The organism is Micromonospora sp. RTBAU3-60, assembly GCF_054963695.1.
In genome coordinates, this window is record NZ_JBUEGB010000037.1 from 1 (window position 1) to 57,671 (window position 57,671).

43 protein-coding genes (1 of these 43 running past the window's edge) are annotated in these 57,671 nt (G+C 71.3%); 27 read left to right on the forward strand and 16 right to left on the reverse strand.

Going from position 1 to position 57,671, the window contains the following annotated elements; genetic code table 11:
• A partial coding sequence (locus tag ACY34I_RS27305; RefSeq protein WP_462757888.1) for a hypothetical protein occupies nt 1-441 on the reverse strand: 441 nt, incomplete at its 3' end.
• A gap of 156 nt (nt 442-597) precedes the next feature.
• Here ACY34I_RS27305 and ACY34I_RS27310 point away from each other — a divergent pair.
• A complete protein-coding gene (locus ACY34I_RS27310) occupies nt 598-1,092 on the forward strand; it encodes a hypothetical protein (RefSeq protein ID WP_462757889.1) in 495 nt (164 codons plus the stop codon).
• A 111-nt stretch (nt 1,093-1,203) separates the two neighbouring features.
• Here ACY34I_RS27310 and ACY34I_RS27315 read toward each other — a convergent pair whose 3' ends face one another.
• The 5 genes from ACY34I_RS27315 to ACY34I_RS27335 form a co-directional block, all read right to left on the reverse strand.
• Nucleotides 1,204-4,950, reverse strand: coding sequence for an NPCBM/NEW2 domain-containing protein (locus ACY34I_RS27315; protein ID WP_462757890.1), 3,747 nt, complete (start codon nt 4,948-4,950; stop codon nt 1,204-1,206).
• A 240-nt stretch (nt 4,951-5,190) separates the two neighbouring features.
• Complete coding sequence (locus ACY34I_RS27320; protein WP_462757891.1) at nt 5,191-5,979, reverse strand: DeoR/GlpR family DNA-binding transcription regulator; 789 nt, start codon at nt 5,977-5,979, stop codon at nt 5,191-5,193.
• Nucleotides 5,980-6,139: 160 nt separating this feature from the next.
• Entirely contained in the window at nt 6,140-7,030 is an 891-nt protein-coding gene (locus tag ACY34I_RS27325; protein ID WP_462757892.1) for a class II fructose-bisphosphate aldolase, read from the reverse strand.
• Nucleotides 7,030-7,944 carry a 1-phosphofructokinase family hexose kinase gene (locus tag ACY34I_RS27330; RefSeq protein ID WP_462757893.1) on the reverse strand — a complete coding sequence of 305 codons (915 nt, stop codon included), beginning with the start codon at nt 7,942-7,944 and terminating at the stop codon, nt 7,030-7,032. The genes ACY34I_RS27325 and ACY34I_RS27330 overlap by 1 nt, the downstream gene beginning before the upstream one ends.
• Nucleotides 7,945-7,987: 43 nt before the next feature.
• Complete coding sequence (locus ACY34I_RS27335) at nt 7,988-8,866, reverse strand: SIS domain-containing protein (RefSeq protein ID WP_462757894.1); 879 nt, start codon at nt 8,864-8,866, stop codon at nt 7,988-7,990.
• A 235-nt stretch (nt 8,867-9,101) separates the two neighbouring features.
• On the opposite strand from ACY34I_RS27335, the gene ACY34I_RS27340 reads away from it, so the two are divergent.
• Nucleotides 9,102-10,553, forward strand: coding sequence for a Gfo/Idh/MocA family oxidoreductase (locus ACY34I_RS27340; protein WP_462757895.1), 1,452 nt, complete (start codon nt 9,102-9,104; stop codon nt 10,551-10,553).
• Nucleotides 10,554-10,650: 97 nt separating this feature from the next.
• Here the strand turns inward: ACY34I_RS27340 and ACY34I_RS27345 are convergent, their stop codons facing one another.
• On the reverse strand, nt 10,651-12,636 hold the full coding sequence (locus ACY34I_RS27345; RefSeq protein ID WP_462757896.1) for an NPCBM/NEW2 domain-containing protein: 1,986 nt from the start codon (nt 12,634-12,636) through the stop codon (nt 10,651-10,653).
• Nucleotides 12,637-12,996: 360 nt separating this feature from the next.
• Here ACY34I_RS27345 and ACY34I_RS27350 point away from each other — a divergent pair, with 360 nt between their 5' ends.
• Both ACY34I_RS27350 and ACY34I_RS27355 read left to right on the forward strand, forming a co-directional pair.
• Nucleotides 12,997-16,728, forward strand: a complete 3,732-nt coding sequence (locus ACY34I_RS27350; RefSeq protein WP_462757897.1) for a S8 family peptidase — start codon at nt 12,997-12,999, stop codon at nt 16,726-16,728.
• A gap of 201 nt (nt 16,729-16,929) precedes the next feature.
• Nucleotides 16,930-17,892 (forward strand): LuxR C-terminal-related transcriptional regulator, encoded by a 963-nt coding sequence (locus ACY34I_RS27355; RefSeq protein WP_462757898.1) that lies wholly within the window; start codon nt 16,930-16,932, stop codon nt 17,890-17,892.
• A gap of 26 nt (nt 17,893-17,918) precedes the next feature.
• Here the strand turns inward: ACY34I_RS27355 and ACY34I_RS27360 are convergent, their stop codons facing one another.
• Entirely contained in the window at nt 17,919-18,443 is a 525-nt protein-coding gene (locus ACY34I_RS27360) for a CGNR zinc finger domain-containing protein (RefSeq protein ID WP_462757899.1), read from the reverse strand.
• A gap of 25 nt (nt 18,444-18,468) precedes the next feature.
• Here ACY34I_RS27360 and ACY34I_RS27365 point away from each other — a divergent pair, with 25 nt between their 5' ends.
• The 12 genes from ACY34I_RS27365 (at nt 18,469) to ACY34I_RS27420 (ending at nt 33,758) form a co-directional block, all read left to right on the forward strand.
• Complete coding sequence (locus ACY34I_RS27365) at nt 18,469-18,639, forward strand: hypothetical protein (RefSeq protein ID WP_462757900.1); 171 nt, start codon at nt 18,469-18,471, stop codon at nt 18,637-18,639.
• 265 nt (nt 18,640-18,904) lie between these two features.
• Nucleotides 18,905-21,031 (forward strand): Xaa-Pro dipeptidyl-peptidase, encoded by a 2,127-nt coding sequence (locus ACY34I_RS27370; protein WP_462757901.1) that lies wholly within the window; start codon nt 18,905-18,907, stop codon nt 21,029-21,031.
• A gap of 154 nt (nt 21,032-21,185) precedes the next feature.
• On the forward strand, nt 21,186-23,783 hold the full coding sequence (locus ACY34I_RS27375) for a M64 family metallopeptidase (RefSeq protein WP_462757902.1): 2,598 nt from the start codon (nt 21,186-21,188) through the stop codon (nt 23,781-23,783).
• A gap of 246 nt (nt 23,784-24,029) precedes the next feature.
• Entirely contained in the window at nt 24,030-25,325 is a 1,296-nt protein-coding gene (locus tag ACY34I_RS27380) for an alpha/beta fold hydrolase (RefSeq protein ID WP_462757903.1), read from the forward strand.
• Nucleotides 25,318-26,679, forward strand: coding sequence for an aminopeptidase P family protein (locus ACY34I_RS27385; RefSeq protein WP_462757904.1), 1,362 nt, complete (start codon nt 25,318-25,320; stop codon nt 26,677-26,679). Before ACY34I_RS27380 ends, ACY34I_RS27385 begins: the two co-directional genes overlap by 8 nt.
• A complete protein-coding gene (locus ACY34I_RS27390; protein ID WP_462757905.1) occupies nt 26,676-27,581 on the forward strand; it encodes a dihydrodipicolinate synthase family protein in 906 nt (301 codons plus the stop codon). Before ACY34I_RS27385 ends, ACY34I_RS27390 begins: the two co-directional genes overlap by 4 nt.
• A complete protein-coding gene (locus ACY34I_RS27395; RefSeq protein ID WP_462757906.1) occupies nt 27,578-28,579 on the forward strand; it encodes a proline racemase family protein in 1,002 nt (333 codons plus the stop codon). Before ACY34I_RS27390 ends, ACY34I_RS27395 begins: the two co-directional genes overlap by 4 nt.
• Nucleotides 28,576-29,271, forward strand: a complete 696-nt coding sequence (locus ACY34I_RS27400; RefSeq protein WP_462757907.1) for a GntR family transcriptional regulator — start codon at nt 28,576-28,578, stop codon at nt 29,269-29,271. The genes ACY34I_RS27395 and ACY34I_RS27400 overlap by 4 nt, the downstream gene beginning before the upstream one ends.
• A 34-nt stretch (nt 29,272-29,305) precedes the next feature.
• The gene (locus ACY34I_RS27405) at nt 29,306-30,463 is read left to right on the forward strand and encodes an NAD(P)/FAD-dependent oxidoreductase (RefSeq protein WP_462757908.1); all 1,158 of its coding nucleotides are present in this window, start codon (nt 29,306-29,308) and stop codon (nt 30,461-30,463) included.
• Nucleotides 30,460-30,765 carry a (2Fe-2S)-binding protein gene (locus ACY34I_RS27410; protein WP_462757909.1) on the forward strand — a complete coding sequence of 102 codons (306 nt, stop codon included), beginning with the start codon at nt 30,460-30,462 and terminating at the stop codon, nt 30,763-30,765. Before ACY34I_RS27405 ends, ACY34I_RS27410 begins: the two co-directional genes overlap by 4 nt.
• Nucleotides 30,749-32,236 (forward strand): FAD-dependent oxidoreductase, encoded by a 1,488-nt coding sequence (locus tag ACY34I_RS27415; RefSeq protein ID WP_462757910.1) that lies wholly within the window; start codon nt 30,749-30,751, stop codon nt 32,234-32,236. Before ACY34I_RS27410 ends, ACY34I_RS27415 begins: the two co-directional genes overlap by 17 nt.
• Nucleotides 32,229-33,758 carry an aldehyde dehydrogenase (NADP(+)) gene (locus tag ACY34I_RS27420; RefSeq protein ID WP_462757911.1) on the forward strand — a complete coding sequence of 510 codons (1,530 nt, stop codon included), beginning with the start codon at nt 32,229-32,231 and terminating at the stop codon, nt 33,756-33,758. The genes ACY34I_RS27415 and ACY34I_RS27420 overlap by 8 nt, the downstream gene beginning before the upstream one ends.
• Before the next feature lie 15 nt (nt 33,759-33,773).
• Here ACY34I_RS27420 and ACY34I_RS27425 read toward each other — a convergent pair whose 3' ends face one another.
• From ACY34I_RS27425 to ACY34I_RS27435, 3 genes are all read right to left on the reverse strand, one after another.
• On the reverse strand, nt 33,774-34,817 hold the full coding sequence (locus ACY34I_RS27425; protein ID WP_462757912.1) for a P1 family peptidase: 1,044 nt from the start codon (nt 34,815-34,817) through the stop codon (nt 33,774-33,776).
• A 43-nt stretch (nt 34,818-34,860) separates the two neighbouring features.
• Nucleotides 34,861-35,847, reverse strand: a complete 987-nt coding sequence (locus tag ACY34I_RS27430) for a serine hydrolase domain-containing protein (protein ID WP_462757913.1) — start codon at nt 35,845-35,847, stop codon at nt 34,861-34,863.
• A 114-nt stretch (nt 35,848-35,961) separates the two neighbouring features.
• The gene (locus ACY34I_RS27435) at nt 35,962-37,134 is read right to left on the reverse strand and encodes an ROK family protein (RefSeq protein ID WP_462757914.1); all 1,173 of its coding nucleotides are present in this window, start codon (nt 37,132-37,134) and stop codon (nt 35,962-35,964) included.
• A gap of 133 nt (nt 37,135-37,267) precedes the next feature.
• Here ACY34I_RS27435 and ACY34I_RS27440 point away from each other — a divergent pair, with 133 nt between their 5' ends.
• From ACY34I_RS27440 to ACY34I_RS27470, 7 genes are all read left to right on the forward strand, one after another.
• Complete coding sequence (locus ACY34I_RS27440; RefSeq protein ID WP_462757916.1) at nt 37,268-38,395, forward strand: Gfo/Idh/MocA family protein; 1,128 nt, start codon at nt 37,268-37,270, stop codon at nt 38,393-38,395.
• Nucleotides 38,392-39,894 (forward strand): sugar ABC transporter ATP-binding protein, encoded by a 1,503-nt coding sequence (locus tag ACY34I_RS27445; protein ID WP_462757917.1) that lies wholly within the window; start codon nt 38,392-38,394, stop codon nt 39,892-39,894. Before ACY34I_RS27440 ends, ACY34I_RS27445 begins: the two co-directional genes overlap by 4 nt.
• The gene (locus tag ACY34I_RS27450) at nt 39,891-40,916 is read left to right on the forward strand and encodes an ABC transporter permease (protein WP_462757919.1); all 1,026 of its coding nucleotides are present in this window, start codon (nt 39,891-39,893) and stop codon (nt 40,914-40,916) included. Before ACY34I_RS27445 ends, ACY34I_RS27450 begins: the two co-directional genes overlap by 4 nt.
• Nucleotides 40,913-41,926 carry an ABC transporter permease gene (locus ACY34I_RS27455; RefSeq protein ID WP_462757920.1) on the forward strand — a complete coding sequence of 338 codons (1,014 nt, stop codon included), beginning with the start codon at nt 40,913-40,915 and terminating at the stop codon, nt 41,924-41,926. Before ACY34I_RS27450 ends, ACY34I_RS27455 begins: the two co-directional genes overlap by 4 nt.
• 32 nt (nt 41,927-41,958) lie before the next feature.
• On the forward strand, nt 41,959-43,134 hold the full coding sequence (locus tag ACY34I_RS27460; protein WP_462757921.1) for a substrate-binding domain-containing protein: 1,176 nt from the start codon (nt 41,959-41,961) through the stop codon (nt 43,132-43,134).
• Nucleotides 43,125-43,982, forward strand: coding sequence for a sugar phosphate isomerase/epimerase family protein (locus ACY34I_RS27465; RefSeq protein ID WP_462757922.1), 858 nt, complete (start codon nt 43,125-43,127; stop codon nt 43,980-43,982). The genes ACY34I_RS27460 and ACY34I_RS27465 overlap by 10 nt, the downstream gene beginning before the upstream one ends.
• A 132-nt stretch (nt 43,983-44,114) precedes the next feature.
• A complete protein-coding gene (locus ACY34I_RS27470) occupies nt 44,115-50,093 on the forward strand; it encodes a ThuA domain-containing protein (protein WP_462757923.1) in 5,979 nt (1,992 codons plus the stop codon).
• Between the two features lie 79 nt (nt 50,094-50,172).
• Here ACY34I_RS27470 and ACY34I_RS27475 read toward each other — a convergent pair whose 3' ends face one another.
• Together ACY34I_RS27475 and ACY34I_RS27480 are read right to left on the reverse strand one after the other, a co-directional pair.
• Nucleotides 50,173-50,532, reverse strand: a complete 360-nt coding sequence (locus ACY34I_RS27475; RefSeq protein ID WP_462757924.1) for a VOC family protein — start codon at nt 50,530-50,532, stop codon at nt 50,173-50,175.
• Between the two features lie 29 nt (nt 50,533-50,561).
• Entirely contained in the window at nt 50,562-51,623 is a 1,062-nt protein-coding gene (locus ACY34I_RS27480; RefSeq protein ID WP_462757926.1) for a sigma-70 family RNA polymerase sigma factor, read from the reverse strand.
• 118 nt (nt 51,624-51,741) lie between these two features.
• Between ACY34I_RS27480 and ACY34I_RS27485 the strand changes: the two genes are divergently transcribed.
• Together ACY34I_RS27485 and ACY34I_RS27490 are read left to right on the forward strand one after the other, a co-directional pair.
• Complete coding sequence (locus ACY34I_RS27485; RefSeq protein ID WP_462757927.1) at nt 51,742-52,362, forward strand: maleylpyruvate isomerase family mycothiol-dependent enzyme; 621 nt, start codon at nt 51,742-51,744, stop codon at nt 52,360-52,362.
• Between the two features lie 155 nt (nt 52,363-52,517).
• Nucleotides 52,518-52,799 (forward strand): DUF2277 domain-containing protein, encoded by a 282-nt coding sequence (locus ACY34I_RS27490; RefSeq protein WP_148797698.1) that lies wholly within the window; start codon nt 52,518-52,520, stop codon nt 52,797-52,799.
• 204 nt (nt 52,800-53,003) lie between these two features.
• Here the strand turns inward: ACY34I_RS27490 and ACY34I_RS27495 are convergent, their stop codons facing one another.
• Entirely contained in the window at nt 53,004-53,441 is a 438-nt protein-coding gene (locus ACY34I_RS27495) for a VOC family protein (RefSeq protein WP_462757930.1), read from the reverse strand.
• A gap of 110 nt (nt 53,442-53,551) precedes the next feature.
• Between ACY34I_RS27495 and ACY34I_RS27500 the strand changes: the two genes are divergently transcribed.
• Nucleotides 53,552-54,541 (forward strand): helix-turn-helix transcriptional regulator, encoded by a 990-nt coding sequence (locus ACY34I_RS27500; protein WP_462757931.1) that lies wholly within the window; start codon nt 53,552-53,554, stop codon nt 54,539-54,541.
• 75 nt (nt 54,542-54,616) lie between these two features.
• The gene (locus tag ACY34I_RS27505; RefSeq protein WP_462757932.1) at nt 54,617-54,904 is read left to right on the forward strand and encodes a DUF2277 domain-containing protein; all 288 of its coding nucleotides are present in this window, start codon (nt 54,617-54,619) and stop codon (nt 54,902-54,904) included.
• Between the two features lie 407 nt (nt 54,905-55,311).
• On the opposite strand, the gene ACY34I_RS27510 is transcribed toward ACY34I_RS27505, so the two are convergent.
• The gene (locus ACY34I_RS27510; RefSeq protein WP_462757933.1) at nt 55,312-56,604 is read right to left on the reverse strand and encodes an MFS transporter; all 1,293 of its coding nucleotides are present in this window, start codon (nt 56,602-56,604) and stop codon (nt 55,312-55,314) included.
• Nucleotides 56,605-56,845: 241 nt separating this feature from the next.
• Nucleotides 56,846-57,671: the 3' portion of a sugar ABC transporter ATP-binding protein gene (locus ACY34I_RS27515; RefSeq protein ID WP_462757934.1), read on the reverse strand. The gene runs 680 nt beyond the window's last position; 826 of the gene's 1,506 nt are visible here — the last part of the coding sequence; its start codon lies beyond the right edge, outside the window — the gene reads right to left on this strand; its stop codon occupies nt 56,846-56,848.

Here is a 57,671-nt window from a genome sequence, read left to right on the forward strand (position 1 = left end):
CCCATCCGACTCAGGATCACTAAGCTGATCAGGGACGCTGTCGGCGCCCTTGCAGACCGCCCGGTCCTGGTCATCGAGCAGTGCCGCAAGCACCGTTCGGAGGCCGGCGCGCTGAGGATCGGTCGAATCAAGCCAGCGGCCGTAACTGATGGCGCCATAAAGGTAGTCAGCGATCTCGGTCAAGTGGGTGTTGCCTTGCGCTGAGTCAGCTATGTGCCAGGCCGCGGCGAACGGACGGAGCGCTGCTCTGTCGCCGCGCTTGATCAGGGCTTCCGCAGTTTCCTGAACGGGAAAGGTGTTGTCGTCATCCAGCAAGAGCTTCAGCAGCACCTGGTCGACGGCCCCTGATCCAGCGAACCGGCTCAACTCGGTGCCGGCGCGCGCCCGCTCCGAGTAGTCATCCGAGCTGGCCAGACTCAACAGTGTCTCGACCACGTCCATCAACAGAAGTCTCCTCGGCGAGCCGGTGGGCGGATCGTACCGGCCCCACGGGTCCCCGTTTGGTGACGGTGCGCGGGTGATCGGACGGCCGACGCATTCATGCTCCTCTGTCCCGGGCCGCAGGAAGACGCGGCGTGGCATAGCCTCCTAAGCGTTATGCGAGGAGGCGTCAAGATCGGAAAGATCGCTCGGCACCTTGCTGGGGCGGCTGCCGCCTGGTTGGTGTTCGTCGTGCAGGGGGCCGTCATATACGTCGCACTGCTTGCGTACGCGGTGATGGCCGATGCGGATCCGGGTGGTCCGCTCGCGGGACCACTGCTGGTGCTGCTTGCCGGCGGCGTGGGCGCCGCCCTGGTGCCGCTGCTGTTCGTGCCAGCCGGCCTGGTCGGCGAGGTTGCCACGAAAAGCGGGCGTCTTCCCCTGAAGTTGCTGATCGCGTTCGCCGTCGCCGCCGTGCTGGCCACGAGTTACGTGGCCGTCGTGGCAGTAGCAACCGACGTACCGATCGTCGGCACATTGTTGGCGTGCCTGGGCGGCGTGGTCGCTGTGCTTGGCCCCACTGCGGTCTACGTCGGCGTCGCCCACGGCGTGCTGAAAGCCGGTTCGATCTGGCGGCGTTTCCGGCGGCCAGCATCTGCGGTTCGCATCTAGGGCCTGTTATGGCTCGCGCGAGCGAGCCGACCACGGCGCCGGCACTACGTGCCGAGTGGAACGTGGTGCCGGCGCCGTAGCGGAATCAACCCGCGGAACGGCCCCGTCGGCCTACGGGTTGCAGGACAGTTTGGCCTCGGCCCAGTCGCCGTGGTCGCTGCCGACGCCGTCGCCGCCGTCGGTGATCAGCAGGTCGAGGACCTTCCCCGCGGTCACGTCGACATCGACGCTCACGGTCTCGGCGGTTCCGGTCAGGACCGGTGAGTCGTACTTCGTCGTACCGTCGACCAGCACGTGGAAGGCGACAGAGCCGCGGTCGGCCATCTCGTCGTCTACGCCCACCTTCGCGGTGAACCGGGTGCACCGGCCGTCGAGGTTGACCTTGACCGACGAGGCTGCGTGGGCGCCGAGGCCCTTGGCGTAGCCGACCCTGTTCAGGGTGATCGGGTTGCCGTCGCCGGCGGCGCTCTCGCCGTTGCTGCGGTCCCGCTCGACGGGGCCCCAGCCGTTCGTCGAATCGATCCATTCCAGGTCACTGACCCACGCCTCGCCCTTCGGCGCCGGCGGCAACGGCTTGTCCGCCACGGTGGCGGCGAAGAACCCGAGCGGACCACCCGGCAGGCGGATCGCGCGGACCGTCTTGCCCGGCGTGAGTGGCAGCGCCTGGTAGGACACCCGGTAGTCCGTCGTGGTGTTGGCCAGGCCAGCCGGGGTGTAGCGACCCTTGACCGTGACCGCGGGCTTGGCTCCGCCGGTGGCCGGATCCTGGCAGCACCAGTTCGGCAACTGCAGCGTGTGCTGGGACTGGGTGCCGTCGGTGTAGAGGACGGTCACGGTTCCGCGGGCGTTCAGGCTGGCGCCGGCACCGAGCAGGTGGAGGTGGCTGCCGGTTCCGTTCACCAGGATCGGTGCGGTGATGTCCTTCGCCACGTTCGGCGTGCCGGGAGCGCCGGCCGGCAGGCCGAATTCGACCCCGTCGACGGTGACCGTCGCGCCGGGGCGGAATCCCGCGGCGGCCAGCGCCTCGCCGTGGAAGCTGTTGCCGGCGCCGTCGAAGTTGCCTTTGGCGAATGTCTGGGCGTCGGTGATGCCGACCACGTTCGCCGCGGCGGATATCGAGGCGTAGGGCAGCTCCGCTGTGGTGACGGCGCTGGTGCGGTACGGCGTGTTCCGGGCGGTGTAGGCGGCGTCAAGCTGGAGTGTGTACGGGGCCGGCCGGATGCCGGGTCCCGGTGTGACGCTCAGCGGCGCGGTGACGGTCTCGCCGGGTTCGACACGCGGGAAGTCGGCGTGGCCGCTTGATGTCCAGCCGTCCGGCGGGGCGAGGGACAGCCGTACGTTCGTCATCGCGTGCGTGCCGTCGTTACGGAAGGTTGCGGTGAGCTCGGTCGGCTGGCCCGGCGGGTTCCACAGCTGGGGGCCGGTCAGTTCGACCGTGCCGAGCGTGTCGGCCGGCTTGGCGCCGCCCACCGAACTGGTGCCGGCGAGGGTGACCGTGGCGCTGGCGCTGGTGGAGATCGCGGGGGTCTTCACCCACACCACGCCGGCGCGGTCGCCGGGCGCGTAGTACCAGCCGGTGGTTGCCGCGTCGTACGCCGCCTTGTCGCTCAGTTCTCGCAGCGGCTGGTCGCCGACCTTGACCACCTGCGGTTTGGTGCTGGTGTGCGCGGTCACCTCGTAGGGCCGCTGGGCGGGCTTGTCGGTGTATGAGCCGATGCTCGCGCCGATGGTGAGGACGACGTCGCCGCGGTCGTCGACCGGCGCCGTGACGTCGAACCGCTGGGTCGCCGACCTGCCGGTGCGGTGCTCGCGGGTGACCCGGTCGTCCTCGTAGAGCAGGAACGACGAGCTGCCTTGGGGGTAGACGTCGAGCGTCAGCCGGTCGTCCGGTGCCTGCTCGGCGTGTCGGTTGATGCCGGCTTTCCACATCGGCACCACGGCGCCGGCCTTGACGAACAGCGGCAGCGTGTCGAGCGGGGCGTGGTAGCCGTTCAGCGTGGTGGGTCCGCGGTGGACCTGGCCGGTCCAGTAGTCGACCCAGGTGCCGGCCGGCAGGTAGATGCCGTTCTTGGTTTCGTCCCCGCCCCACATCGGGGCGACGAGGAACTCTCGACCGGCGAGGAATTCGTACCGGGCGGCGTCGGTGTATGTTGTCGGGTCGCTTGGGTACTCGATCGGCAGTGACCGGTTGATCGGCGTGCCGGTGCGGTGGGCCTCGGCGGCGTACGAGTAGAAGAACGGCAGGAGCCGTTCGCGTAGCTTCAGGTACCGGCGGTTGATCGAGGTGTACGGCTCACCGTATGCCCATGGTTGCTTGAACGCCGGGGTGGCCCAGCCGCTCATCGTCATGAGTGCCGGCGTGAAGACCTTCCACTGCATGTCCCGCACGTAGCTTCGGGGGGAGCCACCGAAGATTCCGTCGACGTCGCCGGCGGTGTAGGCGATGCCGGAGTTGCCGGATCCGTGGATCGCCGGGATCTGCCAGCGGATCGCGTCGAGGGTGCCGCTGTGGTCGCCGGTCCACTGCACGGCGCAGCGCTGCGCGCCGGCCCAGCCCTCGACCATCCAGGCGTAACCGCGGGCGTTGCTGTACTGCTCGATGCCCTCGTGCGCGGTGTCGCAGGCGGTGAGCGCGTGCCGGTAGCCCGGGCCGACCCAGGCGACGTCCAGCTTGCGGACCCGGACACCAGCCTCACCGACCTCTGCGGGCTGCCGGTCGAGTGCGGACTGGGTCCACAGCCCCATCTCGATGTTGCGGTTGCGCAGCTCGTCACCGGTCTGACGCAGCGGGCTGATTTCTCGCTTGCCCCAGTACGTGCCGTCGACGAGTTCGTAGCCCAGGTCGTCGGAGTAGCCACAGCCGTAGTCGTCATTGACCAGCATCCAGCCACCCGGCATGTCGTTGTCGACGAACTTCTGCGCGATCTTCACCGCGTCCGGCGTGGTCTGCTTGTCGGGGTGGTTCTTCCCGTTGTTGCCCGGGTCGGGGTCCACTCCGTAGTGGCCGCGGTTGTAGCAGTCCGAGTCGCCGTATTCGAGGCCGTAGATCGGCGGCAGGAACGGTCGCCCGGTGAGTTCGGTGTACCGGTTGAGCGCGGTCTTGAAGTCACCGACGAAGTAGTAGGCGTCGAAGCGCTTCTCGTTGTGGGTGGACACCACCGGGTCGTTGAAGGCGTACGTACCCGGTGCGAAGGTGTTGCGCAGCACACCGTAGCCGGCGGAGCTCATGTAGTACGGCGAGGAGTTCGGGTTGCCGCCGTCCTCCCAGTTGAAGTTTCGGGCGACCTGGATCGTTGTGCCGCGGTGGCTGAACCGCCCGTTCTGCATGCCACCGCCGAGGAACTGCTCGGTCGCGCCGCGGGTCAGCGTCTGCGACGTGGTGGTGTCGGTCCAGCGGAGCGGCTGGGTCTCCGACCACACCGTGCTGCCGTCGGCCCGGTGCAGCGCGAAACGCAACGGTGACTTGTACGCCCGGACCTCGATGGCGCTGGTGCGTAGCGCGTAGTAGCCGCCGGCGTCGGACCACGACGTCTGCGGGTTCGGGTAGTCGGTCTTGACCACGATGTTGGCGTCCGGCGCCGCGGGGTCATCGGGTGGGGTGTTGGCCGGGTCGGTGAACTGTCCGTCCGGCGCGAGCCAGATCCGGAACACGTCGTCGGTGAGGAACGCCACTCGGACCCGGGCGTCGCCTGCGGTGAGCGTGTAGGTCGCCCGGTCGGCGTGGAAGCCGGTCACGGCCCCGAGCTCTCGGGACTCGGCGGCCATCGCCGGCCTGCTGGCCAGGACGCTGGCGGCAAGCATCAGCGCGACGCCGACTGCGGCAGTTGAACGTCGGATCGAGCGAACAGATATGAGCATTTGCCCCTCATCTCGATCAGGAATGGTCAGGCATGACATTCATATCCCACGATGCGCCGTCTGTCACGAGGGTGTCTGCGCCGCTTCGCCCTGGTCGGTTCGAGCCCGGGGCGCAGGGGTACGGCCCGGCTCTGTGGCAGGGGTTGTCGCGCCGCGGCGTCGCTGCGGCGTGGCCGGCTGATCTGGGGTTTGCCGCCCCGGGTGGACCCGGCGGGCGTGTCGGTGCTGGTCGGACGGCTGTCAGGCGAGGAGCACGGTTACGCCGGCTGCCCGCAGATCAGCCACGACCTTCTCGTCGGCGGCGTCATCGGTGACCAGGGTGTGCACGGCAGACGCGGTACAGATCTTGGCGAAGGAGTGGCGGCCGAGCTTCTCCGAGCCGGCCACGACGACCACGCGGCGGGCGCGGCTGACCATCAGGGCGTCGATGCCCGCCTCGCTCTCGTCGTGGCACGACGTGCCCTCGACGGAGAATCCGTCGACGCCGAGGATGAGGGTGTCCAGCCACAGGGACTGCATGACCATGCTGGTCAGCGGGCCGGTCAGCTCGTACGACTGGGGCAGGGCGACCCCGCCGAGGATGACGGTGCGCAGGGACGGCCGCAGCACCATCTCGGTGGCGATGTTCAGTGCGTTCGTCACGACGGTCAGCGCCGGCCGGTGGGTGGCCTGCGTCAGGTCGGGTCGCGCCGCGATGTGCCGGGCGGTGGCCGAGGTGGTGGTGCCCCCGTTCAGCCCGACCACGCTGCCCGGTTCGATGAGCCCGGCGGCGGTGGCGGCGATGCGTTCCTTGGTGCTGTGGTCGCCGCGGTGGCGGTAGCGGACCGGCAGGTCGTAGGCGACCGAGCTGGCCACGATACCGCCATGGGTGCGGGTCACCAGATGCTGTTCGGCCAGGGCGGTGAAATCACGGCGGACGGTCGCTTCGGAAACCTGCAGGGCGGTGGCGGCCTCGAGGACGGACAGCCGCCCGCCCCGCTCGGCGAGGATCGCCAGCAGAGCCTGCAGCCGGCGAGCGCGATCGGCCATTCCGCTCCCTGCGGCGGCCCCGGTCGTGGCGTCGGTCGAGGTCATTTCACGGCTCCCGCCGTCAGACCCGCAGCCAGGCGCTTCTCTACCAGCGCGAAGAGGATGACCACGGGAACGATGCTAACGATCGAGACGGCGAACACGTAATGCCACGCAGTGCTCATGATTCGGTCACGGCCGGCGCTCGTCCGGCCACCGTCGGCTGCGGCGTGGCGTCGCCGGACACGAGTCGGCAGAACCGGGTCACCGTCTCGGCCATCGCCCCTCGGGCTGACGCGAGATACCGGCGCGGATCGACCAGCTCGGGGCGCGCGGCCAGGGTGTCGCGCACGGTGTCGGTGAACGCCACGTTCAACGCCGTACCGATGTTCACCTTGACGATTCCGCCGACGACGGCCCGACGCAGCTCCGCGTCGGGAACACCGGACGAGCCGTGCAGCACCAGCGGCACCGCGACCGCGGCACGCAGCCGCCCGATCAGGGAGTGGTCCAGTACGGCGCTGCGGGTGGTCATGGCGTGCGTGGAACCGACCGCGACGGCGAGGGCGTCCACCCCGGTCTGCGCGACATACGACGCCGCCTCATCAGGATCGGTACGGGAACCGGGGGAGTGCGGGTCCACCGGTGGCTCGCCGTCCTTCCCGCCGATCGTGCCCAACTCGGCCTCGACCCACAGCCCCCGGGCGTGGGCGAACTCGGCAACCGCCCGGGTCGTCGCGACATTTTCCTGATACGCCAACCTCGACGCGTCGACCATGATCGAGCCGAACCCGTGCTCCGGGGCCTGGCGCCACAGGTCGGGGGAGACGACGTGGTCGAGGTGCAATGCGACGTCGACAGCCGCCATCGCCGCGACGGCCCGGGTCGCCGCGGCGATCGGGGCGAGCCGAGAGTCATGGAACCGCACGGCGTTCTCGCTGATCTGCAGGATCACCGGTCGCCCCGCGGCCTCCGCACCGGCGACGATCGCCTCGGCGTGCTCCAGACTGATCGCGTTGAACGCGCAGACCGGCCCGGCGGCGACGACCTGTTCGGTCGGTACCAGCGGCATCACAGCTCCTTGAGGGTCACAGCCCGGCGCAGCCGCCGGTAGTCGGACAGGTCCACACTTCCCGCCACCGGTGCCCGGACCGCCGCCGCGGACAGCGCCACCGCTTCGGCGAGCTGTTCCGGCCAGGGCTGACGGTGGAGCATGCCGTGGGCCAGCGCGGCGACGCAGGCATCCCCCGCTCCGGTCGGGTTGCCGGCGACGGGATACGGCAGGAACGCGTGCCAGCTGCCCTGTTCGGTCCGGGCGAGCAGCCCCTCCGGACCGAACGAGGCCACCACGGCACGCGCCTCGAGCGCGCGTACCGCGCCGGCGGCCGCAGCCGGTCCGCCGAGCGCGTGCCCGACGAGGCCGGCGAGTTCCTCGGCGTTCGGCTTGACGAGATCCGGGCACGCGTTCAGGCCGTGGCGCAACGGCTCACCGCTGCTGTCCAGCACCGTCCGGGCGTTGGCGTCGCGGGCCGCCCGGATCAGCGTGCCGTACGCGTCGACCGGAACCCCGGGTGGGAGGGAGCCGGAGAGCACCACCACCTCCGCGCCGCCCACCAGGTCGGCGAACCGGCCGAGGAAGGCAGCCCACTCGTCCGGGGTGACCATCGGCCCGGGTTCCCACAACCCGGTCGCCGCGTCCGGCTCGGCCACGACCAGCGTGCGGCGGGACTCGGCCGCGATCGGCACGAACGACTCCCGTACCCCTTCGGCGGTCAACAGGGACCGGATCCGGGAGCCACAGGCACCGCCGGCCAGCCCGGTGGCGACGACCGGGGCGCCCAGGGTGCGCAGCACGCGGGCGACGTTGACACCCTTGCCGCCCGCCCGCTCGGCCACCTCGGCGACTCGGTGGGTGCCGCCCGGAACAAGGGCGGAGACGCGGTACGTCACGTCGAGCGCGGCGTTCAGCGTGACGGTGAGGATCATCCGGGCCGCCTGTCGATCACCGGACCGTCGGTCTGGTCGCGGGTCACGACAGGACCACCGATCGGGTCAGGTGGCGCGGCGCGTCCGGGTCGAGCCCTCTGTGCATGGCCAGCGCGACGGCCAGCCGCTGCGCGAGAATCAGATCAGCCATCGGATCGCGTCCCGAGTGGACGAACGTGGCGCCCGTGTCCAACACCTGCTCCGGCAGCCCTGCCGGCACGGCCCCGAATGCCCACACCGCCCGGCCAGGGGCGGCGATGGCGATCGGGCCGTGCCGGTAGTCCATGGCCGGGTACGCCTCCGCCCAGAAGCGGGCGGCCTCCCGGCACTTGAGCCCCGCCTCGTGGGCGAGGCCAACCGTCCAGTCCCGGCCGACGAACGTCACCTGTTCCAGCGCCGTGGGGTCCAGTGGCAGCGGTGCCGTCAGGGCCGCTGTCGCGTCGCGGACCGCCTGGTCCAGGTCTTCGCCGAGATGTGCGCGCAGCACCGCCAGCGCGGTCGTGGCGAACCGGGTCTGCACCACGGACTTCTCGTCGGCGAACGGTAGGCAGACCGCGTCGTCCACAAGGGTCACGGCCGGAGACCGAGGGTCGCCGATGATGCCGGTGCTGCGGGTGTCGCCGGCGAGGCCGCGCAGGACGTTCAGCACCTCGCTGGTCGTGCCGGAACGGCTGATCACCACCACCCGGTCGTAGCGGCGCTGCCGCGGGAACTCCGACGCCGCGAACGCGTCCGTCTCGCCATGACCGGCTCGTTCGCGCAGTCCGGCGTACGCCATCGCCATGAACCAGGACGTGCCGCAGCCGACGACGGCGACCCGCTCGCCGCGGCGCGGCAACTGTTCGGCGAACGATCCCGCGAGCGCGATGGCCCGTTGCCAGCAGTCGGGCTGGCTGGCGATTTCCTCATCGACGTGCGTCATGACACTCCGACCTGCTGCTCACGACGAACCATCCGAGCGCGAAACCGCGCGGTTCGGCAGCGATCCGAGCGTAAATCGGCGATCGCCTCTTGAGCAATCCGTCCCTCGCCGTCCTGCACGATCAGCGGACGTCGCATCGATGGGCCTTGTCATCGATGAGCTTTTGACCGACACTGCTCGCTATCGAGAGCAAGTAGGCAGGTTCGATCAGTCTCCGTCACAGAGGAGTGATCACGTGGCCCCATCCGCTCACTTCAATCCGTCCCGTCGTGACCTGCTCCGGTCTGGTGTCGTGCTGGGTGCCGCCGCCGGCCTGAGCGGCGCCGTGGGCACCCCCGCCGCGGCCGACGACTCCACCGGCACCGAACCTCGCCGCGGCAGCGACGAGAAGAGCATGACCAACGTGCCGTTCGAAGGCTTCGATCGAGTCCGGATCGGACTCATCGGCCTCGGCAACCGCGGCGGCGACCAGGACCGGCGGTTCGGCGCGGTCGGCACCGTCACCGCGGTCTGCGACATCCGTCCCGAGCGCGTCAACCGCACCATCGACCGGATCATGCAGCAAGGCTTCCAGGACACGCCCCCGGCCGGCTACTCGGCGGGGGAGGAGGACTACCTCAACCTGGTCCAGCGCGACGACATCGACCTCATCTACATCGCCACCCCGTGGGAGTGGCACTACCCCATGGCCAAGGCCGCCATGGAACACGGCAAGCACGTCGCCGTCGAGTTGCCGATCGCGCCGTACCTCGACCAGATCTGGGACCTGGTCCGCACCTCGGAGCGGACCAGGAAGCACTGCCTGCTGCTGGAGAACGTCAACTACTTCCGCCCCGAGATGGCGATGTTCAACATGGCCCGGCAGGGGCTCTTCGGCGACCTGCAGCACGCCTCCGGCGGATACGTCCACGACCTGCGCTGGCCGTACACGTTCGGCGGCGCCTACTACCCCGAGCACTGGCGGCGCCGCTGGCAGACCCGGATGAACGCCTCGCACTACCCCACCCACGGCCTCGGGCCGGTGTCGGCCACCCTGGGCATCAACCGCGGAGACCGCTTCGAGGAGCTGATCTCCGTGGCGTCCCTGCCCAAGGCGCTGGCCCTCTTCCGCGCCGAGGACCCGCGGGTCGGCCCCGACCACTCGTCGTGGGATGACGAGCCCTACATCTCCGGCGACCGGCACACCTGCTTCGTCACCACGACCAGCGGCCGGTTCATCCGGGTCGAGCACGACGTGAACTCCCCGCACCCGTACAGCCGGGAAACCACGCTCACCGGCACCCGAGGGACGATCGAGCTCGACAACGGCCGGGTCTACCTCGAGTCGCTCGGACACACCAACCACAGCTGGCGGACCGGCAACGAGTACAACACGCTCCTGCGGCAGCACGACCACTGGTTGTGGCCGACGCTGGAGAGCCTGGCCGGCCAGTACGGCGGCCACGGCGGCGGCGACTTCATCTCCATCTGGCGGCTCGTCCAGACGATGCGGCTCGGCATGACACCCGACATCGACGTCTACGACTCGGCGGCGTGGTGCTCGGTGATCCCGCTCAGCCACGAGTCGTTGAAGACCGGCCGGATGCACCCGGTCAAGGTGCCCGACTTCACCCGCGGCCACTGGCAGGAGACGCGACCCACGTTCGACCGGCCGAAGCCCAAGGACCCGGTGCTGGAGAAGAGCTGAGGCGACCCGCTCCACTGAAGTGGTCCGAGCAGCATGTGCCGACGGCAGGCTCCGCAACGTGCGGAGCCTGCCGTCGGACCGATCAACGCGGAACGGCTCAGGCGCAGGTGACCACCGGGGCCGCCCAGTCGGCATGGTCGTAGTTGGGGCCGTCGACGGTGTCCGTACGAAGTTCGATGACGTCCACCCCGCTGACCGCGAGGTCCAGCGGCACGCCGGCGCCCGCTCCGGTGGCCTCCGCACCGGCGAGCTTGACACCGTCTCCCCACACCTCGAAGCCGACCCGGCCCCGGTCACCAACCTCGTCGTCGATCCCGACGGTGACGGTGAACCGGCTGCAGTGCGACCCGAGGAAGTATCCGATCCTGCTCGGCGCGTGGGTGCCGAGGCCCTTCGGATAGATGGTGCCCGCGATCGTCAACGGCTTACCGTCCCCGGCGGCCGTCTCGCCGTTGCTCCTGTCCTTCTCGACCGGGCCCCAGCCATTCTCGGCGTACAGCCAGGTCAGGTCGGACAGGTGCGACGAGCCAGCGGGGGGCGCGGTCGCCACGGTGAACCGTCCGGCTGCCGTGCCGCTGTACACCTGGTTTCGCCAGGTCCAACTGGCACTCGCGGTCAGGTTCACCGGACCGAGGTCCGGGCGGTCCGCGGTGAGCGACCAGGTAGCCGTACCGGTCGTGCCGGGACCGACCGAGCCGAGCTGGGTCGGCCCGGTCGCCGTCGCGGTCCAGCCTTCCGGCGCGGACAGCAGCAGCCGGGCCCTCGTGACGGCGGTCGTGCCGTCATTGTGGACCTGCACCGTGACGGTGTTCGCCTCGGTGCCGTCCACGTACGGCTTCCCCGGCGTGGCCTCGACCACCACCATCGGCGGCAGTCCCGTGCCGCCGGCGCTGACCCGCAGCATCACCGCATCGTGCCCGGGGACTTGGGCGCGGACGGCGCCACCGGAGGCGGACGTGGTGTTGGTCCAGAGGTTCCGCACCGCGTACCCGGAGTCGACGGGCGGCAGCCCGAGTTCGGCCGCGGTGGCGCCGATCACGGCCGGCGCCGAGGCCCGGTTGAGCAGGACGACAGCGACCGAACCGTCCGACATCTTCTTGGTCCAGACCTCGGTGTCGCCGTCGTCCCGCAGCTTCGCGCCCTGGCGCCCGCCCCAGTCCTGGTCGACCGCGAGCACGTCCGGATCGGTCAGCTGGTTGCGCGCCCACGCCGGCATCGAGCGGATGTCGTTGCCCGCGATCAGCGGTGCGTTCAGCAGCGCCCACAGGCTCATGTGCGCGCGGCTCTCGCCCTGGGTCAGGCCAGCGTTGCCCACCTCGAGCATGTCCGGGTCGTTCCAGGCGCCCGGCCCGGAGTACGCCTCGAGCCCGACCTGCTGGTCGAGGATCGACATCACGCTCGGCCAGGAGTCGGTGATGTCGCCGGTGGTACGCCACAGGTCGCCACCGACCGAGTCACCCCACAGCCACGGCTGGTTGGCGCCCCACTCGCAGATGCTGTAGACGATCGGCCGCCCGGTCTTCTTCAGCGCGTCACCCATCGCCTGGTACCGCTGTTGCGCGGGGACGCCCTGGTTGTTGCAGTTGTCGTACTTGAGGTAGTCGACGCCCCAGTCGGCGAACGTCTGGGCATCCAGTTCCTCGTGACCGAGGCTGCCCGGCATGGTGCGAGCGCAGGTCTCGGTCCCGGCGCTGGTGTAGATGCCGAGCTTGAGCCCCTTGGCGTGGACGTAGTCCGCCAGTGCCTTGATGCCGCTGGGGAACCGTTCGTGGTGGGGGACGTACTTTCCGGTCGCCGGGTCGCGGCCCTTCTCGGCCCAGCAGTCGTCGATGTTGACGTACTCGTAGCCGGCCGCGGCCATCCCGGACGAGACCATCGCGTCGGCGGTGTCGCGGATCAGCTTCTCGTTGATGTTGCAGGCGAAGGTGTTCCAGCTGTTCCAACCGAGCGGTGGCGTCGCCGCGAGGATCGGCTCGGCCATCGGCGCTGCGGCCGCTTCGTGGATCGGTGTTGCGGCGGACGCCGGGACGGTGACGGTCATCGCGAGGGCGAGACCAAGGGTGGTGGTGGCAACTGTTCGCATGGCGGCTCCTGTGGGGAGGCTGGTGCGATGCAGAGACATGTAGGAACGTAAATGAATGTGTGCGGATGCGTCAAGACGTGTGTGAAAATGTTCGACCCGTGGGACGAGAGCCACGACAGCCAGCCCTCACCGGTCACGGTGGCGGCGGCAGTGGCGACCGGGCCAGCGGGCGCCAGGCGGACCGGTCGAGCGTCATAGCGGGTCGCCTCGGTCAGCTGTCGGCGTTCCCGGAGGCGTTTCCTCAAGCGGACATCTTCCGGAAGGTGACGCGCTCTCGCCTGTTCTGGAGGCCGTCGGATCGGAATCCTCGGATGCCATACCGCCTCCTTTTTCAGGGCGGTGTGGATCGAGAGGAACGGCATGTCAGCACGCAACAGACGCCCGTGGGCGCAGGCGACGCTCGCGATGACCGTGATCGCGGCGACGGTGAGCGCCGCGCCCGCGAGCGCATCGGCCCCGGCGGCGAACAAGGCCCCGACGAAACAGGACGTTACGCAGCACCGGTTGACGCTGGTCACCGGTGACGTCGTCACCCTGACGACCCGGCCCGGCGATGACCACCCGGCGATCAGCCTCGACCCGACCGGGCCGTCCCGCGGGACCGCGGAGGTGACCCACACCGACAAGGCGACCTACGTCGTGCCGGTCGCGGCCAACGAGGCCATCACGAGCAACGCCGTGGACCTGGCGCTGTTCGACGTCGAGGGCCTCGTCGAGAGCGGCTACGACGACGCGAAGACCGACTCGCTGCCGCTCCTGCTCGACAACCGCGCCGGCCGGGCCGAGCCGGACGTCCCGACCACGGCCAACGCCGGGAACCGGCTGGAGAGTATCCACTCCATCGGGGCGCGGGTGTCGAAGCGTCAGGCGTCGGCCTTCTGGCGCGCCAACGACACGGCGACGGAGCGCAAGGCCGCCCGGGTCGGCAAGATCTGGCTCGACGCCAAGGTCAAGGTCACCCTCGCCGACTCGGTCCCCCAGATCGGGGCCCTCGCGCTGTGGCAGGCGGGCTACGACGGCAAGGGCGTCAAGGTCGCCGTGCTCGACACTGGCGTCGACGCGACCCACCCCGATCTCAAGGGACGCGTCTCGACGGCCCGCAACTTCACCGACTCGCCGGACGCCGGCGACCACTTCGGGCACGGCACGCACGTCGCCGCGACGATCGGCGGCAGCGGAGCCGGCAACGGCGCCAAGGGTGTGGCGCCGGGCGCCGACCTCATCAACGGGAAGGTGCTCGGGGACTCGGGCTCCGGGACGTACTCGAGCATCATCGACGGGATGGAGTGGGCGGCCGAGAATGGCGCCGACATCATCAACATGAGCCTCGGCACCCCGGTGCCCGACGACGGCAACGGGCCCATCAGCGCTGCGGTGAACCGGCTCACCGAGCAGTACGGCTCCCTCTTCGTCGTCGCCGCGGGTAACAGCGGCCCGAACACGATCGGCGAGCCGGCCTCCGCGGCGCGCGCCCTCACGGTCGGTGCGGTCAGCAAGTCTGACGCCCTCGCAGGCTTCTCGAGCACGGGACCGCGGATCGGCGACTACGCCGTCAAGCCCGAATTGACCGCACCGGGCGTCGACATCGTCGCGGCCCGGGCGAGCGGGACGACCATGGGCACCCCCGTCAACGACCTCTACACCACGGCGAGTGGCACCTCGATGGCGACGCCGCACGTCGCGGGCGCCGCGGCGCTGCTCAAGCAGTCCCACCCCACCTGGACCGCGGACCAGCTCAAGACCGCCCTGGTGAACTCGACCGACCAGGGCAACTACCGTGCTGACCAGGGCGGCTCGGGACGGCTGAACATCGCCCGCGCCGCCACCCAGCAGGCCAAGGCCACTCCGGCGACGCTCGACCTCGGCGCGGTGCGGTACGCCGCTGACGGCGCCTACCAGCCGATCCGCCGGCAGGTGACGATCCACAACGAGGCGGCGACCGGCCGTACCTTCTCGGTGACGGCCACCGGCGTCGCCGCCACGGGTGGCTCGCTGCCGGCCGGCACACTCGCCGTGGATCAGTCCACGATCACGGTCGCCGCCGGGGGCACGGCCACGGTCACCCTGACGTTCGACCCCAACGGGCTGAGCCGGGAGCGGCTCTACAGCGGGTTCGTCACGGCGGTCTCGACCGACTCGACCGCGAGCCTGCGCGTCCCGTTCGCCGTCTACCTGGAGCCGTTCCTCCGCGAACTCAAGATCACCGGGATCGCGCGGGACGGCGCCAAGGCGGGCGGGCCGAGCCAGGCGCTCCTGCTCCCCGAGAGCGTCCCCGGCCTGATCCAGCGCGTCCCGTTCCGCGACGGCGTCGCCACGGCACGGGTCAAGCCGGGCGTCTATAGCGTCCAGACGATGATCTACACCCCCGAGGCGTCAGGCTGGTGGATCGAGAGCGCCGCCGCCTCCTACCGGCCGTTCGTCGACCTCACCAGCAGCGATGTCAGCTACACCCTCGACGCCCGACAGGCCGCCGAGGTCCAGGTCGACGCCGGCCGGCCGACCGAACTCCTCGGCAGCGCGATCGGCTACCAGACGCGGAACGGCCGCGGTGGCTACCACGACGTCATGACCCTTATCTCCCCCGACGTCAAGCACGTGCAGCTCTTCCCGTCGGCGGCGCCGACCAGCGGCTCGCAGGAGATCATGGTCCACTCGACCCTCGTCGCGCCGCAGCTGACCGCCACCATCGCCGGCGCCGGCGACGTGACGCTCAACCCGACGCAGCTCGACGGCGCCCGGAAGTTCGAGGGCAGCGCGTCCCTGGAACTCGCCGTCGTGGGGTCGGGCACGGCCGCCGAGTTCAACCGCGTCGACGTCAAGGGCAAGCTGGTGCTCGCCACCCGCTCCGACGTGCCGATCAGCCAGGTCATCGAGACCGCGGCCAAGCGCGGCGCCGCGGCGGTCGCGGTGAGCAACGCGAAGCCGGGCCGCCTGGTGGCACAGGCCGGCTCCCAGGCGGTCCCCGCCTTCGCCCTGTACGGCGAGGACGGCGCGGCGCTGGCCCGCCTCGCCGCGGCCCGCGACGACGTCGTCGTCAAGCTCGCGGGTACGCCGTACAGCCCGTTCGCCTACAGCGTGGTTACCCCCTTCGCCTCGGTCGCCGAGGGTGACCTGCGGATTCCCGTCGACAACGGCAGGACCGCCCGGATCACGGCGAACAACTACGCCCGCGACGTCGACACCGCGGTGAGCGTCATCTGGAACCGCCGCGCCGGCAGCTACTACTGGGTGACCAGCGAGATCCCGACCCGGCTCGGGGCGGTGCAGGAGCAGTGGGTCACCGCCGACCCGAACATGCAGGTGCAGACCGCCGTCGCCCTCGGCGACACCGGGTTCCTCAGCTACGACCAGACCTGGCGCACCTACCAGCCCGGGAGCCACCGCACGGTGGACTGGTTCAAGGTCGTCAACAACCCGACGATCGACTCGACCCAGTCGTCGTGGTTTGAGCAGGGCTACCAGAGCTGGAACAACCAGGCGACCCTGACGCTCGCGGCGCGGCCGTTCTTCGACGGCGACCCCACCCACACCGAGTTCGCCGACTACCGCGACACCTACTCGATGAAGCTCACGCGCGAGGGAACCGAGGTCGGGCGGAGCACCTACTGGTACAGCTTCTTCCGGATCCCGAGCGGCGACGCGAATTACGAGGCCGTCCTCGATGCCTCCCGGTCGTTGCCCGGGTGGGGCTTCGCGACGCGGTCGACCACGAAGTGGAGCTTCGAGACCGGTGGCAGCACCGCGTCGCACACGCCGATCTCGATGCCGCAGGTCACCTACGACGTCGACACCGGCCTCGACAACCGGGTCAAGCCCCGCGTCCCGCAGACATTGACCGTCAACGCCAAGCCGTGGCTGGCCGGCGGCGCGGACGTCGTCGACGTCAAGGTGTGGGCCTCCTACGAAGACGGCAAGACGTGGACGGCCCTCACCCTCACGCCGACCGGCACGACCGGCACGTACGCGGCTCGCTTCACGACGCCGACGGCCGCCGGCTCCTCCGGCTACGTGAGCCTGCGGGCCACCGCGACCGACGCCAACGGCCACCAGGTCGAGCAGACCGTCGAGAGGGCGTTCGGCATCGAGCGATGACCGCCTGACAACCCCCGCAGCCGATCCACCGCCCGTCGAGGGGCCTGGTCCACCGGACCAGGCCCCTCGCTCGTATCCCGAACATGATCTCGCCGGCCAGGTCGCCCACCACCTGCTGACATAATGCGTCTCGGCTGCCACCAGGCGATCGACGTTCGCTTCGCGTGCCTGGTCGGCCGGGAAGCGTGAGGAGGCGGGCAGGTGGCGTCGAGGGAGTCCATTTCCGCCGGGCTCGGCATGCCGGAGGCCGCAGCCGCGATCTACCTGTCCCTGCTGGAGCTGCCGACCGCGACCACCGCGGACCTCGCGGTCGCCTGCGGTCTCGACGCCGACGACACCATCGCCAACCTCACGTGGCTGCGCGACCACGGTCTCGTGCTGCGAGCCAAGGCCATGGCACTCACCGGGATTCCCGACCGGTGGTCAGCCGCCGAACCCGACCATGCCCTCCGCGACCTCGTTCGTGCCCGCGAACGCACGCTGCACGACGTCCGCACCGCGCTTCCCAACCTGCAGGACCGCTTCCGCCAGGCGCACCGCGACTCCGGGGTCGGGCAGGTCACCGAGTACGTGCAGGGGTGGGAGAACGTCGGCGCGCGCTACCACCAGATCCTCCGGGACGCGACCGAGGAGGTCGCGCTGCTGGACCACCGCCCGTACACGCCGGGCCCCGCCCCGACGGAGGAGTCGATCCTGAGCCGAGGCATCCGGTTCCGGGTGATGTGCGACCCCGTCGACCTTCCCCAGCAGCTGGCGGACGAGTTCGCCGCGCTGCGGGGTCTGGAGGCCCGCCTGCATCCGGACGTGCCGTTTCGTGGGATCATCGCCGATCGAAAGATCGCGGTGATCATGATGGACCGCGAGCCGCAGAACGTGTCCGCGATCGTGCTGCGTCCGTCGCCCCTGCTCGACGGGCTTGTCCTGCTCTTCGACGCGTGCTGGAGCCGGGCGGTGCCACTCGGCGCGGACGCGGTCACCCTGGAGGGGCAGGCACTCCAGGTGCTCAAGCTGCTGGCGGCGGGGCTCAAGGACGAGGCGATCGCCCGACAGCTGAACACAACCACCCGCACCGTCCGGCGCCGGGTCCAGGAAGTGCTGACAGCCCTGCACGTCAAGTCCAGGTTCCATGCCGGCGTCGAGGCCAGTCGACGCGGCTGGGTCTGATCCCGTCTCGGTGCCGACCGCCGACATCAACGTCGGCTGCTCCGGGCCCGATGCCGGCGTACCGCGTCGCGGTTGGCGCACCGCGGTGAGCAGTAGCGCTGCCGGCCGGTCCGGGACAGGTCGGCGTAGATCGTCCGGCAGCCGTCCAGGGCGCATCGGCCCAGCCGGTCCATGCCGCGGCTGGTCAGGTGCAGGGCGGTGCCGACGCTGATCAGGGCGCGGAGCACTGCCGACAACGGCACGCCGTCGTCCCGGTAGTGCAAGTGCCAGCGCCCGTCCGCATGGTTGGTGAGCCGGGGGTACGTCGACGCGCTGGCCAGCATCCGGTTGAGCAGCACCGCCCGCTCGTCCGCCGAGGTGGCGTCCACGATCTCGGACCACTCCTCGACGAGGCGGAGGGCGACCGCGAGGTCGTCGTCGCGTACCGGCATGTCCATCACCACCCCGGCCGCCTGGCATCGGCGGGCGAGTTCCGGCACCGAACGGGGCGGCTGGTTGGCCAGGTCAACGGCCAGCCGTACCGGATCGGCGCCGTAAGGGTTGAGATGCATAAGGCCATTACAGCAGGCTGTGGTCATGAGCGACAGCGACGGGCACGTCTGGCGAACCCGGTCCCGGCACCGGACGAGCGAGGGGACTGTGTACTACCAGTCCTGCCACTGCGGGCTGTGGCGGATCCGTGCCGGCCGACAGGCCGGAATCCCGGTCGAGACCCGGCCGCTGTCGACGTACCGCCCGCGTCGCTGAGTCCGGTCCGGCAACGGGATGCCCCACCCCGTTGCGACGTTGGATGGCTGGAACCCCGCAGAAGTTTCGTCAGGTGTCTGGTGATCCCACCCCGAGCTGACAGCTACGGTCGGGTGGCCGGCAGTGAGATCGGTGAATGAAGGCGGCGGCGGTCGTCAGACCGAGCACGCCTCACTCACGTCGACACGAGCCGGGTCGAACTACCGACTGTGGCGGGCGGCCCGGGCCCTTCGGGATCGCCAGCTGACGATAGAAGGGACTCTTGATGGCGCGACGAAAGCTGCGCCCGCGGGCGGCCGGCCTCACCGCCGTGTCCGCCGCGGTGACGCTGGCTCTCTCGGCAGGGGTTGCGGGACCGGCCGCGGCCAGCCCGGATGAGGTCGGGCCGGTCTTTGTCGACGGGCAGGCTCAGATCGTCCCGGAGTTTGCGAACTCCAGCAGCTGGATCCGGCAGCGGTTGTGGGTGGAGACCGAGTTCGACTCCGACGGCGACGGCAAGCTCGATCGCATGCACGTGGACGTCACCAGGCCGGCGCAGACCGAGCAGGGGTTGAAGGTGCCGGTTGTCTACGAGAGCAGCCCTTACTACGCCGGTACGGCGTCCAGCCAGTCGCAGTACTTCTGGAACGTGCGCCACGAGCTCGGTGCGCAACCACCAGCCCGGCTCTCACCGCCACCGATCGCCCACCAGCCGGGTCGGACCTCGGTGTCCACCAGCGAGGTCAACACCTGGGTGCCGCGCGGGTTCGCCGTGGTCCACTCCGATTCTCCGGGTACCGGGCTGTCGCAGGGCTGCCCGACGGTCGGGGCACCCAACGAGTCGCTGGCGCCGAAGGCGGTGATCGACTGGTTGAACGGCCGCGCGAAGGGCTACACCAGCGTCAACGGGGATCAGGAGGTCTCGGCGACCGGTTGGGCGACCGGCAAGGTCGGCATGACCGGTACGTCTTACAACGGCACTCTGCCGCTCGCCGCCGCGACCACCGGTGTCGACGGTCTTGAGGCGATCATCCCGATCGCGCCGAACACCTCGTACTACCACTACTACCGCTCCAACGGGCTGGTCCGGAATCCCGGCGGTTGGGTCGGCGAGGACATCGACTACCTGTTCGACTACATCAACAGCGGCTATCCGGAGCGCCGGGCGTACTGCATCGACACGATCCGGGTCGGCGAGATGAACCGCTACCAGGACCGGGCGAACGGCGACTACAACGACTTCTGGGCCGGTCGGGACTATCTCCACGCCGTCGGGACCGTCAAGGCCGCCACTCTGATGGCGCACGGGTTCAACGACTGGAACGTGGTGCCCGAGCACAGCGTGCGGATCCTCGAGGCGCTGAAGGCACAGGGGACGCCGGTGCAGGCGTACTACCACCAGGGCGGACACGGCGGTGCCCCGCCGCTGGACATGCGCAACCGGTGGTTCACCCGCTACCTGTACGGGGTCCAGAACGGTGTCGAGAACGACGCCCGGGCCTGGGTGGTGCGTAACGAGACCGGCGCCAGCCAGCTCACCCCGTACGCGGACTACCCCAACCCGGCCGCGGCGCCGGTCACCATGGTGCTGAAGCCCGGCGGTAGCACCACCGGCGAGCTGACCTCGTTGGCTCGGCCCGGCAAGGGTGTGGAGTCGTTGGTCGATGCCGGCAACACCGCGTGCAATGCCGGCGCCCTGGCCACCACGGTGTCCGACCATCGGCTGCTCTACGTGACGCCGGAACTCACCGCGCCGGTGCACATCTCCGGTACGGCGGAGGTGACGCTCCGGATGAGCGCGAGCAAGCCGGCAGCCAACCTGTCGGTGGCGCTGGTGCGGCTGCCGTGGACCGGCGGATCGGGTTGCGAGTCGAGCACCCGGGGGACCACGACGAGCATCATCACCCGTGGCTGGGCGGACCCGCAGAACCGCCACTCGCTCACCCGGAGCGAGCCGCTCGTGCCCGGAGAGTTCGTCGACGTGACCGTGCCGCTGCAGCCGGACGACCAGGTCATCCCGGCCGGCTACCGGATCGGCCTGATGGTCTTCTCCACCGACCACGAGTTCACGCTGCACCCGGCCCCAGGCACCGTGCTCAACGTCGACCTGGCCGCGACGGCGCTGCGGCTGCCCGTGGTCGGCGGCCCGCTGGCGATGCCGGTCTGCGCGAGCACCGACGCCCGGACGACGGTGGTCGTCGGCGGCGTCGACAGCGGGGTGCCCAACCACCCGCTGGCTGGCAACTGCACCATCAACGACCACCTCCTCGATGGGGAGCAGTGGTCGAACCACGGCCAGTTCGTGACCCATGTCAACCAGGTGGTGGACCAGTTGGTCGCGGCTGGGGTGGTCACGTCGGGGCAGCGTGGGTCCATTGTGTCGGCGGCAGCCAGGTCGCGCATCGGCAGGTGACGAAGTAGCACTTCGGTGGGCGCCGCACGTTTCGTTGGACGGCCGGCGCCCACGGAAGGTCTGTCAGGTGTCCGGTGATTCCTGATCGGTGCCGGAAGCAGCTTCCGGTGGCCGTACGGGATCGCCGGCGGATTGAAGGTGAGGTGGACAGCCAGTGAGACTCAAGGTCGCGATCCTCGCGGCGCTCGCCATGGTGGCCGGCCTGCTGACCGGCGCCGGACCGGCGAGCGGCGCCCCGGCGGACGGCCCGCCGATGCCGCTGCCCAGCCCGAAGGTGCATCCGATACAGGTCACCGGACGCGCCGCCGAGCGGCTGAATCTGATCATTCTCGGTGACGGCTACCAGTGGGACCAGCAGAGCCTGTTCCTGAAGGACGTGGACCGCAACCTGGCCATCATGTGGGCCACGGAACCGTTCCGGACCTACCGCGACTACATCAACGTGTACGCGGTGGAGATCGCCTCGATCGACTACGGCGTCCGGTGCGACCCGGATGGCCGGGTACGCCACCCGGACGGCACGACCCGGGACACCGGCCAGCGTGAGGGCCCGATCGACGCCAAGAACACCGCGCTGCGCATGATCTTCCAGAACGGCTGCAACGATCCCCTGTCGCGCGGCACCGTCTACGGCGGTGCGCCGGTGAACTGCGCGAGCTATGCCGCCTACTACCCGGCCGGGGTCAACCCGTGCGAGACCGGCGCCCAGGCGCACAACCGGATCATCGACACCTACGTGGCGCCGGTGCTGGGCATCCCCCGTACCGCGCAGAACGTGCAGACTTTGGCGATCTTCAACACGTTCACGTACGGCGGGATCGGCGGTACCAACGCGACGACGTCCGGCGGCTCCCCGCAGGGCCCGCTGATCTCGTTGCACGAGATCGGCCACTCGCTCGGCACGCTGGCCGACGAGTACCCGTACTCCTCGCGGGACGTGGTGCGGCCCTGCTACACCGGCGGTGAGCCCAGCAGCTTCCACCACACGATCTACAGCGATCCGCAGAAGATGGTCGAGGATCAGCAGAAGTGGTGGCGCTGGGTCGGCGAGGAGAGCCGGTCCGGTGGCACGATCGGGGTGCACGAGGGCGGCGGCACGTACCCGTGCGGGCAGCGCCGGCCGAGTGAGCACTCGATGATGCGCTGGATCGGGTTCGACTTCGACCAGATCGGCCTCGAGCACATGGTCGCCAGGGTGACCGGGATGCGCAACTCCGGGCAGATGAACGTCCGGCACACCCCACTGGGCACGGTGGCGTCCGACAGCGTGCTGTGGGTCGAGCCCGGGCAGCCGCGTTACCACGAGCTCCAGGTCACCTGGCGGATCGGCGGCCCGAACGGCACCGTGCTCGACACGCACAACAGCCGCGACCTCGACCTCGGCGAGCTGGACCTGCCCGCGGGGACCGTGGTGCATGTCGAGGTGCGTGACCCGGTGGGGCCGGAGGGCATCGACTGGGTCCGCAACCCGTCGACCGGCAACACGGCCACCAACTCTGGCTACAACGGGGCGCGGTTCGTGCAGACCCGGCAGTGGACGGTGGGTGACACCAAGGTGGCACCGTCGTCGCCGGCCGCGACCATCACCGGCTCCACGCCGAACACCCAGCCGGTCGCCGGCGACGAGGTGGTCTACGTGCGGACCAACCACCCGAACGACCGGATCCTCGACGTGACCTGGTCGCTCGACGGCAAGGCGCTGCCGAACCCGCACAACAGCCGCAACCTCGACCTCAGCGCGTTGAAACTGGCGGCGGGCACCCACCGGCTGGCCGCGGTGGTGACCGACCCGGCCGATCCGGGTGGGGTCTCCGACCGGATCGAATGGGCCGTCGACAACGCGCGGCCGAGCGCTCCGCGCACCCTGTCGACGCCGCTGACCCGGCTCGCGGACAGCATGGAGCACCCGGTGTACTTCAACGGTTGGGACATGTGGCTGGAGCCGCAGGACGACCACACCGGCTACGCCGAGGACCGTTACGTCGTTGGCCAGCTCCGGCTGAACAAGGACGGCTGGTTCAACTACTTCGGGTTCCCCGAGCAGCCGATGCCCGAGTCGCCGTTCCAGTTCCGCCACTCGGGCACGAACATCAAGGCCCTGACGTACGGCAACCTCGGCACCGGCGGCCTGTCGAAGGCGGCCTTCGAACAGACTCTGCCGGACGACCACCCGGGCGGCGGGTTCGTGCCGGGCTTCGGCACGCACCTGGTCGAGCACCGCGCCATCGACGCGGCCGGCAACGTCGGCGAGCCGAGCGCGTACCGGGCCACCGTGCTGCCCGGCTCGTCGCCGGACTGCACGAGGACGCTGACCGGCCAGCAGCCGCGGGTCGTGGTCAGCGAGGGCGTGACCTGCCTCAAGGGTGCCCAGGTGGCCGGTGGGGTGTCGGTGCGTCCGGGCGCTTCGCTGGTGGTCAGCGACAGCTCGATCGACGGAGGGTTGACCTCGACGGGCGCCGCGGCGGTGCAGTTGTTCGGCAGCACGGTGAACGGGCCCGCCCGGATCACCGGAGCCACCCGGGACGTGACGATCGCCGGCAGCACCTTCAACGGCTCGCTGACCCTGTCGGACAACGTCCAGGTGACCGCCAACGACCGGTTCAGCCGGCTGGCCGGCGCGTACGGGCCGATCCTGGTCGGTAGCCGAATCAACGGATCGCTGAGCTGCACGGGCAACAGTGCGGCGGTGAAGGACTTCGGCGCACCGAACACGGTCGACGGCGCCAAGGGCGGTGACTGCGCCGCCCTGTAGTGCGCGGCAACGGCAACGAGCGGTGGGTCGGCAACCGGCCCACCGCTCGGTTGCCCCATCGCTGCCCGTCGCGCCCGGCAGCCGGGTGCAATGTTACTGGGATGAGCAGCCGCTCCCGCCGCAGCCCCCTCTATGCGGTTTCCTCGGCGGCGGCTAGGATCAGTGCAATGGCACACCTTACTGGGGGATGTTGATGGCGTCTGGGCGGCTCGGTACCGAGCGCGGCCGGCAGGAGCGGGCGGCTCGATGACCGTTACGGCGAGCTACACCATCCCCGGCATGCGCGTCCGCGATCACGTCTCCGAGGTGCCGCTGGACTGGTCCGACCCGGCGCGCGGCGCCATCCAGCTCTTCGCTCGTGAGATCGTCGATCCGGTACGGGCCGGCGAGGACCTGCCGTGCCTGGTCTACCTGCAGGGCGGACCCGGCGGGAAGGGCCCGCGCCCGCTCGACCGCTCCGGCTGGCTCGGCCAGGCACTGCGCGACCACCGCGTCGTCCTGGTGGACCAGCGTGGCACCGGCCGCAGCACCCGCATCGACGGCCGCCGGATGAGCGGGTTCGCGACCGCTGCGGACGCCGCCGACTTTCTCGCCTGCTTCCGGGCCGACGCGATCGTCGCCGACCACGAGCACCTGCGGAAGACCGTCTTCGGTGGCCGCCGCTGGTCCACCCTCGGGCAGTCGTACGGCGGCTTCATCACGCTGACCTACCTGTCGAAGGCCCCGGAAGGCCTGAGCGCCTGCTATGTCACCGGCGGCCTGCCCAGCCTCGACCCGTCGGCCGCCGAGGTCTACCGGCGCACCTATCCTCGCGTCGAGGCGAAGAACCGGCAGTTCTACCGGCGGTACCCGCACCAGGTGGCGCAGGCCGGCCGGATCGCCGACCGGCTGGCCCAGGGTGAGGTGCTGCTGCCCGACGGCGACGTGCTCACCGTACGGCGGTTGCAGTCCCTCGGCATCGACCTCGGCATGAAGCCCGGATACGAGCGCATGCACTGGCTGCTCGACGAGGCATTCTCGGGAGACGAGCTGTCGGCGACGTTTCTGCAGCAGGTGCTGGAGCGGACTGCCTACCGCGACAACCCGCTGTTCGCGGCCCTGCAGGAGAGCATCTACGGACACGGCCCCGCCGCCACCGGCTGGGCGGCGCAGGCCGAACGGGCGCGGCATCCGCAGTTTGCCGAGGAGGCCAGGCCGTTGCTGTTCACCGGCGAGATGATCTATCCCTGGATGTTCGAGGAGATCGCCGAGCTGCGGCCGTTCCGCGGCGCCGTCGAGCTGCTGGCCGCCCGGGAGGAGTGGCCGCAGCTCTACGACCTCGACCGGCTGGCCGGCAACGAGATCCCGGTGGCGGCCGCCGTCTACCACGACGACATGTACGTCGACGCCGGACTGCAACTGGACACCGCCGCCCGGGTCGGCAACGTCCAGACCTGGGTCACCAACGAGTACGAACACGACGGCGTCCGTGCGGACGGCAGGGTCTTCGCCCGGCTGACCGAGCTGGTCCGCGAACAAGGGGGAGGAGTCACCGATGCGTGACGGCAGGCCGCCGAAGCTGGCCGAGATCGCGACGTTCACCCAGTACATGAACACGGGTTGGGGCGTACCGGATCGCACCCCGCCGGTCGTGCCCGGCGCCGCCGAGGCGGCCGCCACTCATCGGGCCCGGCTGGCCCAGGCGCTTCCCGGCCGCACGATCGTGCTCGCCGCGGGAGAGGCGCCCGTGCGCAGCAACGACACGACGTACGACTTCCGTCCGGACAGCGACTTCGTCTGGGTGACCGGCTGCGGAATCGAGAACGCCGTCGTGGTGCTGCGCGACGGCGACGCCACGCTCTACCTGCCGCCGCCCGCCCGACCCGGCGAACCCGGCTTCTTCACCGACGCCAGGTACGGCGAGCTGTGGGTCGGGGCCGCTCCGGGACTGGCCGACTGGGCGCGGGCGCTGGGCGTCGAGGTCCTGCCGCTCGCCGAGCTCACCGAGGACGTGACCCGGGACGAGGAGGTGGGCCGGACCCTCGCCGAACTGCGCATGTACAAGGACGAGTGGGAGATCGGGCAGCTCCGCGAGGCCGTGGACCGCACGGTCGAGGGCTTCGCCGCGGTCGTCCGCGAGGTCCCCACCGCGATCGCCGGGCCGGGGGAACGGTGGCTGCAGGGCACCTTCGACCGGTACGCCCGGGCGTACGGCAACGGCCCCGGCTACGCCACGATCGTCGGCAGTGGCTCGCACGCGCCCACCCTGCACTGGGTGCGCTGCGACGGCCCGGTGCTGCCGGACGAGCTGCTCCTGCTCGACATGGGCGTCGAGGTCAGGAGCTGTTACACCGCCGACGTCACCCGCACGCTCCCCGCCTCCGGCCGCTTCTCTCCCGTCCAGCGGCAGGTGCACGACCTGGTGGAACGGGCCCACCGGGCCGGGCTGGCGGCGGTAGGCCCCGGCCGCCCGTTCACCGATTTCCATCACGCGGCGATGGAGGTGATCGCGCGGGGACTGGCGGACTGGGGACTGTTGCCGGTCTCCGTGGACGAGGCACTCTCCGACAGCGGCCAGCACCACCGGCGCTATCTGGTGTGCGGCATCGGCCATCACCTGGGGCTGGACGTGCACGACTGCGGCCGGGCCGCACCGGAGGCCTATCAGGGCGCGGTCATGGCACCCGGCATGGTGCTCACCGTCGAGCCCGGGCTGTACTTCCACGCGCACGACCTGACCGTGCCGCCGGAGCTGCGCGGGATCGGCGTGCGCATCGAGGACGACCTCCTGGTCACGCCGGACGGCGGGGAGGTGCTGTCCCGCGCGTTGCCGCTGGACGCCGGCGGGCTGGAGAAGTGGATGGCAGCGCAAACCATGTCCGGCACTGCGATACGACCCGAGGAGGACCCAGCATGACCACCCCCGCCAGGCCGTGGCGTGGCGTTCACGTCGCGACCGCACTGCCCTTCCATGACGACCTCTCCGTCGACTACGACGCGTTCGCCGAGCACGTCCGGTTCCTCGCAGCCGGCGGCTGCGACGGGGTGACGCCCAACGGCTCGCTCGGCGAATACCAGACGCTGACCCCGGAGGAACGGGCGAAGGTCGTCGAGGTGGCCGTCCAGGCCGCCCCCACCGGGTTCGGCGTCATGCCCGGCGTCGCCGCCTACGGCGCGCTCGAGGCCCGCCGCTGGGCCGAGCAGGCGGCCGCAGCCGGGGCCACCTCCGTCCTGCTGCTGCCGCCGAACGCCTACCGCGCCGATCGCGGGGCCGTCGTCGCGCACTACCGCGAGGTCGCCCGGGCCGGGCTGCCGGTCGTCGCCTACAACAACCCCATCGACACCAAGGTCGACCTGACCCCCACGCTGCTCGCCGAACTGTTCCACGAGGGCCTGATCGTCGGCGTGAAGGAGTTCACCGGCGACGTCCGCCGGGCGTACGAGATCGCCGAGCTGGCACCCGGCCTGGACGTCCTGGTCGGCGCGGACGACGTGCTGCTCGAACTGGGCCTCGCCGGAGCCGTCGGCTGGATCGCCGGCTACCCGAACATGATCCCGGAGACCACCGTGGAGCTCTACCGGTTGGCCACCTCGGGCGACCCTGCCGACCTCGCCAAGGCGCTGCCGGTCTACCGCGACCTGCACCGGTTGCTGCGCTGGGACTCCAAGACCGAGTTCGTCCAATCGATCAAGCTGTCGATGGACGTCTCCGGCCGCAAGGGCGGTGTCTGCCGCCCGCCGCGACTGCCACTGGCGCCCGAGATTGCCGCGAGGATCATCGCCGACACCGAGGCCGTCCTGGGCAAGGGCTACCGATGAGATCCCGCCGCACGTTCCACGCCGTCGACTCGCACACCGAGGGCATGCCCACCCGGGTCGTCGTCGGCGGCATGGGCACCATCCCCGGGGCGACCATGGCCGAGCGCAGGCTGTGGTTCATGGAGCACAGCGACGACATCCGCACCCTGCTGATGTACGAGCCGCGCGGCCACGCCGCGATGAGCGGCGCGATCCTGCAGCCGCCGACCCGTCCCGACGCCGACTACGGCGTGCTCTTCATCGAGGTCACCGGGCTGCTGCCGATGTGCGGCCACGGCACCATCGGGGTCGCGACCGTGCTCGTGGAGACCGGGATGGTGCCCGTGGTCGAGCCGGTGACCACGATCAGGCTCGACACCCCCGCCGGGCTGGTCGTCGCCTCCGTGGCGGTGCGCAACGGCGCGGCGGAGTCGGTCACCATCCAGAACGTCCCGTCGTTCTCCTACGCGCTGGACCGGAAGGTGGCGGTGCCGGGCTTCGGCGACGTCGCGTACGACATGGCCTTCGGCGGCAACTTCTACGCGATCGTCGATCTAGCGGACCTGGGGCTGCCCTTCGACCGGTCCCGCGGCGGCGACCTGCTCGCCGCCGGTATGGCGATCATGGAAGCGGTGAACGAGCAGGACCGGCCGGTCCACCCCGAGCGCCACGACATCAACGGCTGCCACCATGTGTATCTGAAGGCCCCCGGCTCGACCGCCGCCTGGTCCCGGCACGCCATGGCCATCCACCCCGGCTGGTTCGACCGTTCCCCCTGCGGCACCGGCACGAGCGCCCGGATGGCCCAGCTGCACGCGCGCGGCGAACTGGGCATCGGTGAGGACTTCGTCAACGAGTCGTTCATCGGCACCCGCTTCACCGGCCGGCTGCTCGAGGAGACCACGGTCGGGTCGCTGCCCGCCGTGCTGCCGTCGATCACCGGGCGGGCGTGGATCACCGCAACCTCGCAGTTCCACCTCGACCCCACCGACCCGTTTCCCGCGGGATTCCTGCTGTGAGCCCGGCGCCCGTCCCGGAACTGCCCGGCGTCGGCCGCAGGGAAAACCTCCGCGACCGGACCCGGGAGGCCCTGCGCGCCGCGATCATCTCCGGCAAGCTGGAGCCCGGCGTGGTCTACTCGGCGCCCGCGCTGGGCGCGCAGCTCGGCGTCTCGCCCACCCCGGTACGGGAGGCCATGCTCGATCTGGTGAAGGGGGGCCTGGTCGTCCCCCACCCGAACAAGGGCTTCCGGATCACCGAGATGTCCGAGGAGGACCTCGACAACCTGGCCGCCGTGCGGCTGCTCATCGAGCCGCCGACCGTGCGGGACGTCGTGGCGGTGATCCCGAAGGAGGACATCCCCGAACTGCGGACGCTCGCGCAGGCCATCGTCGACGCGGCGGAGCAGGGCGACCTGGTCGGCTACATCGAGGCCGACCACGTCTTCCACCTGACCCTGCTCGGCTACAGCCGCAACCGGTACCTGGTGGACGTCGTCGCCGACCTGCGCTCGCAGACCCGGCTGCTCGGCCTGACCCCGCTGCTGAAGAGCGGCAGGCTGGGCCGCTCGGCTGCCGAGCACCACGAGCTCCTGGACTTCATCGAGGCCCGCGACCCGTCCGGGGCCGAGCTGCTGATGCACCGGCACATCAGGCACGTGCGAGGCCTGTGGGCAGGTGGCGCCAAGGACGCGCCGGGACAGAGCGAATGATCAGCGCAGCGCCGCCGCGTCTCCGGGCGGCGGCATGACCGCGGACCTGGTGGTCGTCGGGGCCGGCGTCGTGGGCGCCGCGAGCGCATACTTCGCGTCGCTGGCGGGGGTGCGGGTGGTCGTCGTCGATCGCGGCGCGATCGCCGGGGGCACCTCCAGCGCCGGCGAAGGCAACCTGCTGGTGTCCGACAAGGAGGCCGGCCCCGAGCTCGACCTGGCGTTGTACTCCCAGCGGGTCTGGCGCGAGGAGCTCGCGGAACACGCCCACCTGTGGGAGTTCGAGGCCAAGGGGGGCCTGGTCGTCGCGGCGTCGGAGCAGAGTGTCGCATCGCTGCGCGCGCTCGCCGTCCAGCAGCGACAAAGCGGTGTCGAGGTCCGTGACGTCACACGGACCGAACTGCGCGACTACGAACCGCATCTTTCCCCGGAACTCGTCGGGGGCGCCTTCTACCCGCAGGACGCCCAGGTTCAGCCGATGCTGGTCGCGGCGCACCTGCTGCGGCTGGCCCGCGAGCGCGGCGCGCAGGTGCGTACACGCACCGAGGTGACGGGGTTCCTGCGCGCCGGCACCCGGGTGACGGGCGTGCAGACCACCGACGGCGACATCCCCGCCGGGGCGGTGCTCAACGCCTCCGGCACGTGGGCCGGCGACCTCGCGGACCTCGCCGGGGTACGCGTCCCCGTGCTGCCCCGGCGCGGCTTCGTCCTGGTCACCCAGCCGATGCCGCCCCGGACGATCCGCCACAAGGTGTACGCCGCCGAATACGTCGGCGACGTGGCCAGCTCCGACGCGGCCCTGCAGACCTCGCCCGTCGTCGAGGGAACCGCCGGCGGCACCATCCTCATCGGCGCGTCCCGGGAGCGGGTCGGTTTCGACCGGACCGTGTCCGGCACCGCGATCGGCACCCTCGCCGCCAAGGCCATCGCACTGTTTCCGATCCTTCGGGAGGTCCGCGCGATGCGCACGTACCTCGGCTTCCGCCCGTACTGTCCCGACCATCTGCCGGTCATCGGTCCCGACCCCCGCGCGCCCGGCCTCTGGCATGCCTGCGGCCACGAGGGCGCCGGTGTCGGTCTGTCCGCCGGGACCGGCAGGCTGATCGCCCAGGCGTTCGTGGGGGAGCGGCCCGACCTGGACCTCACGCCGTTCGCGCCGGACCGATTCGGCGACGCCGAGGAGGTGCTCCGATGACCCATCAGATGACCTTCCGTGGCGCCACCGTGGCGGCGGAGCCCGGCCAGAGCGTCGCCGCCGCACTGGTCGCCGCCGGCATCCTTGACTGGCGCACCACCCGCAAGGGCGGCCGGCCACGGGGACTGTTCTGCGGCATCGGGGTCTGCTTCGACTGCCTGATCACTGTCGACGGCGTCCCCGACCAGCGCGCCTGCCTGGTCACCGCCGCCGACGGCATGCGCCTCGGCGACGACGCCGAGACCGGCGCGGCCCCCGAGGACGTCGGCGACGGGAGGAACGGCGATGCCGCACGTGCCTGACGTCGCCGTGGTCGGCGCGGGCCCGGCCGGGCTCGCCGCCGCCGTCCAGGCCGCCGAGGCCGGGCTCGGCGTCGCCCTGATCGACACCGCCGGACAGCCGGGCGGGCAGTACTGGCGGCACTACGACGAGAACCACGCCCGCCCCGACGATGCCGCCGGTCACCATGGCTGGCCGGCCTTCACCCGGCTGCGGGACCGGATGTACGCCCTCCGCGCGGCCGGCCGGATCCGCTACCTCCCCGGCCACCAGGCCTGGCTCATCACCCGGGAGGAAAGCGGCGCGTTCACCCTCCGGATGACGGCCACCACGGCCGCGGCCGGCGGGACGGACCGTACGCTCATCGCGCGGACGCTGATCCTGTGTCCCGGGGGATACGACCGGCAGCTGCCCCTCCCCGGCTGGGACCTGCCCGGCGTGATGACCGCCGGGGGAGTGCAGGCCCTGCTCAAGGGGCAGCGCACCCCGGCGGGACGGCGAGTGGTTGTCGCCGGCACCGGCCCGTTCCTGCTGCCCGTGGCCACCGGCCTCGCCCGGGCCGGGGTGACCGTCGCGGCCGTTGTCGAGGCCAACGGAACGCTCGGTTGGCTGCGCCACCCGGTCGGCGCGATCTCCGCGCCCGGCAAGGGCGTCGAGGCACTGCAGTACGCGGCGCTCGTGGCCCGCCACCGCATCCCGTACCGGACGAGGACCGTGATCCGGGAGATCCTCGGTACGGACCGGGTCGAGGCGGTGCGGATCGCGCGGGTGGACCGCGACGGCCGCCCGGCCGGCCCGGACGAGGAGATGCCCGCCGACGTCGTGGCGCTCGGTTGGGGCTTCACCCCATCGCTCGAACTGCCGCTCATGCTCGGCGCGGAGACCGCGCAGGACGTTGACGGATCGCTCGTCGTGGCCGTCGACGACCGCCAGCGCAGCAGCGTCGAGGGGCTGTACGTCGCCGGCGAGGCGACCGGCGTGGGCGGCGCGGCCCTGGCCGTCCACGAGGGACGGCTGAGCGCGTTGGCCCTCGCCGCCGAACTGGGTCGTCCGGCCGGTCCGGCCGCGATGAGGCGGCTGCGCCGCGCCGTCCGGCGGGGGCGGCGGTTCGCCGCCGCCATGCACCGGACCTATCCCGTGCCGCGCGCGTGGCCGCAGTGGCTGTCGGAGACGACGCCGGTCTGCCGCTGCGAGGAGGTCTCGTACGGTGACCTGCGCCGGGCGCACGACGACCTCGGTGCGGAGGACGCGCGCACGCTGAAGATGTTCGCCCGGCCGGGGATGGGCTGGTGTCAGGGTCGGGTGTGCGGCTTCGCCACCGCCGGGATCGCGGCCTGTCTGAGCGGGCGCGAGACCACGCCGGAGGACCTGCGCAGCCTGGCCACCCGCAGCTTGGCGGTGCCGGTGCCCCTGGGGGAACTCGCCGCCCTGGCCGAAGGCACGACGCCCGTCGAGGCGACCGGGACGGAATGGAGAGGACGAGACGGTGACTGACGTGCTGAGCACCAACCCGCGTACCGGCCAGCCGCTGGGACGCGTCGCGACCGAGTCGACGGCGAGCGACGTGGACGAGGCGGTGCGGGCCGCCGCCGCAGCCGCCCCGGCCCTGAGGGACCGCGCCGCGCGGGCCGACCTGCTCCGCACGGCCGCCGCGCTCCTGGAGAAGAACGGTGAGGAGATCGTCTCGGCCGCCGATGCCGAGTCGGCGCTCGGCCGGGTACGGCTCACCGGCGAGCTCGCCCGCACGTGCTACCAGCTTCGCGCCTTCGGGGACGTGGTCGAAGCCGGCGCCTACCTGGACGTGGTCATCGACCATGCCGACCCGCAGGCGGAGCCCGCACCCCGCCCAGATTTGCGGCGCTACCAGGTGCCGCTGGGCGTGGTCGCGGTCTTCGCCGCGAGCAACTTCCCGCTGGCCTTCAGCGTGCCCGGCGGCGACACCGCGAGCGCGCTGGCCGCGGGATGCCCGGTCGTGGTCAAGGCACACCCGGACCATCCGGCCACCTCCGTCCTGTGCGCCCGGATCCTCCGCTCCGCGGCGGCCGAGGTCGGGCTGCCCGAGGACGTCGTCCGCCTGGTCCACGGCTTCGAGGCGGGGCCGGAACTAGTCCGCCACCCACTGACCGCGGCCGTCGGGTTCACCGGGTCGGTGCGCGGCGGCCGTGCGTTGTTCGACATCGCGTCCTCCCGGCCGCGGCCGATCCCGTTCCACGGCGAGCTGGGCAGCCTCAACCCGGTCGTGGTGACCGTGCGGGCCGCCGAGACCAGAGCGGACGAGATCGGGGCGGGGCTGGCCGCCTCATACACCCAGGGCCTCGGCCAGTTCTGCGTCAAGCCCGGTCTCGTCCTCCTCTCCGAGGGACCGGCCGGTGACGCCGTCGTCCAGGCGGTCGCCGCGGCGGCCGTACCGTCCGGACCGCTGCTGGACCCGCGCATGCGCGCCGCGTTCCTCGACGGCGTCCGCTCCCGTGCCGCGCTCCCCGGCGTGGCCGAACCGCTCCGGGCGGGGGAAGCCGGCGATGACGCCGCGCCGCTGGCCGTCCGGCCGGGCCTGCTGACCGTCGCCGCGTCGCGGCTGGTCGAGGGCGGGCCGTACCGGGAACTGCTGGAGGAATGCTTCGGGCCGGTCACCGTGCTGGTCCGCTACGGCTCGACGGTCGAGCGGGACGCCGTGCTCGGCGCCCTGCCGGGCAACCTCACCGCCACCGTGCACCTGGCCGCAGACGAGCGGGACGGCGCGGCGGCGGAACTGGTCGCCGGCCTGAGCGAGATCGCGGGGCGGGTCGTCGTGGACGGCTGGCCCACCGGGGTGACCGTCGCCCCGGCCATGCATCACGGCGGTCCCTACCCCGCCTCCACCAGCGGCTCGACCTCGGTGGGCAGCAGCGCGATCGAGCGGTGGCTGCGCCCGGTCTGCTACCAGAACACCCCCGACCCGTTGCTCCCACCGGAGCTGCGCGAGGCCAACCCGCTCGGCCTTCCCCGCACGGTCGACGGTGTCGGCATGACCGCATAGCGGCTCATCCGGGGTTCAGGCTGGCGGAGTCAGCCGACCGGCCGCCGCCAGCCGCCGAACGACGGCATCGTGGGGCAAGGCGTGACTCGTGCGGCCGCCCACGCCCGTGGTGGTCGTGGCGGCGATGAGCGAGTTGAGCAGCGCTTCCTCGACCGAGTCCAGGACGGCCGCGAAGACCGGGTTGAGCTGCGAGTCGGGGAGGGGTGGCCGGTCCGGTTGTGCGGTGCTGAACGCGATCGCGTAGTCGCCGCTGCCGTTGCTGTACGCCGCGCCGACTCGGCCCATGGCGAAGATGGCCCGTCGGGCGAGGCGGCCGAGCTGCCGGGCGTCCAGGGGCGCGTCGGTGGCCACCACGATCATGCAGGAGTTGCCGGGTGGTTCGGTTCGGTCGGCCGCCGGGATCAGCTCCTCGACCGGCAGTGGGACACCCAGCGCGGTCAGCACGCCACCGAAGTTGGACTGGGTGAGGGCACCTGCCGTCGCCGAGCGGTCGCCTACCTGTACCGTCCGGGACGAGGTGCCGATTCCCGCCTTGTAGCCCAAGGCCGTGGTGCCGGTTCCGGCGCCGACGCAGCCTTCCGTCGGGGGTTCACCGGACGCGTGGGTGATGGCGTCGAGCACGTGTTCCTCGGTTATCGGGCGTCGCCGGATGTCCGAGAGGTGGCCGTCGTTCGTCTCGCCCACCAGTGGGTTAAATGACAGACCGTCCGGACGGCGGTTCATCAGGTAGGTGAGCAGCGCGTCCGCGGCCCGGAACACCGACAGCGTGGCGGTGAGGACGATCGGTGATTCCAGCACGCCGAGTTCGTCCACCTGGGTCGAGCCGACCAGCTTCCCGTAGCCGTTCCCCGCGTACACGGCGGCGGGCAGGGACCACCGCCCCGGGCCGAGTTGGCTTGGTACGACCGCCGTGACCCCGGTGTGCAGGTCGCGGCCGTTGTCGATGGTGGTGTGCCCCACCAGTACGCCGGCGACGTCGGTGATTGCGTTGTGCCGTCCGGTGGGCAGTGGTCCCACGACGATGCCGAGATCGCGGGCGCGGTGGACTTGCTGCTGCACGATGCTCCTGTCGGTGTCACGTCCGGGTGATGGATCGGTGTGGTCACCCCATTGCGGGCAGGATGACCCGCTCCAGCAGCGTCACCGGAGTTCGCCACTGGTCGGGGTCGTCATAGTTGCCGGCGGTGATTGCGACGGTGAGATCCAGGTCGGGCAGGACGATCAGGCGTTGGCCGCCGTTGCCCATCGCGGCCACCAGGCGGTGGCCCGCGATGGTCTCGCGGTACCAGTGGTAGCCGTACTGGGCGCCCCACTCGGTCCGCAGGCGCGGCTGGAGCATCGTGTGGATCCAGTCGGCGGAGACGATCCGGCGACCCTTCCACGTCCCGTCTGCGAGTACCAGTTCACCGATCCTGGCCAGGTCGCGCGGCGCGAGCCGCAGCCCGGACGCGGCGGAGGCCACCCCGTCCGCGCCGGTCATCCACTCGACGTTGTGGATGCCGAGCGGCGCGAGCAGCGCCGTTCGACCGTACTGGGGCAGCGGCTGTCCGGTGCCGTCGGCGATCAGCCGGCCGAGCAGCGCGGTGGCGCCACCGCAGTACGCCCACCGGGCGCCAGGTGGCTCCAGGATCGGCCGTTCCAGCACGTACCGGTACCGGTCCGGTGCCAGTTCCATCGCAATCTCGGCGTTGGCCGGGTTGTCGTACGGGATGTCTTCGCGCCACTCCAGGCCGAGGGACATGGTCAACGCGTGCTCGACGGTGAGCCGGGCCCGTTCGGGGTCGGCCGCCAGATCGGCGTACTCCGGGAACTGGCGCAGGAGCGGCTCTGCGGGGTGGGGGACCCTACCCTCGTCGAGCGCGATGCCGTACAGCAGCGCGGTCACGCTCTTGGTGACCGACCGGACGTCGCGCAGCGTGTCGGGTCCGAACTCGACGACACCCAGTGAGGTGCCCCAGGTGAAGTCCTCGCCTGCGCCGTAGTACTCCAGCAGGGCCTGGCCACCGTGGACCGCCACGGCCGCGTGCAGGCCCTCGACCTGCCCGGCCTGGAGCGCGTCGTCCAGGCGCTTGCGCAACTCTGTCCTCATGGGCCACTCCGTCGGCGAGGCAGTACTGCCCTACGGGATAACACGCAGGGCGTGGATCGGGAAGCCCGGGCAGACCGTATTTGATCATCGCCTGCGTCAGCGAGGTGAGTCAATTCAGGCGAGCTCGCGGTCCAGCACGGTGGGGGAGAGGGTGTGCTGGACGACCATCGCCGCGGCGCCGACGACACCGGCGTTCGCGCCGGCCTGGGAGGTGACGATGCGCAGGCGTTCGGTGGCCAGCGGCAGGGAGCGCCGGTAGATCGACTCCCGTACGCCCGCCAGCAGCATCTCGCCGGCCTGCGCGAGCGCCCCGCCGATCACGATCAGCGACGGGTTGAACAGGCTGACGCCGGCGGCCAGCACCTCGCCGATGTCCCGGCCGGCCTGGCGTACGGCTTGCCCGGCGATCGGGCTGCCGGCCTGCACGAGGGCCACGACGTCGGCGTTGCTCGTCGCGTCGAGGCCGGCGGCGCGGAGCTTCGCGGCGATGGCGGGACCGCTGGCCACCGCCTCCAGGCAGCCGCTGTTGCCGCAGCGGCAGCGGACGTCACCCGCGTGCGGGGCCAGGATGTGCCCGAGGTCGCCGGCGGCGCCGACGTCGCCTCGGTGCAATTGACCGTTGCTGATCAGGCCGGAGCCGATGCCGGTCGCGACCTTGACGAAGATCATGTGCGCCTCGTTCGGGAAACAGCGGACGTGCTCCCCGAGGGACATCAGGTTGACCTCGTTGTCGACCAGGACGGGCACGGCGAAGTCGGCGGCGATCCGTGCAGGCACGTCGTATCCGTTCCAGCCGGGCATGATCGGCGGGTGGGTCGGCTTGCCGGTCGAGTGCTCGACCGGGCCGGGCAGTCCGATGCCGACGCCGGCGATGGGTGCGGCGAGGCCGTGGTTGGCGCGCATCCGTCGCCAGGTGTCGACGAGCAGGCTGAGCACCGCGTCCGGTCCGTCGGCGATGTCCAGGGTGAGCTCCTCGACGGCCAGCGGCTCACCGCTCAGGTCGGCGACGGCGACGGTGGCGTGGGTGGCTCCGACGTCGGCTGCCAGCACCGCGCGGGCGCGGGCGTTGAACACGAACCTGCTGGCGGGTCGTCCGCCGGTGACGGCGTCGTCGCCCCCGTCGGTCACGAGCCCGGCGTCCATGAGCGCGTCGAGGCGCAGGCGCACGGTGGACCGGGCCAGTCCGGTTTCGGTCGCCAGCTCAGCACGGGTGCGTGCCTGCCCGTCGCGTAGCAGCCCGAGCAGCTCGCCGGGCGACGTCGGGGCGGCGCTGTGCCCATTGTTCATCCCTCAATTAAAGCGAAGCGGACGGGTTACGGCGCGCGACAGGAAGCCTTTGAGATGTTGATCATGCCACTATGGATGATTGAGGCGCATCTTTTGATTGACGGTCGTCATAAGTGGACGCTACCGTCGTCACATGTCTGTGACCGATGTCATAAGGGCGTCTGGTGGCCTCGAATCCGAGCGCCAGGCGCCGCGCGTGGCGGTCGTCGGCGCGGGGTTCATGGGGCAGGTGCACGCGGAGGCCGCCCGGCGTGCCGGGGGCAGCGTCGTGGCCGCCGTGGCGTCGCGCCCCGAGCGCGCCGCCGCCGCGGCTCGCGCCGTCGGCGCGGACGAGGGCTACCCGGACCTGGCGGCCCTGCTCGACGCCGCCAATATCGACGTGCTTCACGTGTGCACACCCAACGCGTCGCACGCCGCCGTCGTCGCCGCCGCGCTCGCCGCCGGCGTGCACGTCATCTGCGAAAAGCCGCTCGCCACGGGCAGCGCCGAGGCGACGGCGCTGGTGGCGGCGGCCGGCGATCGGGTGGCCACGGTGCCGTTCGTCTACCGCTTCCACCCCATGGTGCGCGAGATGCGGGCCCGGCTGGCCGCGGGCGAGGCGGGCGTCATCGGCAGCGTGACCGGCGGCTACCTCCAGGACTGGCTGTCCCGCCCGTCCGACGACGACTGGCGGGTCGACGCCGCGCTCGGCGGGCCGTCGCGAGCGTTCGCAGACATCGGCTCGCACTGGTGCGACCTGTTCGAGTTCGTCACCCACGACCGGATCGCCCGGCTGTCCGCGCGCACCGCGGTGGTGCACGAGCGGGCCGGCAGGAACGGGCAGCCCACCGAGGACCTCGCCGCCGTGCACTTCACCACCGCCGCCGGCATGGTCGGCACGCTGGTGGTGTCGCAGGTCGCCGCCGGCCGTAAGAACCGGCTGCACCTGGAGCTTTCCGGCACCGAGGCGAGCTTCGGCTTCGACCAGGAGGACCCGGAGCGGCTGTGGGTCGGCCGGCGCGAGGGCGGCCAGACGCTGTTGCGTGACCCGGGCAGGCTGCACCCTTCCGCCGCGCGCTACGTACGGCTGCCCGCCGGGCACGCGCAGGGCTACCAGGACTGCTTCGATGCGTTCGTCGCCGACACCTACCGGGCGGTGCGCGGCGAGGGCATCCCGGACGGCCTGCCCACGTTCACCGACGGCCTGCGCGCCGTACGGATCACCGACGCGGTGCTGGCCTCCGCGGCCGCGGACGGCGCGTGGACCGAGGTGCCGGCATGACGCCTCGCACCACGACGAGCGTGCGGCTGACCGGGATCAGCAAATCGTTCCTCGGTGTGCCGGTGCTGCGCGGGGTGGACCTGGAACTGCGGGGCGGCGAGGTGCACGCGGTGATGGGCGAGAACGGCGCGGGCAAGTCCACGCTGCTCAAGGTGCTGGCCGGGGTGCACCGCCCAGACGGCGGAACCATCGAGGTCGACGGCGCCGAGATGTCCTTCGCCAGCCCCACCGACGCGCAGCGGGCCGGCATCGCGATCATCCACCAGGAGTTCACCCTGCTGCCGCATCGCACCGTCGCCGAGAACGTCTACCTCGGCCGGGAACCCGTGCGGCGGATGCAGGTCGACCGGCGGCGCATGGTGGCCGACACCCGCGAGCTGCTGGACTGGCTCGGCGAGGACGGGATCGATCCGACCGACACCGTGTCGTCCCTGTCGGTCGCGCAGCGGCAGGTCGTGGAGATCGTCAAGGCGCTGTCGACCGACGCTCGGGTGCTGGGCATGGACGAGCCGACCGCCGCGCTCGCCGATCACGAGGTCGAGCTGCTCTACGACCTGGTGCGCCGGCTGCGGGAACGGGGCATCGCGATCCTCTACGTCTCGCACCGGATGCGCGAGGTGTTCGACCTGTCCGACCGGATCACCGTGCTCAAGGACGGCCAGTTCGTCACCTGCGCCCCCACCGGCGAGCTGACCTCGGAGGACCTGGTCCGGCACATGGTGGGCCGCGACCTGGGCGAGTACTACCCGGACCGGGCCGCCCCCGACGACCTCGGGCCGGTCCGCCTCTCCTTGCGGGGCGCCAGCAACCAGCGCCTCCGCGAGCTGAACCTCGAGGTGCGCGCCGGGGAGATCGTCGGGCTGGCCGGGCTGCAAGGGTCCGGGCGCTCGGCCGTCGCGCGCGCGGTCTTCGGCGTCGAGCCGTTCACCCGCGGTGTGTTGGAGGTGGACGGCGTGGCGCGGCGGGTGACCCGGCCCCGCACCGCCGTGCGTCTCGGGATCGCGCTGGTCACCGAGGACCGCAAGGGGGACGGGTTGGCGCTCCGCCAGTCCGTGCGCGACAACACGTTGCTGGTACGCCGCGCCGCGCTACGCGGCGGGCGTTCCCGCGCGCGGTCGGACGTGCCGGCGCTGCTCGACCTGGTCACCGTGGTGGCCCGCGGCGAGCACCAGGAGGTGCGCTTCCTGTCCGGCGGCAACCAGCAGAAGGTCGTGCTCGCCAAGTGGCTGGCGGTCGAGCCCAGGGTGCTGGTGGTCGACGAGCCGACGCGCGGCATCGACGTCGGCGCGAAGCGGGCCGTGCACGAGCTGCTGCGCGACCTCGCGAGGCGCGGGGTGGCGGTCCTGATGATCTCCTCGGAGCTCCCCGAGCTGATCGGGATGAGCGACCGGATCCTCGTCATGCACGACGGTGCGCTGGCCGGTGAGCTGCCCGCCGGCGCGAGTGAGGGGGCTGTGATGGCGCTGGCCACCGGACACGGGATCGGTGAGGCGGCGTGAGCACTCTGCAGGAGAAAGCGATCCCGGTCGGGCAGAAGGCCACCCGGTTGGTCGTCCGCCGGCGGCTCACGCCCACCGTCATCGTCTACCTCGCCCTCGTCGCCCTGCTCGTCGTCGGTAGCGTGCTCGTCGGGCTGCGCGGCGAGGTCCTGCTCGACCAGGGCGGCATTCTCAACATTCTCACCCGGGCCACCGCGCTCGGCCTGGTAGCGATCGGCCAGACGATGGTGATCCTCACCGGGTCCCTCGACCTGTCCGTCGCCTACCTGGTCGGCCTCACGTCGCTGATCGCGGCGGAGACGATGGCCGGGCGGGACGGCATGGTCGTGCCCGGCGTGCTGCTCGCGCTCGCCGTGGCCGCCGGGGTCGGCCTGGTCAACGGGCTGGTCATCACCGTCCTCAAGGCCAACGCGTTCATCGCGACGCTCGGCGTGGCGCTGATCCTGCGCGGCTACCTCGAGGACAACTACACCGGCCCGGCCGGCGACGTGCCGCGCGGCTTCCAGCACCTCGGCTACGACCGGATCGGGCCGGTGCCGGTCGCCGCGCTGCTCATGCTGGCCGCCGCCGCGCTGTCCTGGTGGTACCTGTCGCGGACCCGCCCTGGCTACCACATGTACGCCGTCGGCGGCGACGTCGAGGTGGCCCGGCTGTCCGGGGTGCCCACCCGCCGGACCATCGTCACCGCGCACGTGCTGTGCTCGGTCGCCGCCGGCCTGACCGGGATCTACCTCGCCAGCCGGCTCGGGTCGGGCGCCCCGTACGTCGGCACCGACGCGGGGTACGACCTGGAATCGATCGCCGCCGTCGTGCTCGGCGGGACGCTGCTCGCCGGTGGCCGGGGCGGCGTAGTGGGCACCATCGGCGGCGTCCTCATCCTCGCCACGCTGGACACGATCTTCGATGACCTCGAGGTCGACCCGTTCTTCAAGGACGTGGTGCGCGGTGTCGTACTCGTGACCGCGGTCGCGCTCTACGCCCGGCGCATGATCGCGAACCGCGCCCGTGGGAGGTTGGCATGACTTGGCGTCCCCGCCTGGCCGAGGGCACCGCACCGGTGCTCGTCGTCCTGCTCCTGCTGCTCATCGGGCTCGCGGTCGCCGGCCCGGCCTACGACGAGCCGTCCGGCTACCTGGCGCTGCTCAAGCGGGCCGCGCCGCTGATGATCCTCGCGATCGGGCAGTACTTCGTCATCGTCTCCGGCGGCTTCGACCTGTCGGTTGGCGCGCTGGTGACCGCCGGGGTGGTCATCGCGGCCCGGCTGATCAACGGCAGTGAGTCCGCGACGGCGCGGGTGATCCTGCTCGTGCTCGCCTTCGGCCTGCTGGTCGGCCTGGTCAACGGGCTGATCACGACGAAGCTTCTGGTGCCGTCGTTCATCGTCACGCTCGGCATGCTGCTCGTGCTCGACGGCGCGATCTTCCTGTGGACCGGTGGCGCCCCACGCGGCGCACTGTCCGCCGGGTTCCGGACGTTCGGGCGCGGGGCCGTAAATGTCCCGGCGCTCGGCGAGGTCCCGTGGTCGGTGCTCATCCTGCTGGGGATCCTGCTGGCCGCGGCGCTGTTCATGCGCGGCGGCACCGGCCGGGCGCTGGTCGCCGTCGGCGACAACGAGGCCGCCGTGCGGTTGTCCGGCGGCCAGGTCGACCGGCTCCGGTTGCTCGCGTTCGTCCTGTCCGGACTGCTCGCCGCGGTCGCCGCGATCCTGCTCGGCGGGTTCGCCGGCGTCTCCGCGCAGGTCGGCGACGGCCTGGAGTTCCGGGCGATCACCGCCGTCGTGCTGGGCGGCGTGCTCCTCGGCGGTGGTCGCGGCTCGGTCGTCGCGGCCGCCGCCGGCGCGCTGTCGCTGGAGGCCCTGTTCACGCTGCTGAACCTGCTCGGCGTGAGCGGTGCCCTTGAGTCGGCCGTGCAGGGCGTGATCATCATCGCCGCCGTCGCCTACGCCTCCCTCGGCAACGGCGTACGGCAGCGGCTGCGGTGGTGGCCGCAGCAGCGGGACAACGCGCGACCTGCGCAACCCGCCGCCTCCTGAAGTCCCCAAGGTTAGTAAGGAGATCAACGATAATGACCAAGAGATGGGCCCTGGTGGTCGCGGCGGGCGTGCTGGCGCTCGCCGGGTGCTCGAGCGACCTGCCCGACGACCAGGCCAGCGCCGGTGGATCACCGAGTTCGGACGCGACCAAGTCCAAGTTCTTCGACCAGACGGAGTTCGACCGCCAGCTGAAGTTCCGCAGCGCCACGCCACAAGGGCCGGATGGCAAGCCGTGGGAGCAGATGCTCGAGCCGGAAATGGTCGACACCGCGAAGTTCGCCAAGCCCGGCGGGAAGTATACCCTCTGCTTCTCCAACGCCGCGGTGAACAACCCGTGGCGGCAGGTGGGCTTCAAGACCATGCAGCAGGAGGTGAAGCTGCACCCGGAGATCACCACGTTCACCGTGCTGGACGCGGAGGCCAAGGACGACAAGCAGATCAGCGACATCCAGTCGCTGTCCGGCAAGAACTGTTCCGCGATCATCATTTCGCCGAACACCACCGCCACGCTGACGCCGGCGGTCGAGCAGGCGTGCCAGACCGGCGTGCCCGTGATCGTGTTCGACCGGGGCGTCAACACCAGCTGCCCGGTCACCTTCATCCACCCCATCGGCGGCTTCGCCTTCGGCGCGGACGGCGCGGAGTTCCTGAAGGAGAAGGTCAAGCCGGGCGGCAAGGTCCTCGCCCTGCGCATCCTGCCCGGCGTGGACGTGCTCGAGCAGCGCTGGGCGGCCGCCAACGAGATCTTCACCGGCAGCGAGCTCAAGGTGGTCGGTGTGGAGTTCACCGACGGCGACGCGGCGAAGACCAAGAGCATCGTGGCCGACTACATCCAGCGCGAGGGCCGCATCGACGGCGTGTGGATGGACGCCGGCGCGACCGCCGTCGCCGCGGCCGAGGCGTTCCAGGACGCCGGGGTCGACGTGCCCGCCATCGTCGGCGAGGACCAGCAGGACTTCCTGCGGCTGTGGGTCGACGAGAACCTGACCGCGGTCGCGCCGACCTACCCCACCTACCAGTGGCGTACGCCGATCATCGCCGCGCTGAAGATCCTCAAGGGCGAGCAGGTGCCGAAGGAGTGGGTGCTGCCGCAGCCGCGGATCACCGACGACAAGGTCAAGGACTACGTCAAGCAGGACATGCCGCCCCTGCACTACGCGATGTGCGGCTGCGAGGGCATGCCGGGCTACCCGGGGCCGTGGAAGTGATCAGACATCCGCTCGGGGTCAACACCTGGGTGTGGACCTCGCCGCTGACCGACGCGACCTTGGCCGCCCTCGGGGCCAAGGTCGCGGGGTGGGGCTTCGACGTGCTGGAGCTCCCGGTGGAGAACCCGGGCGACTGGGAGCCGAAACGGGCCGCCCAGGTGCTCGCCGACCACGGCCTCGGCGCCACCGTCTGCCTCGTGATGCCACCCGGACGTGAGCTGGTCGCGGCGGACCCCGCCACCATCCGGTCCACACAGGACTACCTGTGCGGTGTGGTGGACGCCGCCGCGACGGTCGGGTCGCCGGTGATCGCCGGGCCCGCGTACGCCTCGGTCGGTCGGACCTGGCGGCTGTCACCGGCCGAGCGGGCCGCGGCCTACACGCAGCTGCGGGACAACCTCGCCCCCGTCGTGGAGTATGCGGGCGCGGCCGGTGTCACGGTGGCCGTCGAACCGCTCAACCGCTACGAGACGAGCCTGCTCAACACCATCGGCCAGACCCTCGACGCGATCGGTGACCTGCCACACTGCGGGGTCGCGCTCGACCTCTACCACCAGAACATCGAGGAGACGGACATCCCCGCGGCGATCCGCTCGGCCGCCGGCCGGATCGCGCACGTCCAGGTTTGCGGCAACGACCGCGGCACGCCCGGCGTCGACCACCTGGACTGGCCGGCGATCCTCGCCGCGATCGACGAGGCGGGCTACGCCGGCCCGCTGTGCATCGAGTCGTTCACCGCGGAGAACGCGACGATCGCGACCGCCGCCTCCATCTGGCGCCCGCTCGCCGCGACCCAGGACACGATCGCCGTGGACGGCCTGAAGTTCCTGCGGGCGGTGATGCCCTAGAACTGACCGCCAACTCCACGCCAGTCCGACGGCGCCGGCACGCCGCACGGTCATGACCACCCCAGTAGTTCCTCGCGTCCCAGAGAGGCACCACACCTCATGAACGTGACCTGGCGTCCCCGGTGGGGACGATTGTTCGCGATACCCATCGTCGGCGCGCTCGCGCTGTCCATGATCAGCCCGTCGCCGGCGGCCGCACACCCGGGTGACCACGGCCAAGCCCACGTGCTGATCTTCACCAAGACCACGCAGTTCCGGCACACCGAGGCGATCGAGCAGGGCGTTCCCGTGCTGCAGGCCGCCTTCGCCGACGCCGGGATCACCTCGCAGCACACCGAGGACTCGTCGATCTTCAACGACGAGGACCTCGCGCACTTCGACGCCCTGGTGATGTTCCAGGCATCCGGCGACCCGTGGACCGCCGACCAGAAGGCGGCGATGGAGCGCTACATGAAGGCCGGCCACGGCATCGTCGCCATCCACAACGCGACCGACATGCGCGGGAACTACGCGTGGTGGGACAACATGATCGGCACGCTGATGCCCGGCCACGCCGCCACCGGCACCAGCCCGGGCCTGCCGGGCACCGTGCGCGTCGAGGACCACTCCCACCCGTCGACGAGTCACCTGCCGCAGCGGTGGGAGCGTGCCGACGAGTGGTACAACTACGCGCTCAACGTCCGCGGCGACGCGCACGTGCTCGCCACGATGGACGAGACGACGTACAACCCGGGCAACAACGCGATGGGCTACGACCACCCGATCTCGTGGTGCAAGCCGTACGACGGCGGCCGGGCCTGGATGACCGGCATGGGCCACTTCGGGGCGCACTACACCGGCGAGCCGGGGCTGGTGCAGCACATCGTCGGAGGGGTGAAGTGGGCGGCCGGCATGGTCGAGGGCGACTGCGGCGGCACGGTGTGGGACCAGTTCGAACGGGTCCCGCTCGACCAGAACACCAGCGCCCCGTTCGCCATGGACGTCGCACCGGACGGCCGGGTCTTCTTCACCGAGCTGGTACGCGGCCAGATCCGGGTCTACGACCCCAGGACCAGGACCACCTCCACCGCGATCACGATCCCGGTCTACTCCGGCGGTGAGGACGGCCTGCTCGGCATCGCGCTCGACCCGAAGTTCGCCGAGAACGGCCACCTGTACGTCTACTACTCACCGGCGAGCACGAACGACAGCGACCCGGCGAACTTCGTCAACCGCCTGTCCCGGCTCACCGTCGGCCCGGGCTCCCAGATCGACCGCGCCACCGAGAAGGTCCTGCTCGACGTACCGGCGCGGCGGCTGCCCGACGAGCCCGGCCACACCGGCGGCGGCCTCGCGTTCGGTCCGGACGGAAACCTCTACCTGAGCGTCGGCGACGACGTGAACCCGCACTCCGAGCCGTCCGGCGGCTACGCGCCACTGTCCGAACGGGACGGCACGTTCCACGACGCGCGGGCCACCTCGGCCAACACCAACGACCTGCGCGGCAAGCTGCTGCGGATCCGCCCCGAGGCCGACGGCACCTACTCCATCCCCGCGGGCAACATGTTCCCGCCGGGCACGGCGAAGACCCGGCCCGAGATCTACGCGATGGGCTTCCGCAACCCGTTCCGGTTCTCGATCGACCCGAAGACCGGGGCCATCGGGCTGGCGGACTACTCGCCGGACAACAGCAACGACAACCCGGACCGTGGACCCGCCGGCATCGCCGAGTGGAACCTGATCACCGAGCCGGGCTTCTACGGCTGGCCGCTGTGCATGGGCAACAACGAGCCGTTCCGGGACGTGGATTACCGGACGAATCCGGTGACGGTCGGCGCGCCCTTCGACTGCGCCCACCCGATCAACGACTCGGTGCGCAACACCGGCCTGACCGAGCTGCCGGCCGCCAAGCCGGCGAAGATGTGGTACGGCTACAAGCGTTCCTCGGTGCCGTCGGTCATCCCGCAGGGTGGCGGCCTGGCGCCGATGGGCGGACCCTTCTACCAGTACGACCCGAACCTGCAGTCGGACACCAAGTTCCCCGCGTCCTACGACGGCAAGCCGTTCTTCTACGAGTGGTCGCGGAACAAGATGTACTCGATCATCCCGAACGGGCAGGGCGGGGTCGAGAAGGTCAATCCGTTCCTGCCGCAGCAGCAGTTCCTCGCGCCGATCGACTCCAAGTTCGGTCCCGACGGCTCGATGTACGTGCTGGACTGGGGTGGCGGATTCGGCCGCGACAACCCGAACTCGGGGTTGTACCGGGTCGACTACATCTCCGGCTCCCGTTCGCCGACCGCGAAGATCAGCGCGTCGCCGGACTCCGGCCAGGCGCCGCTGCAGGTCCGCTTCGACGGCTCGGGCAGCACCGACCCGGAGAATGAGCAACTGCGCTACGAGTGGGACTTCACCGGTGACGGCTCCGCCGACTCCACCGAGTCGAAGCCGACCTTCACCTACACCACGAACGGCGTCTACAACGCCCGGCTCACGGTGACCGACCCGGCCGGCAAGACCGGGACGGCGACGGTGCCGATCACGGTCGGCAACACCCGGCCGAAGGTGAAGTTCAACCAGCCGCCCAACGGGGCGTTCTTCGACTTCGGTGACGAGGTGAGCTGGGACCTGTCGGTCAGCGACCCCGAGGACACCCAGATCGACGACGCCGACGTGGTGATCCAGCCGGCGATGGGCCACGACGAGCACGCGCACCCGGCCGACCCGTTGCACGGGCGCACCGGCAAGGTGGTCACCGCCCTCGGCGGCGGTCACGGCGAGGACATGAACGTCTTCTACGCGATCGACGGCCGCTACGCCGACTCCGGCGGCGCGGGCGGCATCCCGAGCCTGACCGGCTCGGACACCACCCTGATGTTCCCGAAGCAGAGGGAGGCGGAGTTCTTCGACAACTCGTCGAACGTGACGGTCGGCTCGTCGCGGGACGTCGAGGGCCACGGGAACTCCATCGCCGGCCAGAACGGTGCCTGGGCGTCGTACGACCCGGTCAACCTGCACAACGTCGACCGGTTGATCCTGCGCGCGTCGGCCGCCACCGCAGGAAAGATCGAGCTGCGGCGCGGCAAGCCGGACGGTGAACTGCTGGGCACCGCGCAGGTGCCGGCGACCAGCGGCGGCGGCTACGTGGACATCCCGATCGAGGTGTCCGATCCCGGCGAGACGTTCACCCTGTACGCGGTGTTCCCGGGTGCGGGTGAGCGGCGCCTGAACTTCATCGAGGCCGACGGCAAGGGCGTCTCGCCGACCAGCAAGCCGAAGGTCGCGGTGACCTCCCCGACACCGGCCGACAAGCTGGAACCGGGCGAGATCCAGGTGACCGCCGCCGCGAGCGACGCGGAGAACACGATCACCAAGGTCGAGTTCTTCGTCGACGGCACGTCGATCGGCGTCGACACCACGGCGCCGTACGCGATGAAGTGGAACGCGTCCACCGAGAAGCGCTACCAGCTGACCGCGGTGGCGACCAATGACAAGGGCTACCACGCGAAGTCCCGCGTCGTGCAGGTCGAGGTCGGTGACCTCTACGGCGCCTGGCAGACCTACAGCAACACCACCGCCGCGTTCGACCGGCCGGACCGGGACACCTGGATCGTCAACGCCGGCGGCGAGAACATGTGGCAGGGCACCGACCAGTACGGCTCGGTGTACCTTCCGGCGGCGGCCGGCGACACCTGGACCGCCACCGTCAAGATCGACAGCCAGACGAACACGAACAACTCCGCCAAGGCCGGTCTGATCGTCCGCAACGACATCACCCAGCCCGGCAGGTCGCCCGGGTACGCGGCGATGACGATGCGGGCGGGCCTCGGGTTCGAGTGGCTGCGCGACACCGACGGCAACGGCCAGCTCGACGCCAGCACCGGCGCCAGCAACACGAGCTACCCGTCCTGGGTCCGGATCGTGCGCGACGGCGGGAAGTACTACGGCTACTGGAGCAAGGACGGCAAGTCGTTCACCCTGGTCGGCGACCCGGTGACGCTGCCCGGGGCGGCCGGCCCGCAGGACATCGGCCTCGCGGTCACCGCGCACAACGCCTCGGCCACCAGCGAGGTGAAGTTCACCGGCTTCACGCTGGTCGACAAGGCCATCCACCCGGCACCGCCGGAGACCGCGCCCGGCTGCGCGATCCGCGGCTCGGACACCTTCGACGGTGACACGCTGAACACCAACCGGTGGACCACGGTGCGCAACGCGCCGAACCTGCCGGTGCGGGTCACCGGCGGCGGCCTGGTGCTGCCCGTCACCAACGGCGACATCAACGAGGGCACCACCGGGCCGATCAGCTACGCCGGTCAGCGCGCCAAGGTCGGCCCGTGGACGATCACCACGAAGGTGACCATCCCGCACGACCGCGAGTGGCAGCACGCCGGCCTGCTCATGCACGGCACCGACAACGACTACGTGAAGCTGGCGTTCACCCGCGCCTCGTCCGGCGGTCGGATCATGGAGTTCCAGACCGAGGCCGGCGGTACGCGGACCTGGCACGCCAACGTGAATCTGCCGGCGGACTTCCCGACCACCACCCACCTGCGGCTGGTCAGCGACGGTCAGAAGCTGACCGCGGCGTACTCCGCCGACGGCCAGACCTGGACGGCGCTCGCCGGATCCGCGAACGTCATCCCGAACGCGACCGTCGGCCCCATGGCCGCCGGGGACACCGGGACGGCGCGGGTCAACGCCGTGTTCGACCACTTCACCATCACACCGGACGGCACGGACGACGGCGTCCGCGCGCCCAGCGACGAGTTCGACGGCAACGCCGTCGACGGCTGCCGGTGGAACGCGACGGTGCGGTACGACTCGGCCAAGGCCGCGGTGAGCGGCGGTGCGCTGCGCATCGAGACCCAGCCGGGCGACATCAACGGCACCAACAACGACTCCCCGCGGAACTTCATCCTGCAGAAGATCCCCGCGGACGTCGCCGCCGGTGACTGGACGATCGAGACCCGGCTGACGCCGGCGATGCTGCACAAGTGGCAGCTGGCCGGCTTCCTGGTCTACAACAACGACGACAACTACGTGAAGTTCGACGTCGTGGCCAACAACAACGCCGGGACGCCGACCAACCTGCGCGCCGAGCTGGTCTCGGAACGCAACGCGCAGTTCGGCAACGGCGGCAACCGGTCGATCGACATCGCCGACTCGACCGAGAGCGGCTGGTACCACCTGCGGCTGAGCCGGAGCGGGAACACCTACTCGGCCCAGATCAGCGACGGCGGGGCCAACTGGACCTCGCTCGGCCAGCCGGTCACCAACGACGCCGTGATGACCTCGTTCGGGCTGATGGCGTTGGGTCCGGAGCAGGCGCAGCCGGTCACCGTCGCGTTCGACTACTTCCGGGTCCTCGACACGACGGCGCCGAACCTGACGGTGTCGGTCGACCCGGCGCAGCCGAACGGCAAGCGCGGCTGGTACACCTCGCCGGTGACGGTCACCGCCTCGGCGAGCGATGACCGCGGCGGCCCGGTCCGCATCGAGTTCGTCGAGGGCGACGGCGCCTGGATCGAATACCGCGAGCCGATCCAGGTGACCGAGGACGGCCGGTGGGAGCTGCGGCTCCGGGCGATCGACGAGGCCGGCAACATCTCCCCGCTGAAAGCGGTGTCCCTGGCCGTCGACGCCACGGGGCCGGTCGTGACCGTCGACGGCGTGGCGAACGGCGGCAAGTACGACCTCGGCAGGTCACTGCCGATCGCCGCCACGGCACGGGACGCCGCGTCGGGCGTCGACTCGGTGGCCCTCCGCCTAGACGGGGTGGCGATCGAGAGCGGTGCGGGTGTCGAGCCCACGGCCGGTGAGCACAAGCTGACCGTCGTGGCGACCGATCTGGCCGGCAACGCCACGGAGGAGACCGTCTCGTTCGAAATCGTCGCCACCTACGACAACGCCCAGGCGCTGGTGCGGCGGTACCAGGCGGACGGTCTGATCAGCGAGGATCTCGCCGACCACCTGTTCGGCCAGCTCCAGGCGGCCAAGAGCACGGCGGCGGCGGGCCGGCCCGAGCAGGCCAAGGCTGCCCTGGACCGGTACGCGGAGGCGGCCCGGACCGCCACCGACGAGTCGGCCCGCACGCAACTGCTCGCGGCCGGCGCCTACCTGAAGGCCCGTCTGTGAGGAGATGACGGCGAGCCGGTGCCGGCCGGCTCCCCGACCGGTGCCGGAGCACGCCCCGCGTGCTCCGGCACTTGGTCTTTCACAGCTCACGAGTCAGGTTGACCAGGTTGCCGTCAGGATCGTGCACGTGCGCCACGCGCTGCCCCCACGGCATGTCGTTCGGTGGGCCGAGCACCCGCCCACCGGCGGCCACCACCTCGTCGAGCAGCGCGTCCACATCGTCGACGTCGATGCTGAGCAGGATCCGCGGCGGCGTGGACAGGTCGGTGTCCGCCTGGCTGACCAGGCCGAGCTCCGAGTCGCCCAACCTGAGGCCGACGAAGAACGGCGGACCGTCAGTGGGGAACCGTCGGACCTGCACGGCGTTGAACACGCGTTGATAGAACGCCTGCAGGCGGGCCAGATCGGGCGTGCTGATGATGGGCTGCACCGTTGTCACGGCTGCTCCTCCGGTTGGCGGGGCTTCACCTAGGGAATACGTGCCGGAGCCGCGGTACTCATCGGTGCCCCGCCCGGCGCCGGCTCGGCGACGGATGGCGGGCCGGCGCCGGGCGGGGCACCGACCGGCCGCCGGGGCTCGGCCGGCGGGCCGAACAGTTGGACCAGCCGGCCGGGGTCGAGGTACGTGATGCTGCCGGTGACCAGCCCCTGCCACACGTCGAGCACGACCAGCCCGAACGGCACGTGCACGCCGTCCCGATCCGGCCGGGTCTGCCAGTACGCCGGCGAGCCGTTCGCCGCCACCGGCACCAGCCGGGCTCCTTCGCACGAGCCCGGCACCAGCAGGGCCTGCCGGATGTCCTCCCGGCCGCGCAGCCACCACCGGAACGGCGGCATCGATATCGTGGCCTCCTCGTGCAGCATCGCCACCAGCGCGGTCACGTCGTGCCGCTCGAACGCGTCGCAGTATCGGGCGAGCAGGTCGCGTTGGGCCCGGTCCTCCGGCCGCAGCGGCTCACCCGGCGTCACCCCGGCAGTCTTCAGCGTCGTTCTGGCCCGTTGCAGGGCGCTGGTCACCGCGGCCACGCTGCTGTCCAGCAGGTCCGCGACCTCCTCGGCCCGCCAGCACAGCACGTCGCGCAGAATCAGCACCGCCCGCTGGCGGGGCGGCAGATGCTGGAGCACGGCGACGAAGGCCAGCCGGATCGTCTCACGGCGTACGGCCTGCTCCTCCGGGCCGCCGTCAGCCAGCAGCACGAGAGCGTCCGGGACCGGCTGCACCCAGGCCCGTTCCGTGATCGGCGCGCCGATCTCCGCCCCGGCCCGCGACGGGCCGCTGAGATCCATCGCAAGTGCGCGGCGCTGCGCGCCGCGCAGCATGTCGAGGCAGACGTTGGTCGCGATGCGGTAGAGCCAGGTCCGCAGCGAGCCGCGTCGCTCGTCGTACCGGTCAAGCGACCGCCAGGCCCGCAGCAGGGTCTCCTGCACCGCGTCCTCGGCCTCGAATCCGGACCCGAGCATCCGATAGCAGTAGCCGGTCAGTTCCACCCGGAACGGCTCCAGCCGGTCCACCGTTGTCGCGTCCACCACGCCCTGACCATACGGATACCGACCGACGTGTGGCAGCACCGATGAGTTCCGGGCGCCGGTGTCGTATCCCTTGGCGCGGGCTCCGGACGGGTCCGCGCAACGGAACGGGAGGCGGACGATGGAGGATCGGCTTCGAGCCGCGGTGGCCGCGGAACGGCGGGAGTTGGCGGACCTGCTCGCCACCCTGCCGGCCGCGCGATGGGATTCGTCCACCCTGTGCGCCGGCTGGCGGGTGCGGGAGGTCGTCGCGCATCTGACGATGCCGTTCCGGACGTCCGTCGGGCGGATCCTGATCGACCTGGTGAGGGCGCGCGGCAGCTTCGATCGGATGGCCGACCGCGCCGCCCGGCGTGACGCGGCGACCATGCCGCCTGAGCGGCTGCTCGCGGCGCTGCGGGAGAACATCGACCATCCCTGGACGCCGCCGGGCGGCGGGGTCGCCGGAGCGCTGTCGCACGACGTCATCCACGGCCTGGACATCACCGTGGGTCTCGGGCTGGACCGCAGGATCCCGCCGGACCGGGTGGGGCTGGTGCTGGCCGGGATGCGGCCACGGAACGTCGCGTATTTCGGCGTCGACCTCGCCGGGGTCAGCCTGCAGGCGACCGACCTCGACTGGGAGCACGGATCGGGAACGCCGCTGCGCGGCCTCGCCCAGGACCTGCTGCTCGTGATCTGCGGTCGCCGCCTACCGCCGGGACACCTTGACGGCGAGCCCGCCACACGGTTCTCCGGCTGACCGGGGTGTGGCAGTCGCCCGCCTGCCACCGTGGCGTCACGTTGCGCTCACTGGCGACCACCGTCGGTGACGGCTCGCGATGATGAGGTTACTCACCGTGTGCGTCGTCGGTCGAGCTGTCTGCCGGTGTCGGCTCGGTCTGGCATCGTAGAGGCATGTGCCGGAACATTCGCGTGCTCCACAACTTCGAACCGCCTGCGACCGACGACGAGATCGAGGCGGCCGCCATCCAGTACGTGCGCAAGGTCAGCGGCGCAACCCGACCGTCAGCGGCCAACGAGGAGGCGTTCGGCGAGGCGGTCCGCGCGGTCACGGCCGCCACCCGGACCCTGCTCGACAGCCTCGTGACGAAGGCGCCTCCCCGTGACCGCGAGGTGGAGGCCGCGAAGGCCAAGGCACGCGCGGCCGAACGGTACGGGATCCGCGCGGCGGGCTGACGGCCCGGGCGGACGGGTGCCGCCCGCGACCCCGGCCATCACGATCCCGAGCCCGACCGCCAGCGTCCGTCTCGCACTCGTCGAGCGGGACGGACGCGCCAACGACACGGTCCAGCCGGGCCGGCGCATCACCGCTCTACGTGTCCGGACCGGGGAGTCCCGGTCCGGACCGCACTGAGGTCGCCGGCCCTGCCGCGTGGCTGATCAGTCGAGGCAGAACTCGTTGCCCTCCGGGTCGGCCATCACGATGTGACCGGCGCCGAGCGGGGGTGCCGGCTCGTAGCGTTGGAGCCGGGTGGCGCCCTGGGAGACGAGCCGCTCGGCCTCCGCCTCCAGGGCCGCCATCCGCGCCTCGCCCGTGAGCCCGGGGGCGGCTCGCACGTCGAGGTGCACGCGGTTCTTGGCCTGTTTGCCCTCCGGCACCCGCTGGAAGAACAGCCGCGGCCCGGACCCCTCGGGGTCGACCACCGCCGAGGCGTCGTTGCGGCGCTCGGGCGGCACGCCCATCGCCTCCAGGGCCTGCTCCCATGACTCGAAGCCCGCGGGCGGGTCCTGCAGCTGGTAGCCGAGGGCCTCGGCCCAGAACGCGGCCAACCCGGCCGGGTCGGCGCAGTCGAAGGTGATCTGGACGTCGCGGGCCATCTCAGCTTGCCTCCTCGCGGAGCAGGAGGCTCCAGGTCTGGTCGGTCATGGTGCCAGCCTCCCACGGATAGCGGACAGGATCGTTCCGCGATCCGTGCGACGATGAGTACGTGACCGTCGAGGCGACGACCGAGCGGGTGCTGCGGTTGCTGGCGCTGCTGCAGCGGCGGGCGTCCTGGACGGCCGCCGAGCTCGCCGCCGAGCTGGGGGTCACCGACCGCTCGGTACGCCGCGACGTGGAGCGGCTGCGCGCGATCGGCTACCCCGTGCACGCGACGGCGGGTGTCGGCGGCGGCTACCAGCTCGGTGCGGGCAGCCGGCTGCCCCCGCTGCTCCTCGACGACGAGGAGGCGATCGCGACGGCGGTGTCCCTGCGGCTGGCGTCGGGCGGCACGGTCGCCGGGGCGGGCGAGGCGGCACTGCAGGCGCTCGCGAAGCTCGACCAGGTGATGCCGCCCCGGCTGCGCGCCGAGGTGCGGGCGGTGCACGGCGCCACCGAGACGCTGACCGGCCCCGGGGTCCAGATCGACGCGGAGCTGCTGGTGACGCTCGCGCGGGCCTGCCGCGACGCCGTGCGGGTGCGGTTCCGATACGCCGGACGCGACGGCGGGCAACGCGAACGCATGGTCGAGCCGGTGCGGATGGTCACCACCGGCCGCCGCTGGTACCTGATGGCCTGGGACGTCGACCGCGACGACTGGCGCACGTTTCGGCTGGACCGGATGCCCGAGGTGGTGGCGACGACCTGGCGCTTCCGGCCGAGGGAGCATCCCGACCCGGTCGCCTACGTGCAGCGGTCGGTGACCGAGGCGCCCTACCGGTATCTCGCCCGGGTGCGGGTGCACGCCCGATCCGACCAGGTGCGGGAGCTGGTGCCGCCCCAGGTGGGGCGCGTCGAGGACGATGACGACGGCTGGTGCGTGCTCGTCGTCGGCGGCGAGACCCTGGACTGGCTCGCCGTGCAAGTGGCCCGGCTGGGCTTCGAGGCGGAGGTGCTGGAGCCTCCCGAGCTGCGGGCGGCCATCGCCCTGCTCGCCCGCCGCCTCGCGGCGATGGCCGGGACCTCCGGTCACGGCACTGGACCTGACGCCCGTCGCTGACGTCGGAAGCCTGCTCGGCGACGTGGACCCGTCGGCCTGTCTGCCGCTGTCGGTTCGGTCTGGCATCGTAGGGGCATGTGCAGGAACATTCGGGTGCTACACAACTTCGAGCCGCCTGCGACCGATGATGAGATCGAGGCAGCCGCCATCCAGTACGTGCGCAAGGTCAGCGGCACGACCCGGCCGTCGGCGGCCAACAAGGAGGCGTCCGGCGAGGCGGTCCGCGCCGTCACGGCGGCCACCCGGACGCTGCTGGATAGCCTCGTGACGAAGGCGCCCCCGCGCGACCGCGAGGTGGAGGCCACGAAGGCCAGGGCACGCGCGGCCGAACGGTACGGGGTCCGCGCGGCGACCTCGGGCTGACGGCTCGGCTGGACCGGCGCGATCTGCGGCGAGCTTCCGCAGGCCGGTCTCGCGCTCACGGCCACCAACGCCGCCCGCTGCGCGGCGACCCGCTGCGGCCGGGCGCCGGACGGTGGCGTCGGACGGGTGCACGCCAGGGCAGGATCCGAACTATTCTCCGGGCCACGACTTCGATCTCGCTCGAGGGGCGCGGCGTCGGCTCCGCGCTGGACCCCTCGGCGGAGCAGATCCGGGACATGGGTGCCCGGAGTCGATGGGGTCGGGCCGAGGACCGCTGGGCCGGCAGGCGTCCGCCGGGTGGCTGGGGTGCCTTCCGGTCCAGCGTCGCCGTCGTACCGTTCACGCTGGCCGACGAGGCGGGGGAGAGGGACCGGTGCCGCGGTGCGGCCGGGCCGTGCGTCTAGTCGTCAGCCCGGCTCGATCCGGTTCGCCCGGGAACGGCTCGTCCCGGCGCTCAACAGGAGGATCCCGCAGGCTGCGGCACCGCCGAGCGGCGCGAGCAGGAAGCCGACCGTGAGCTCTCCCACCGCGTCCAGTAGCGCCCCACCTGCCGCCGCGCCGGCCGCGCTGCCGACGGAGAAGGCGGTCGCCGCCCACGCGAACGCCTCGGCCGCCGTGCCGGCGGGCGCGACCTCGTCGATCGCGACGAACGCCAGGGTGAGCAGCGGCGGCAGCGCGAGCCCGCTCAGCGCCATCAGCGCCATCATGACCGGCGGAACCGGGGTGAACAGCAGGGGCAGGTAGCCCGCGGCGAAGACCCCGACCGCGCGGGGCAGGGTGGCGTGCTGGCGCAGCGCCGTGAAGCGGACATAGAGCAGGCCGCCGACCAGGGCCCCCGTCGCCTGGGCGGCGAGCAGCCAACCCGTCCAGGATCGGCTGCCGACAGACTCGGCATACCCGGTCGCGGCGACCGTCACGCTGCCCACCGCCGTGCCGACCAGCAGCAGTGCGCCGAGGATCGGTCGGAACCGGCCGGCCCGTAGCGGACCGGCCCAGTGCCGTACCGCCGGCTCGCCCAGCCAGCGACGGACCGCGCCGGTGGTGGCGAACCACAGCGTGCCCACGGCCTGGAACAGCGCGGCCGCCGCCAGACCGCCGCGCGGGCCAGTGAGCGCGACGGCTGCGAGCGTGACCATCGGACCCAGGATGAAGATCGCTTCTTGTACGGCGACGTCCAGCGTGTACGCGGCCTGTACCTGGTGCGGGGGCAGCAGATCGCGCCACAGCACCCGCAGGCACGACTCGAACGGCGGCGCGCCGAGCCCGGCGAGCCCGGCGGCGAACACGGTCACCGGCAGGTTGACCTGCGCCGCGGTGAGCAGGAATCCGATCGTGGAAATGGCTGCCGCCAGCCACAACACCGGGGGCTGTCGCCATCGGTCCGCCATCCGGGCGAACATCGGCTGACCGACTGCGGTGCCGGCGGTGAACGCGCCGACCAGCACGCCCGCAACGGTGAGGGTCATCGAGTCGCGCGCGAAGATCAACAAAGCCAGCGGGGCGGCGCCGAGCGGGAGTCGGCCGAGCAGGCTGGCGGCGAGCACGCGGGCGGCCTGCGGCGCCCGCAGTACGGCCATCGCCGAGGGTTCGCTGGCGGTGGAGGTGGCCCCGGCATCGCTTGGCGCGGTGCCGCTCGACGGGTGCGCGACGGACAGGTCTCCGGCGGCCGGGGCGTCGTGGGTCTGATCGGGTACGGGCATGACGGGGCGCTCCAAGAGTGGCAAAAAGCGGACCGGGCGAAGAGGGAAGGCCGCGCCGATCAGGGAGCGAAGTCGGAGCGCTCGTAGTCGTTGCCGTAGAGCGGCAGATCGGGCGTGATCCAGCAGCCGTACGCTGCGGCGACGACTTCGAGCAGGATCACGCCGACAGTCTACGCCCGGTCAGACCACCGAACGGCCCCGCCGGATGCCGCTGCGGCCCGCCGCGGCGGCGTCGTGGGGGTCAGCTCGCCGCGAGCAGCGCCAGGATGTTCTTCTCGGTGACGCTCGGGCCGGTCAACTGCCCGGCGACGGTGCCGTCGCGCAGCACCAGGACGCGGTCGCAGGAACCGGCGAGTTCCTCCAGATCGGAGGAGATCAGCATGACCGCCAGCCCGTCCACCGCGAGATCGTCGATGAGTGCCTGCACCTCGGACTTGGTGCCGATGTCGATGCCGCGGGTCGGCTCGTCGAGCATCAGCACCCGGGGGTGAGTGGCGAGCCAGCGGGCCAGCAACACCTTCTGCTGGTTGCCGCCGGAGAGTTCCCCGACCGGCTGGTGCGGGCTGGTCGCCTTGATCCTCAGCCGGCGCGTGAAGGTCTCGACGATCCGGTCGAGGCGGGCCTCGGAGACGATGCCGGCACGGGAGAGTCGGGGGAGCGCGGCGAGCGCGATGTTGTCGCGGACCGACAGCGAGGCGATGATGCCCTCGGCCGCACGGTTCTGCGGCAGCAGACCCACGCCGGCGCGGACGGCGCCAGCGATCGAGCGCCGGCGCAGGCGGGTGCCGGAGACGGTCACCTGCCCGGCGTCCAGCGGGATGGCGCCGGCGATGGCCATGGCCGTCTCACTGCGGCCGGCGCCCAGCAACCCGCTGAGACCGACGACCTCGCCGGGCCGAAGGTTGATCGACACGCCACCGAGGACGTGGCGCCGGGTGAGGCCGGTGGCCTGCAGGATCGGCGGGTCGGCGGGCTCGGGGGCCACGCCTTCGGGGGCCGGCGCCGCGAGCGTCACCCGACGGCCGAGCATCAGCGACACGAGCCGCATCCGGTCGAGGCCGGCGAGC

Bases quoted from the DNA above. Each gene is read 5' to 3' on its own strand.
- ACY34I_RS27395 (WP_462757906.1), top strand. From the start codon at position 27,578: ATGAGATCCCGCCGCACGTTCCACGCCGTCGACTCGCACACCGAGGGC.
- ACY34I_RS27455 (WP_462757920.1), top strand. From the start codon at position 40,913: ATGACTTGGCGTCCCCGCCTGGCCGAGGGCACCGCACCGGTGCTCGTC.
- ACY34I_RS27510 (WP_462757933.1), bottom strand. From the start codon at position 56,604: ATGCCCGTACCCGATCAGACCCACGACGCCCCGGCCGCCGGAGACCTG.
- ACY34I_RS27315 (WP_462757890.1), bottom strand. From the start codon at position 4,950: ATGCTCATATCTGTTCGCTCGATCCGACGTTCAACTGCCGCAGTCGGC.
- ACY34I_RS27440 (WP_462757916.1), top strand. From the start codon at position 37,268: ATGTCTGTGACCGATGTCATAAGGGCGTCTGGTGGCCTCGAATCCGAG.
- ACY34I_RS27485 (WP_462757927.1), top strand. From the start codon at position 51,742: ATGGAGGATCGGCTTCGAGCCGCGGTGGCCGCGGAACGGCGGGAGTTG.
- ACY34I_RS27415 (WP_462757910.1), top strand. From the start codon at position 30,749: ATGCCGCACGTGCCTGACGTCGCCGTGGTCGGCGCGGGCCCGGCCGGG.
- ACY34I_RS27430 (WP_462757913.1), bottom strand. From the start codon at position 35,847: ATGAGGACAGAGTTGCGCAAGCGCCTGGACGACGCGCTCCAGGCCGGG.
- ACY34I_RS27350 (WP_462757897.1), top strand. From the start codon at position 12,997: ATGTCAGCACGCAACAGACGCCCGTGGGCGCAGGCGACGCTCGCGATG.
- ACY34I_RS27345 (WP_462757896.1), bottom strand. From the start codon at position 12,636: ATGCGAACAGTTGCCACCACCACCCTTGGTCTCGCCCTCGCGATGACC.
- ACY34I_RS27505 (WP_462757932.1), top strand. From the start codon at position 54,617: ATGTGCAGGAACATTCGGGTGCTACACAACTTCGAGCCGCCTGCGACC.
- ACY34I_RS27385 (WP_462757904.1), top strand. From the start codon at position 25,318: ATGCGTGACGGCAGGCCGCCGAAGCTGGCCGAGATCGCGACGTTCACC.
- ACY34I_RS27330 (WP_462757893.1), bottom strand. From the start codon at position 7,944: ATGATCCTCACCGTCACGCTGAACGCCGCGCTCGACGTGACGTACCGC.
- ACY34I_RS27390 (WP_462757905.1), top strand. From the start codon at position 26,676: ATGACCACCCCCGCCAGGCCGTGGCGTGGCGTTCACGTCGCGACCGCA.
- ACY34I_RS27310 (WP_462757889.1), top strand. From the start codon at position 598: ATGCGAGGAGGCGTCAAGATCGGAAAGATCGCTCGGCACCTTGCTGGG.
- ACY34I_RS27325 (WP_462757892.1), bottom strand. From the start codon at position 7,030: ATGCCGCTGGTACCGACCGAACAGGTCGTCGCCGCCGGGCCGGTCTGC.
- ACY34I_RS27360 (WP_462757899.1), bottom strand. From the start codon at position 18,443: ATGCATCTCAACCCTTACGGCGCCGATCCGGTACGGCTGGCCGTTGAC.
- ACY34I_RS27335 (WP_462757894.1), bottom strand. From the start codon at position 8,866: ATGACGCACGTCGATGAGGAAATCGCCAGCCAGCCCGACTGCTGGCAA.
- ACY34I_RS27435 (WP_462757914.1), bottom strand. From the start codon at position 37,134: ATGAACAATGGGCACAGCGCCGCCCCGACGTCGCCCGGCGAGCTGCTC.
- ACY34I_RS27445 (WP_462757917.1), top strand. From the start codon at position 38,392: ATGACGCCTCGCACCACGACGAGCGTGCGGCTGACCGGGATCAGCAAA.
- ACY34I_RS27405 (WP_462757908.1), top strand. From the start codon at position 29,306: ATGACCGCGGACCTGGTGGTCGTCGGGGCCGGCGTCGTGGGCGCCGCG.
- ACY34I_RS27370 (WP_462757901.1), top strand. From the start codon at position 18,905: ATGGCGCGACGAAAGCTGCGCCCGCGGGCGGCCGGCCTCACCGCCGTG.
- ACY34I_RS27410 (WP_462757909.1), top strand. From the start codon at position 30,460: ATGACCCATCAGATGACCTTCCGTGGCGCCACCGTGGCGGCGGAGCCC.
- ACY34I_RS27460 (WP_462757921.1), top strand. From the start codon at position 41,959: ATGACCAAGAGATGGGCCCTGGTGGTCGCGGCGGGCGTGCTGGCGCTC.
- ACY34I_RS27495 (WP_462757930.1), bottom strand. From the start codon at position 53,441: ATGGCCCGCGACGTCCAGATCACCTTCGACTGCGCCGACCCGGCCGGG.
- ACY34I_RS27320 (WP_462757891.1), bottom strand. From the start codon at position 5,979: ATGGCCGATCGCGCTCGCCGGCTGCAGGCTCTGCTGGCGATCCTCGCC.
- ACY34I_RS27490 (WP_148797698.1), top strand. From the start codon at position 52,518: ATGTGCCGGAACATTCGCGTGCTCCACAACTTCGAACCGCCTGCGACC.
- ACY34I_RS27365 (WP_462757900.1), top strand. From the start codon at position 18,469: ATGAGCGACAGCGACGGGCACGTCTGGCGAACCCGGTCCCGGCACCGG.
- ACY34I_RS27380 (WP_462757903.1), top strand. From the start codon at position 24,030: ATGACCGTTACGGCGAGCTACACCATCCCCGGCATGCGCGTCCGCGAT.